At 41.5% G+C, this 44,038-nt stretch carries 32 protein-coding genes and 2 tRNA genes; 18 read left to right on the top strand and 16 right to left on the bottom strand.

The genetic code is table 11. From position 1 onward, the window contains the following. Window positions 1-342 precede the first annotated feature (342 nt). The 6 genes from CWC17_RS15030 to CWC17_RS15055 are packed head-to-tail and all read left to right on the top strand — an operon-like array spanning window position 343 to window position 7,584. A complete protein-coding gene (locus CWC17_RS15030; protein ID WP_138613798.1) occupies window positions 343-951 on the top strand; it encodes a PilZ domain-containing protein in 609 nt (202 codons plus the stop codon). Window positions 952-1,008: 57 nt separating this feature from the next. Then, window positions 1,009-2,064, top strand: coding sequence for an agmatine deiminase family protein (locus CWC17_RS15035; RefSeq protein WP_138613800.1), 1,056 nt, complete (start codon window positions 1,009-1,011; stop codon window positions 2,062-2,064). Continuing rightward, window positions 2,061-2,954 (top strand): carbon-nitrogen hydrolase, encoded by an 894-nt coding sequence (locus CWC17_RS15040; RefSeq protein ID WP_138541971.1) that lies wholly within the window; start codon window positions 2,061-2,063, stop codon window positions 2,952-2,954. Before CWC17_RS15035 ends, CWC17_RS15040 begins: the two co-directional genes overlap by 4 nt. Window positions 2,955-3,005: 51 nt before the next feature. Further along, on the top strand, window positions 3,006-6,479 hold the full coding sequence (gene mfd / locus CWC17_RS15045; protein WP_138613802.1) for a transcription-repair coupling factor: 3,474 nt from the start codon (window positions 3,006-3,008) through the stop codon (window positions 6,477-6,479). Continuing rightward, entirely contained in the window at window positions 6,479-7,315 is an 837-nt protein-coding gene (locus CWC17_RS15050; RefSeq protein ID WP_138541973.1) for a peptidoglycan binding protein CsiV, read from the top strand. The genes mfd and CWC17_RS15050 overlap by 1 nt, the downstream gene beginning before the upstream one ends. Before the next feature lie 17 nt (window positions 7,316-7,332). After that, window positions 7,333-7,584 (top strand): DUF3862 domain-containing protein, encoded by a 252-nt coding sequence (locus CWC17_RS15055; RefSeq protein WP_138613803.1) that lies wholly within the window; start codon window positions 7,333-7,335, stop codon window positions 7,582-7,584. A 58-nt stretch (window positions 7,585-7,642) separates the two neighbouring features. Here CWC17_RS15055 and CWC17_RS15060 read toward each other — a convergent pair whose 3' ends face one another. The 3 genes from CWC17_RS15060 to CWC17_RS15070 form a co-directional block, all read right to left on the bottom strand. After that, a complete protein-coding gene (locus CWC17_RS15060; protein WP_055018365.1) occupies window positions 7,643-8,995 on the bottom strand; it encodes a hypothetical protein in 1,353 nt (450 codons plus the stop codon). Window positions 8,996-9,099: 104 nt separating this feature from the next. Next, window positions 9,100-11,682 (bottom strand): TonB-dependent receptor, encoded by a 2,583-nt coding sequence (locus CWC17_RS15065; protein ID WP_138613805.1) that lies wholly within the window; start codon window positions 11,680-11,682, stop codon window positions 9,100-9,102. A gap of 657 nt (window positions 11,683-12,339) precedes the next feature. Then, window positions 12,340-12,765 carry a hypothetical protein gene (locus CWC17_RS15070; RefSeq protein WP_138541207.1) on the bottom strand — a complete coding sequence of 142 codons (426 nt, stop codon included), beginning with the start codon at window positions 12,763-12,765 and terminating at the stop codon, window positions 12,340-12,342. Between the two features lie 339 nt (window positions 12,766-13,104). On the opposite strand from CWC17_RS15070, the gene ccoN reads away from it, so the two are divergent. The 11 genes from ccoN to ttcA all read left to right on the top strand — a co-directional run bounded on the left by ccoN (window position 13,105) and on the right by ttcA (window position 23,152). Beyond that, complete coding sequence (gene ccoN / locus CWC17_RS15075; RefSeq protein ID WP_004588826.1) at window positions 13,105-14,538, top strand: cytochrome-c oxidase, cbb3-type subunit I; 1,434 nt, start codon at window positions 13,105-13,107, stop codon at window positions 14,536-14,538. 12 nt (window positions 14,539-14,550) lie between these two features. Beyond that, entirely contained in the window at window positions 14,551-15,225 is a 675-nt protein-coding gene (ccoO, locus tag CWC17_RS15080) for a cytochrome-c oxidase, cbb3-type subunit II (protein WP_004588825.1), read from the top strand. Window positions 15,226-15,230: 5 nt separating this feature from the next. Beyond that, window positions 15,231-15,416, top strand: coding sequence for a CcoQ/FixQ family Cbb3-type cytochrome c oxidase assembly chaperone (locus tag CWC17_RS15085; protein WP_004588824.1), 186 nt, complete (start codon window positions 15,231-15,233; stop codon window positions 15,414-15,416). Then, window positions 15,413-16,447 (top strand): cytochrome-c oxidase, cbb3-type subunit III, encoded by a 1,035-nt coding sequence (ccoP, locus tag CWC17_RS15090; RefSeq protein WP_054982343.1) that lies wholly within the window; start codon window positions 15,413-15,415, stop codon window positions 16,445-16,447. The genes CWC17_RS15085 and ccoP overlap by 4 nt, the downstream gene beginning before the upstream one ends. Before the next feature lie 141 nt (window positions 16,448-16,588). Beyond that, window positions 16,589-17,080 (top strand): FixH family protein, encoded by a 492-nt coding sequence (locus CWC17_RS15095; RefSeq protein WP_055015667.1) that lies wholly within the window; start codon window positions 16,589-16,591, stop codon window positions 17,078-17,080. 8 nt (window positions 17,081-17,088) lie between these two features. Then, window positions 17,089-19,464, top strand: coding sequence for a heavy metal translocating P-type ATPase (locus CWC17_RS15100; protein WP_138613807.1), 2,376 nt, complete (start codon window positions 17,089-17,091; stop codon window positions 19,462-19,464). Further along, the gene (ccoS, locus tag CWC17_RS15105; RefSeq protein WP_055015669.1) at window positions 19,461-19,628 is read left to right on the top strand and encodes a cbb3-type cytochrome oxidase assembly protein CcoS; all 168 of its coding nucleotides are present in this window, start codon (window positions 19,461-19,463) and stop codon (window positions 19,626-19,628) included. Before CWC17_RS15100 ends, ccoS begins: the two co-directional genes overlap by 4 nt. Beyond that, window positions 19,621-20,292 (top strand): sulfite exporter TauE/SafE family protein, encoded by a 672-nt coding sequence (locus CWC17_RS15110; protein ID WP_138613809.1) that lies wholly within the window; start codon window positions 19,621-19,623, stop codon window positions 20,290-20,292. Before ccoS ends, CWC17_RS15110 begins: the two co-directional genes overlap by 8 nt. Before the next feature lie 67 nt (window positions 20,293-20,359). Then, a complete protein-coding gene (locus tag CWC17_RS15115; protein WP_138541204.1) occupies window positions 20,360-21,097 on the top strand; it encodes an FNR family transcription factor in 738 nt (245 codons plus the stop codon). Window positions 21,098-21,204: 107 nt separating this feature from the next. Further along, window positions 21,205-22,131: a universal stress protein UspE gene (uspE, locus tag CWC17_RS15120; protein ID WP_138613811.1), complete on the top strand. Its 927-nt coding sequence runs from the start codon at window positions 21,205-21,207 to the stop codon at window positions 22,129-22,131. A 103-nt stretch (window positions 22,132-22,234) separates the two neighbouring features. After that, window positions 22,235-23,152, top strand: a complete 918-nt coding sequence (ttcA, locus tag CWC17_RS15125; protein WP_138613813.1) for a tRNA 2-thiocytidine(32) synthetase TtcA — start codon at window positions 22,235-22,237, stop codon at window positions 23,150-23,152. Between the two features lie 49 nt (window positions 23,153-23,201). On the opposite strand, the gene CWC17_RS15130 is transcribed toward ttcA, so the two are convergent. From CWC17_RS15130 to CWC17_RS15165, 8 genes are all read right to left on the bottom strand, one after another. Further along, window positions 23,202-24,266: a hypothetical protein gene (locus CWC17_RS15130; protein ID WP_138613814.1), complete on the bottom strand. Its 1,065-nt coding sequence runs from the start codon at window positions 24,264-24,266 to the stop codon at window positions 23,202-23,204. Between the two features lie 87 nt (window positions 24,267-24,353). Beyond that, window positions 24,354-25,415, bottom strand: a complete 1,062-nt coding sequence (locus CWC17_RS15135) for a hypothetical protein (RefSeq protein ID WP_138613816.1) — start codon at window positions 25,413-25,415, stop codon at window positions 24,354-24,356. A gap of 495 nt (window positions 25,416-25,910) precedes the next feature. Beyond that, window positions 25,911-27,872: an exodeoxyribonuclease V subunit alpha gene (gene recD / locus CWC17_RS15140; protein ID WP_138613818.1), complete on the bottom strand. Its 1,962-nt coding sequence runs from the start codon at window positions 27,870-27,872 to the stop codon at window positions 25,911-25,913. Next, window positions 27,869-31,432, bottom strand: a complete 3,564-nt coding sequence (gene recB, locus CWC17_RS15145) for an exodeoxyribonuclease V subunit beta (RefSeq protein ID WP_138613820.1) — start codon at window positions 31,430-31,432, stop codon at window positions 27,869-27,871. Before recB ends, recD begins: the two co-directional genes overlap by 4 nt. Further along, window positions 31,419-34,721, bottom strand: coding sequence for an exodeoxyribonuclease V subunit gamma (gene recC, locus CWC17_RS15150; protein ID WP_138613822.1), 3,303 nt, complete (start codon window positions 34,719-34,721; stop codon window positions 31,419-31,421). Before recC ends, recB begins: the two co-directional genes overlap by 14 nt. A gap of 160 nt (window positions 34,722-34,881) precedes the next feature. Further along, window positions 34,882-35,943, bottom strand: a complete 1,062-nt coding sequence (locus tag CWC17_RS15155) for an alkaline phosphatase D family protein (RefSeq protein WP_138613824.1) — start codon at window positions 35,941-35,943, stop codon at window positions 34,882-34,884. A 94-nt stretch (window positions 35,944-36,037) separates the two neighbouring features. Then, on the bottom strand, window positions 36,038-38,311 hold the full coding sequence (locus CWC17_RS15160) for a TonB-dependent receptor domain-containing protein (RefSeq protein WP_138613826.1): 2,274 nt from the start codon (window positions 38,309-38,311) through the stop codon (window positions 36,038-36,040). A 196-nt stretch (window positions 38,312-38,507) separates the two neighbouring features. Beyond that, complete coding sequence (locus CWC17_RS15165) at window positions 38,508-39,551, bottom strand: alkene reductase (RefSeq protein ID WP_138613828.1); 1,044 nt, start codon at window positions 39,549-39,551, stop codon at window positions 38,508-38,510. Window positions 39,552-39,777: 226 nt separating this feature from the next. Here CWC17_RS15165 and CWC17_RS15170 point away from each other — a divergent pair, with 226 nt between their 5' ends. Then, window positions 39,778-40,170 (top strand): DUF2750 domain-containing protein, encoded by a 393-nt coding sequence (locus CWC17_RS15170; RefSeq protein ID WP_004588808.1) that lies wholly within the window; start codon window positions 39,778-39,780, stop codon window positions 40,168-40,170. A gap of 102 nt (window positions 40,171-40,272) precedes the next feature. Here the strand turns inward: CWC17_RS15170 and CWC17_RS15175 are convergent, their stop codons facing one another. From CWC17_RS15175 to CWC17_RS15195, 5 genes are all read right to left on the bottom strand, one after another. Next, window positions 40,273-41,598, bottom strand: a complete 1,326-nt coding sequence (locus CWC17_RS15175) for an OprD family outer membrane porin (protein WP_138613830.1) — start codon at window positions 41,596-41,598, stop codon at window positions 40,273-40,275. 130 nt (window positions 41,599-41,728) lie between these two features. Next, window positions 41,729-42,127, bottom strand: coding sequence for a hypothetical protein (locus tag CWC17_RS15180; RefSeq protein ID WP_138613832.1), 399 nt, complete (start codon window positions 42,125-42,127; stop codon window positions 41,729-41,731). A 236-nt stretch (window positions 42,128-42,363) separates the two neighbouring features. Next, a tRNA-Ser gene (locus CWC17_RS15185) sits at window positions 42,364-42,453 on the bottom strand. 167 nt (window positions 42,454-42,620) lie between these two features. Beyond that, window positions 42,621-43,661: a quinolinate synthase NadA gene (nadA, locus tag CWC17_RS15190; protein WP_138613834.1), complete on the bottom strand. Its 1,041-nt coding sequence runs from the start codon at window positions 43,659-43,661 to the stop codon at window positions 42,621-42,623. Between the two features lie 152 nt (window positions 43,662-43,813). Continuing rightward, a tRNA-Lys gene (locus tag CWC17_RS15195) sits at window positions 43,814-43,889 on the bottom strand. Window positions 43,890-44,038 lie beyond the last annotated feature (149 nt).

Raw genomic sequence — 44,038 nt, forward strand, 5'->3', positions numbered from 1 at the left:
AAACAGACTGATACCAATACGCATAAGAAAGGGAACTAATATGAGGATAGAAAAACGTGTTGATAGCAAGGCAAAAAATTCGCTATTTAGTTGTTCTAAATGAGAGTTTTTTAACGAAGGTAGCGACACGTTTAGCCCCTAAAAATGATTAAGTATTATTGCGGATTGGTATAAGCACTCCCAGCGCTAATTAATCAATACCCAAGCGGCTGATGTTAGGATGACATTGGCCGCTTTTTTATTACTAAAAACCACGTATAAACAAAGTATTTAACGTTTTTATCTGCTAGCAATTTACTCCCCACAACGCTACTATTTAATGAATACGCAGTGGAGATAATTATGAACAGTCAAAGATTAAGCGAATTTGAAGAGTACTTTCAAATAAATGAAAGCATTCGGGTAAACTTATTTGCTGTAGAAAACCAGGCAGTCCCGCAATCTCAACTCGCACTTGAAGACGACATACCTCCTCTATTTAAGCTAGCTAACGAAGTTAGTGAACTTGAACAAGCCTCATTAAGACCTTTAAGAAACTTAGGCGATTTAGCACAAGACCTGGCGTCTTTTTTACAGGCTCAGTCGCGTAAAATTGATTTAATAATGAGCCACATTTTAGCTTCAGAGCAGGCTCAAGATAATGCTATTCAGTGTGATAGCTATGGCGGAGGCGGCATTCGTTTTACCTCTACTGATGTATACGCAATAGGCCAAGCTTTTAGAACAAAGCTATTTTTGCACCACGAAGCCTCAGCCGTTTACTGCTATACAGAAGTGGTGGCCGTTGAAAAGCAAGACAGCGAACACTACCAATACACATTACTGTTTACTGCAATAAGAACCACAGACCAAGAATTAGTTGTAAGAGCCAGCTTACATGCACAAACACGCCAGCTAAAAAAGCGCCAAGAACTCGAGCAAATTGAAGATGATTCAAGCAGCGATAAATAGCTGACATATGCATGTAAAATGCTAAACTAGCGCCACCGTAATTTGTATAAAAACTTCATGAACTTTAGACTTTTACCTGAATGGGCTGAGCAAGACGCCATTATGCTTACCTGGCCCCATGCACAGACCGACTGGGCTGATACGCTTGAACGCGTGGAGCCTGTATATGTTGAGCTTGCAACGCATATCACAGCCGTGCAGCAGCTTGTTATAGTTGCCCATAACGCGGCACTTAAAAGCCACATTACTGCCTTGCTAAAAAAAGCGAATATAGACTTAGACCAAGTGCACTTTGTTGTTACACCAACAAACGATACGTGGGCGCGTGATCACGGCCCTATTACCTGCGCAAATATAAACGACCCTCGCCAACTTAAAATTTACGACTTTATCTTTAATGGTTGGGGTAATAAGTTCGAAAGTGCCCTGGATAATAAAATTAACGCCGTACTGGTTAACAAGCTAGGCAATAAAGCTAATCAATACCAAGCCCTTGATGTAGTACTTGAAGGCGGCGGTATTGAAATTAACGAACACGGTGTACTGCTTACAACCAGCGAGTGTTTACTGAACAAAAACCGCAACCCAGATTTATCATCAGACGATATTGAGTCAATTTTAAAAACGCATTTAGGCGCAACTGACTTTTTATGGGTAGATCATGGCTATCTAGCCGGTGATGATACCGACAGCCACATTGACACACTGGTACGCTTTGCGCCAAATAATACCCTTGTATATGTTAAGTGCGATGCGAAAGAAGATGAGCACTTTAATGCATTAGATGCGATGGAAAAACAGCTACAAAGCTTTAAAACACAAAATAATACCCCATATACATTAATTGATTTGCCATGGCCAAAACCGGTGTTTGATGATGACAACACCCGATTACCGGCAACATACGCAAATTACTTGATTATCAATAATACGGTTTTAGTTCCTACGTATAGCGATGACAATGACGCACTGGCACTCGCGCAAGTTCAAAAAGCGTACCCAACGCACACTATTATTGGCGTTAATTGCCTACCTATTATTGAACAATTTGGTAGCTTACATTGCATTACCATGCAATTACCTCGTGGATTTTTAGCTGGAGCAGCACAATGACAAGCCCTGCAAAATTAACCGTTGCCCTAGTGCAGCAAACTAACAGTGATAATGCCGAGCAAAATATGGCTAAGTCGATTGCTGGTATTCGTGATGCTGCTAAGCAAGGCGCACAGCTTGTGGTTTTACAAGAGCTACATCGTAGTCTGTACTTTTGCCAAACAGAAGATGTGGATGTATTTGACCTAGCCGAAACAATTCCGGGCCCAAGCTCAAATACATTGGGTGAGCTTGCCAAGGAGCTAGGTATTGTTATTGTGGCTTCACTGTTTGAAAAGCGTGCCACTGGGCTTTATCACAATACCGCTGTGGTACTTGAAAAAGACGGCAGCATTGCGGGTAAATACCGTAAAATGCACATTCCTGATGATCCGGGCTTTTACGAAAAATTTTACTTTACCCCTGGCGATCTAGGCTTTGAGCCAATTCAAACCTCAGTAGGTAAATTAGGTGTATTAGTGTGCTGGGATCAATGGTTCCCAGAGGCGGCGCGTTTAATGGCTATGGCTGGCGCTGAGGTATTAATTTACCCAACCGCAATTGGCTGGGATCCCCGTGATGAAAGCGATGAACAAACACGCCAAAAAGACGCGTGGGTTATAAGCCAGCGTGCGCATGCGGTTGCCAACGGCGTACCTGTTATCAGCTGCAACCGTGTAGGCCACGAAAACGACCCTAGCGGACAAAGCGAAGGTATACAATTTTGGGGTAACTCGTTTATTGCAGGCCCTCAAGGCGAAATGCTCTCAGAGGCAAACAATACTGATGAGCAAATTTTAGTAGTAGAACTTGATCAAAAAGCCTCAGAAAACGTAAGACGTATATGGCCGTATTTACGCGACCGCAGAATTGATCACTATCAAGACTTAACAAAAATTTACCGAGACTAAATAACTGCATGGCGTTTGTGAGCAAGCGCCAACTAAAAAATGGAGCACTAAATGGCGTTTGAGCAATGGGCAGCCTTGCCGTGGGTAAAATCTCAAAAAGATAAAATTCAATGGGGGCAGCTAACTGGTAGTGCATTAAGTATAGCCATTGCAGAAGGTGTAAAACAGCAAAACGATTTAGTGCTTATAGTTACACCAGATACGCCAAGCGCATTGCGACTTGAAACCGAGCTCGAATACCTATTGCCAGACAACCCAGTAATGGTATTCCCTGATTGGGAAACCTTACCCTATGACCACTTTTCTCCGCACCAAGATATTATTTCAGCACGCTTAGCCACGTTAAACACATTAAAGAACGAGCAGCAAAGTGTACTGATAGTGCCTGTGTCTACCTTAATGTTACGCACTGCGCCCGCGTCGTTTATTTATGGCTCTACCCTTAATTTTAAAATAGGCGATAAGCTCGACACCCATCACCTGCGCAGTAATTTAGAACAAGCAGGGTATTTAAATGTACAGCAGGTAATGGAACACGGTGAATACGCAATACGTGGCTCCATTGTTGATTTGTACCCGATGGGCAGTGTCCATCCTTTTAGACTCGACTTTTTTGATGATGAAATAGACTCAATTCGTTTGTTTGATGTGGAAACTCAGCGCTCAGATGAAAAGGTAGATAAAATTGAGTTATTACCTGCGCATGAATTTCCAACCAACGAGTCAGACGTTGAGCGTTTTAGAATAAATTATCGCGATAAATTTGGTGCCAGCTCAGAGCAAGACTCTGTTTATATGCAAGTAAGCAAAGGTACGTGGCCTGCCGGCATTGAATACTACATGCCGTTGTTTTTTGAAAAGCTTGCAACCATTTTTGATTACTTGCCAAACACCACTACGGTTATGCAATTAGGTGATTTAGAACACGCCGCAGAGACCTTTTGGCACGATGTAAACGTACGCTATGAAAACCGTAAAGTCGATCCCCTGCGTCCACTGCTTGCGCCCAGCGAGTTGTATCAGCCTATTAATGAGTTGTTTTCTAATTTAGGTGAGTTTGCGCGAATACGCTTATCACAAGCTAAGTTGCCTACTAAAGCGGGCAACAAAAACTTAAATGTAAGCGAGCTGCCAGCGGTAAGAATCGATCACAAACAACACGAACCCTATGGCGCATTTATAGAATATGTTGCAGCGCAAAAAAAGAAAAAAAGCCGCATATTACTCAGTGTTGAATCTGATGGCCGACGCGAATCATTATTAAGTGTGCTCAAACCAAGTGGCTTAAAATTTAAAGAGTTTGAAAATTTAACTCAGTTTACCCAAAGCCAAAGCGATGTAGGGCTAATTGTAAGCCCGCTTGAGCAAAGTGTAGTACTAGGCAGTAAGCCGAGTCTGTCGATAATTACTGAGCAAGAACTGCTTGGTATTAAAGTATCGCAGCGCAGGCGCCGTAAACATAAATACGAAGCAAGCCAAGATGCGCTCATACGTAACTTAGCCGAGCTTAAAGAAGGCCAGCCAATTGTTCACCTCGATCACGGCGTGGGCCGATATCAAGGGCTGCAAACAATTGACGCCGCTGGTGTAATCACTGAGTTTGTTACCATCACCTATGCTGGTGAGGCAAAGCTATATGTGCCGGTATCGGCACTGCATATGCTAAGCCGTTATTCTGGCGGTGAAGAAGCAAGCGCCCCACTGCATAAACTGGGTTCAGACGCTTGGGAAAAAGCTAAAAAACGCGCCGCTGAAAAAGTACGTGACGTAGCCGCAGAGCTATTAGATATTTACGCACAGCGCCAAGCAAAGCCTGGTAATAAATTTGCACTTGATGGCCAAAGCTACCGCCAATTTAGCGACAGCTTCCCGTTTGAAGAAACGGACGATCAACGTAACGCAATCGAAGCCGTGCTTGGCGATATGCAATCTAAGCTCGCTATGGACCGTTTAGTATGTGGTGATGTAGGCTTTGGTAAAACAGAAGTGGCTATGCGCGCCGCATTTGTAGCGGTTAACGATAATAAACAAGTAGCCGTGTTAGTACCTACAACCCTACTTGCTCAGCAACACTATGAAAACTTTAAAGACCGCTTTGCCGATTTTCCTATCGAGGTGGGTGTGCTTTCGCGCTTTAACTCAACTAAAGAGCAAAAAGATACCCTAGAAAAAATGGCTGATGGTAAGCTCGATATCGTCATTGGTACTCATAAACTCATACAACAAGATATTAAATTTAGTGATTTAGGTTTACTGATTGTTGATGAAGAACACCGTTTTGGTGTGCGACAAAAAGAGAAAATAAAGTCACTACGTGCTGATGTAGATATATTAACGCTTACCGCCACGCCTATTCCGCGTACGTTAAACATGGCAATGAGCGGTATGCGCGATTTATCGATTATTGCCACCCCGCCTGCTAAGCGTTTAGCGGTTAAAACCTTTGTACGCCAACGCGACAGCGACTTAATACGCGAAGCCATACTGCGTGAAATAAAACGCGGCGGCCAAGTTTACTTTTTACATAACAATGTAGAAACCATTGAGCGCGTATCGCAAGAGATTAGCGAATGGGTGCCAGAGGCAAGTGTTACCTCTGCGCACGGGCAAATGCGCGAGCAAGAGCTTGAGCAAATAATGACGGACTTTTACCATCAAAAGTACAACGTACTGGTATGTACCACCATTATTGAAACCGGTATTGATGTACCTACTGCAAATACCATTATTATGGACAGAGCCGATAAACTTGGCCTTGCTCAGTTACACCAATTACGTGGGCGTGTAGGACGTAGCCACCATCAAGCGTACGCATACCTTTTAACCGGCGATGCTAAAGCACTTTCTAAAGATGCCACCAAACGCTTACAAGCAATTGAGTCGTTGGAAGATTTAGGCGCAGGTTTTGCCCTTGCTACACATGATTTAGAAATACGTGGTGCGGGTGAACTATTAGGCGACGATCAATCAGGGCAAATGCAAACCATTGGCTTTAGTTTGTATATGGAAATGCTAGAGCAGGCAGTTAATGCCCTTAAAAATGGCAAAGAGCCAACGCTTGAAAACCTGCTTCAGCAGCAAACTGAAGTTGATTTAAAACTCCCTGCCTTATTACCTGATGATTACATACACGATGTTAATGCGCGTTTAGGTATGTACAAGCGCATAGCAAGTTGTGCTAACCTTGCCGATATGGACGAATTACAAGTAGAGCTAATAGACCGTTTTGGCTTATTACCTGATGCCACTAAAAACCTATTTAGTATGCAGCAACTAAAAATGCGTGCAAGCGATTTAGGCATTACAAAAATAGAGGCAAACCCTAAAGGGGGTTACTTTGAATTTAGCCAAAATACCAAGGTTAATCCTAGCTTCATCATAGGCTTGATACAAAGTGCACCCCATGTGTACAAAATGGATGGCGCAAATAAATTGCGCTTTGCAATTAATGAGGTAAACCCTCGTGAACGCTTAAAAATGGTCACTGCAATGATTGCAGATTTCGAAAAAAAGGTTAGCCATTAATGTTGCTAAAAAAATCGCTTATCGTGTTATGTTGCTTATTTAGCAGCACCGCAATTGCAGAACGTTGGTTTGAAGTAGAAGTGCTGATATTTAAACAGCGCCCTGCCCCCTATTTACAAGAAGACTTTAGCTTAAAGCACGAGCCCATTAAGGCGAAAAATACCTTAGAGTTACTGACCCCTTTATACACAGAGCAAGCAATGCAGGCATGTATAGATGGCGATAGTCGCTTTCAAAAACGCACCTTTACCGACTCTTTAGTTAATGCCAACCCGCAATCGGGTGTATGTGATAACAGTATCGACTTTATGCAAAGTTACGACGAGTTGCCCGTTACGCCATTGGCACCGCCGCAAGACACAATGGATGAGCCTTACCTACTGGCACCCGAGCAATTACAATTTAACGCTCAGCGCCGAGAGCTTGACCGCAAAGGTTTAGACCCGCTACTACATACCGGCTGGCGCTTTGAAGGGGTAAGTAAATCGCGAGCGCCAAGCGTACACTTAATTTCTGGGGAGCATATAAAGCGCGATGTTAACACCACGCCAAATTATGCAAACCCCGACTTTATTAGCCTTGTTCAAAGTAAACCACAGCTGTTTGATACCTCTGATCAACCCCTAAGCTATTGGGAGTTAGATGGTTTATTTAAAATACATTTACGCCACTACCTGTACATAACGGCAGAGTTTGACGTAAACGAAAAACTACCTAATGGGGATATTGAATCAGCCCGCTTTTCACAATTTAAACGTGTCATTAGTGGCGAAATCCATTACTTCGATCATCCTCGTATGGGCATGATTGTACAAATACGTAAGTATAAACACTAAATCAATAGGACATAACAATGAAAAAATTCCTGATCATCGCAGCAGCGCTAAGCTTGGTAGCTTGTTCAAAAGTAAGCCTAGAAAACTACGAAAAAATTGAAGTTGGCATGGATAGAGCCGAGGTAGAAGCGATTTTAGGCTCTGCTGATAACTGCGTAGAAAAAACACTGCATACTAACTGTGTTTGGGGTGATGAGTCTAAAAACATCGAAATCACACTTGTTTCAGACAAAGTAACGATTTATTCAAAGCATGGTATTACAAAGTAACACTGCGCTGTATTAGCTTAGTTTACATAACTCTATGGGATAGCCGTGCTATCCCTTTTTATTTTTTAGAGTAAATAAGTTCAATATTAACTATTTTACTGCGATTAAGCGTGATTTTGTAACGTTGATATAAGGTTCTTTCCTCGTCTTTTAATACCATCACCAAATTTAACTGGTATCGTCTTTCAACCGCTTGCTTTGATATTTTATTGCCATCTAAATGATACAGCTTGCCCTCGCCGCGTTTTAAATACCGTGCAAAAGGTGCCAAATTAAAACGCATACTTTGCTGTAGCGTGTCGTAGCCAGGTAAAAATTCTTTAGCCGAAACACGTGTTTCACTAGCAAAATGAAGCCACTGCGCGGCTAATTTGTTTTGCTGACGCCGTTTTGAAAAGATTGTTTTTACTTCGCTGGGGATTTTTTTAAAACGCATGTATTCAAGCCAAACAAACTGGCTTGCCACCCGGTCTTTCGTGATGCTGTTTTTAAATACAAAGCGCCATTTGGGGCGCCCCCGCACAATAGCACGCCAAATTACCCGCGTAATATCTTCTTTAAATATTTCACGTAGCCCGTAAATAACCCCTAATATTAAAATAAGCGTGGCGGTAACTTCGGTAAAGGTTGAACGTGCATTTAGTATAACCACCATCACAAATGCCATAATAACCGCTGTTACTGTGCCTTTCACTAAACGCTTTAAGTAACTATTTAAATAACGCGTATTGCGATGCAAAATAACGCCGTGCTCTATAAGGCGCTGCAGTAAACGCATTTTATTAGTAATGCGGTTACCATCTTGTAGCGTGGTTTCTGAGTTGTAATTTTGCTCAAACCGATATGTATTTTCGCTTTTACAAAATTGCAGTAAATCGTTGCGCTCTTTAGCAAAGTCACTACTGCGTGGGCCTTCATCTAGTAGTTTTAAAAACGACTGCTCAACATGCCAACTTAAATAGTTATCCGCATTGGTGTAAAACGGGACTAGCTTTTCATCATCAGGGGTATACCTGCGCAGCTTTTTTAGCAGCCCTTCACTTTGTTCAAACAGCTCTTGTGCGCGGGCGTAAAAAGCCTCTACCTCTTGAATTTTTAACGCATCTTTAATATCAGCATCGAGCGCTAAACGAACCTGATAGCAGTACAAATTAAGGTTTTGACGGTAATCTTGCTGCTCACCTTTGTTTTTACTAACAAAGCGGCTACGCACTAAAGGTAAGTGTATGTTTTTAGCGTTATAAGCTAAGTGCGATTTAAAGTGGTTATTAAAATAAGACTCTTCACTGAGGGTTTGCGCGTTGATACCCATTTCGTTGGGAATAGAAAAGTACAAGTCGATACGTTGCTCAGAGCGAGGGGTTAGCTCTGGTTCTATGACAAAAGATAAATTTTCGTCTTGTTTTAACAATCAGTTCTCCTTCTAATAATGTATTTAAGTGTACTTGTCTCCTTTGTTTTGTTCAATAAAAAAGGCCCAGTAAACACTGAGCCTTAATACGATTAATGTGCTAATTAAAACTTAACGTTTACACCAGCAAATACACGGCGACCTAATACATCGTATGTGTACGGGTCAGTGTTAGAGTCGTTATTACCAGTGTAGTAAGGAGGTTGCTTATCAAATAAGTTATTTACACCAGCAGATACAGACACAGTCTCATTAAAGATGTAAGCACCGCTTATGTCATGGTATACAACTGAAGGCGTTGTAGGCGCATAACATGATGAAACATCGCTTTGACAGCTGTAGCTATCCATTCCTGCAATGTAGCGCGCTTTGTAGTTTGCATTCCAAGCATCGCCTTTGACAGTTAGCTCAAAGTTAGCTTTAACATCTGCATAACCACCGATGCCAGAAGTAATTAAACCAGCGTAATCAATGCTTGATTCAACAACGTCTACTAGGTACTCGTCTAGGTAAGTAACATCTAATGATGTATTCCATGCAAGACCCGCTGCATCAAATGTGTAGTTTAAGTTTAAATCGTAACCTTTAGTTTGCTCGTAACCTACGTTTTGAAGTTGGTTATTAAAAGCAATACGGCCAGTGCTTTGGTTAAACGATAGCGCAGCTGAGCTACATAACGCAGTACCTTGATTAGCTAATGAACCATCTGATGCTAGACATGAATCAACAATGTATTGGTTGTTAACGGTAGCAATAGCATTTTCAATTTCAATGTCGTAGTAATCTAACGTCATTGAGAAACCTTCAAACCACTCTGGCTCGTACACAATACCTGCTGTTAGCGTATCAGCTTCTTCAGGCGTTAATTGGTCATTACCACCTACTGTTACTTCTGCCTGGTCTTGTGCACCTTCGAAGCTAACTTGTTCGAAAGACGGTGAATTACCAGAGTAAAGCTCAGCTACTGTAGGTGCACGGAATGCTGTAGAGCGAACACCACGAAGCATTACTTCGTCGTTTACACGCCAAGTTAAACCCAATTTCCATGTTTCGTCAGAGCCGAATGTGCTGTAATCGAAAGCACGGATTGCAGTGCTTAGTTCAACGTTTTGCGCTAAGAACGCATCGCTAACTAAAGGAATTGCAAGCTCTAAGTACGCTTCATTTACGTCAAAACGACCGCTTGTAGGTTCAACACGTGGGTCGTTTGCAAGACCTTGGGACGTGATTGAATCTGGGATGTACCATGCTTTTTCTTCACGGCGCTCAACGCCCGCTGCAAACCCTACGTAACCTGCAGGAAGTTCCATTACTTCACCCGCTAATGAAGCAGTGAACATTAGTAATTGGCTACCACCTGAATTTTGCTCTGTGTAAACGTAGTCGCTTAAGTTCTCAGCAGACCAAGAACGTTGCAAAAGAGGGTTAAAGTCACCCGCTTCAATATCATCTTGGATAGAACCCATGTTGTGTAGGTTGCTTAAACGGTCTACAGAGTCATTACGACCGAAAATTACAGACACATCCCAATCGTAACCGCTATCTAAGTAACCAGCCGCACCAACAACTGTACGTACAGTATCAACAACTTGTGAAAAATCACGAGTACCTGTGTCTGTCATACGACGACCGTAAGATACTTCATCACCGTAGTTGATGTTGTTGTTAGTTAACGAGTTACCCATTTCTTCAGTATAATCAAAGTCAAACCATACTGGTTGTGGTGCCATTTGTTGCTCAGACCAACGCTTAGAGTAAGTAAACTCAGAGTATAAACGTGTGTCATCAGTAAGATCGAAGCTACCAATACCTGTAAGGTTTAAACGACGCATAGGCGTGTATAGGTAGCTGTCTGATGAGTAGTTGTACGCATCATCAGAACCAAAGTCATGCCAGCCGTTGTCTGCTTGACCTTGTAGTGATTCATCACCTGACCATACGTGACCATTTGGCGTGTATGAAGAACCAGAACAGTAAGGTGCACTGCCGTCGCCATCTTCAGTTAAAGGACAGTCTGAGAAGCTACGGTCTGCTTGAGAAGCGTCACCACGGTCAGTGTATTGAAGACCAATTACAACGTTACCACGGCCAAAGCTACCACCCATAGTGATATCGAAAGACGTTTCATCAGCATCACCTTCAGTAGTGATTGCAGATTTAACGTTTAAATCTAAACCTTCAAAGTCATCTTTTAAGATGATGTTTACAACACCTGCAACCGCATCAGTACCGTATACTGCAGATGCACCATCTTTAAGTACTTCAATGTGCTTAATCATAGACACTGGGATAGTGTTTAAATCAACAGTCGAAGCAGCACCAGTACCTGAGTTGATCATACGACGGCCATTTACAAGTACTAGTGTACGTTGTGAACCTAAACCACGTAAATCAATAGAAGCATTACCACCAGAACCATTGTTAATACCCGGGTTGGTCATTGCACCACCCGTAGCAGTCATTTTTTGTAATACGGAATCAACCGAAACTGCGCCGGTTGCAGCAATGTCATCTGCACCGATTAAAGTAACTGGGCTAGCGGTTTCCATATCTGCGCGCTTAATGCGAGAACCCGTTACTTGAATTTTTTCAATAGCGTTTGCGCCATCTTCGGCCGCTACTACTTGCATACTTGAGAACATTGGGATTGCTGCGATTACAGCTAAACCAAGAGTTGATTTTTTCATGAATAAACCCTACTTGTTGGAAATTTACCTTGATTGGTAATGCTCACTTTTTATAAGAATTGTGAGTCAGGGGGGCAACTTAGGCTCAGTTAACTGAACAAAAACTTAACGACAGGTGAACGTATATACAACAGCAAAAAAGAATAACCATAAAAGGTACAAAGGTTATTGATTGTTTCAGTGTTAATTAAAAAAAACAGATTTCAACCAATAACTTAAACAACTCCCCAACCAATAAAAACACACCTGAAATCAAAGTTATTCAGATTGTAATCAAATGTAATCAACCTATAAATATCCCCTTTTTAGAAAAATTAACATATTAATCACAGCGCATTAGTAAAACCGTAAAGGTGTAATAAATTTACTAACCATAAATATGCAAATTTACTGATTAAATAGTCTGATTAAGCTATTTGTTTGGCTTTTTTGGGTCATATTTTTGTTCAGCGAGGCTTCAACGTTTGATTGGAACAAGCGTAATTGTTTAAATGAGTGAGACTTATGAAAGGCTAGGTAGATGGTTTTCGCTTTTCAGGTACAATTACACAACATAAAACAGGTTATGTAACTAAGTAAGCTCTAAAAGCACGTTATTTAATAGGGTATTTTATTACTTGCTATGCTTTAAAATAAAAGTGTAAAAATAATGCCTATTTAATACGTTACGTAAAAATTATAAAAATGGGTGATTGACTCGCCAGTTTGAATGTTGCTTAAATTAAGCACAAGTTGCCACAACATATTTTGCTCTGAGCATATCCCCACCATAGTGTCACTTTTATAAATAGTTGCTTCTTTAGTGAACTTTTGCGGAATAAAACCCATATACATAGTTATACTTTCAAGCTTAGCGTTATCTATTTTTAGGTGGGCGGGTAAATCAAGGTAAATACTAAAGGGGGTTTCGGGGGTAATGTTTTTATCACTTAACCATACTTTAACACCGGTGTTGTAAATACAGTGCTGATTTGGGTCGCAATTTGTTTTTAGCAGCGCTTTTTGATCTGTTTGGTTGGCATTGTCACAACCTGTTAATACAAAAAACAGAATAAAAAACAAAGTAAATCTATATATATGCATAACAAATCCGCGCTAAATAAAAACAAATCTTAATTAGCATGCTTTGAAATAACAATAGCCAGTGTGATGTTTGGTTAATATAGGTACAATCTGTATCAAAAAATAAACAACAAACTCACAAACTTTGATTGATGTCATAATTTTATGTAATTGACCTATCTTTTTTAGGCCAAAAAATTTATCATTTCACCCGCAAAAAATAAGGGTTTCTCGAGTTTGTTTTCTGAAGCATTCAGGCTTTGAACGTTTTAGGTAATACGCTTGAGGAAAATAGTAGGCCCCACTTTAAACGGTGGGTAATTCATTTCTAAACGCATTTATTGCAGCGGAAGCCAGAAAATGAGCCAAACAGTAGCATCACAAACTGAGTATAACTATAAAGTTGTACGCCAATTCGCTATTATGACAGTGATTTGGGGCATCGTTGGCATGAGTATTGGGGTTCTGATTGCTGCCCAATTAGCTTGGCCAGCACTTAACTTTGATACACCATGGTTAACATACTCTCGACTACGTCCGTTACATACGAACGCAGTAATTTTCGCATTTGGTACCAGTGCACTTTTCGCGACGTCTTATTATGTCGTTCAACGTACTTGTCAAACGCGCCTTTTCTCAGACAAACTCGCCGCTTTCTCTTTTTGGGGTTGGCAGCTTGTTATTGTATTAGCCGTAATAACACTCCCATTGGGTATTACTAGCTCTAAAGAATATGCAGAGCTTGAGTGGCCAATTGATATTTTAATCGCGGTAGTGTGGATAGTTTACGCAGTTGTATTTTTTGGTACGCTGATCAAACGTAAAGTATCGCACATATACGTTGCAAACTGGTTTTACGCTGGCTTTATTATTACTGTTGCAGTGCTTCACATTGTAAACAGCATGGCAGTGCCTGTGTCGTTAACTAAATCATACTCAATCTACGCGGGTGCTGTAGATGCTATGGTTCAGTGGTGGTACGGTCATAACGCTGTAGGTTTCCTACTAACAGCTGGTTTCTTAGGTATGATGTACTACTTTGTACCAAAACAAGCTGGTCGCCCTGTTTACTCTTACCGTTTATCGGTTGTTCACTTTTGGGCACTTATTTCTCTTTACATTTGGGCTGGTCCTCACCACCTTCACTACACAGCGCTTCCTGATTGGACGCAAAGTTTAGGTATGGTTATGTCTATTATCTTATTCGTTCCATCTTGGGGTGGTATGATTAACGGTATTATGACGCTTTCTGGCGCATGGCATAAGCTTCGCACCGACCCAGTACTTCGTTTCTTAGTTGTTTCATTGTCTTTCTACGGTATGTCTACGTTTGAAGGCCCAATGATGGCGATTAAATCTGTAAATGCATTATCTCACTACACAGATTGGACTATTGGCCACGTACACTCAGGTGCACTTGGTTGGGTTGCAATGATTTCAATTGGTGCTATCTACCACCTTATTCCTGCGTTATTCGCACAAGGTCGTATGTACAGCGTTAAATTGGTTAACACCCACTTCTGGTTACACACTGTAGGTGTTGTACTTTACATTGTTGCAATGTGGATCTCAGGTGTTATGCAAGGCCTAATGTGGCGTGCAGTTAACTCTGACGGTACATTGATGTATAGCTTTGTTCAGTCTTTAGAAGCATCACACCCATTCTATATTATGCGCTTTGTAGGCGGTGTATTCATCGTTACAGGTATGTTAGTTATGGCTTACAACGTTCTGCGTACAATTTCAGCTGAGAAAGAATCTCTGAAGTTAGACGCGCAAGCACAATTAGCATAACGGAGTGAGATGATGAGCAATAAAAATTCACAAAACAAACATGAAATAGTAGAAAAGAACGTTGGCCTAATGGCTATCTTGACTGTTTTTGCTATTAGTTTTGGTGCGTTAGTTGAAATTACTCCGCTAATGTTCCAAGACGATACAACCAAACCTGTTGAAGGTTTACGCCCACTTAACGCGCTTGAAATGGAAGGCCGTGACATTTATGTACGTGAAGGTTGTTACAACTGTCACTCACAAATGATTCGTCCTTTTCGTGATGAAGTTGAGCGTTACGGTCACTACTCTGTAGCGGGCGAATCAGTATGGGATCACCCTTTCCAATGGGGTTCAAAACGTACTGGTCCTGACCTTGCTCGTGTAGGTAACCGTTACTCGGACGATTGGCATTATGCACACTTAGTTGACCCACGTGCCGTGGTTCCTGAGTCGAACATGCCAGGCTTTCCTTGGTTAGCAGAGACAAAGGTTGATACCAGCCTGACTCTGAAAAAACTACAAATTTTCCGTGATACTTTTGCTATTAACCCAGAAAACCCTAAACACCCGGGTTTAGGTTATGGCAGCGACGAAGAGCTACAAGCAGATGTTGATAAAGTTAACGCTATGAATAACGGCGAAGGCGCAACAGAAATGCAAGCCCTAATCGCGTATTTACAGCAACTTGGCACCCACTTGAAGTAATTATTATGGATTACGGAACATACAGAGGCATTTTGACTCTGGTAATTTTAGTATTGTTTATTGTGATTGTTGTATGGGCATACAGCAAGCGTAGCAAAAACCGTTTTGATGACGCTGCTAATGCCATTTTTGAAGATGAAAAAAAACATAACAACACACTCTCTAACGAGGAAAAGGAGTCTGAAAAATGACTAGCTTTTGGAGTATTTGGGTTATTGTATTAACCCTAGCCTGCTTAATCATCATTTTTAGCCTATTAGTTTGGAACCTTAAAAACTATGCAGGCGTAAAAGAAGGTGAAGACTGCGGACATGAATATGACGGCATTACCGAACTAAATAATCCACTACCAAAATGGTGGACGTACATGTTCTTCGCAACATTTATTTGGTCGGTATATTACTTAGCTGCTTACCCAGGTTTAGGTAACTGGGAAGGCTTAGGTAAATGGACAAGCTCTAACCAAGGTATTACCTCTTTAGCTGAATCTAAAGAAGCCACGGCTAAAGCAAAAGAAGAAGGCCGCTATGTAAAACTTGATAAAGAATACGAAGCAGCACAAGAGCGCTTTGGCCCTATTTTCAACAAGCTTGCACAAGTACCCGTTTTAGATTTAGTTAACTCTAAATTTGAAGGTGATGCAGCGCAGCAAGTGGCTCTTGAAAATGGCGAAAAGCATGAGCAAACAGACGGTCAGTTAGCACTTGAAATTGGTCAGCGTTTATTCTCGCAAAATTGTGCACAATGTCATGGTTCAGATGCACGTGGTGCAACTGGCTTCCCTAACCTAACTGATAAAGACTGGTTATACGGTGGCTCACCAGACAAAATTAAAGAAACGCTTCTTTATGGTCGTGTAGCAGCAATGCCTTCTTGGAGTGCAGCACTGGGTGAGCAAGGCGTTAAAGAAATGACAGCGCACGTACTTAGCTTATCTGGTCGTACTGTGAACCAAAAGGATGCAGCCGCAGGTGCCGCCAAGTTTGCAATGTGTGCCGCTTGTCACGGTGCTGATGGTAAGGGCTCTGTAGCACATAACTTACCGTTTGGTGCGCCTAACCTAACGGATAACATTTGGTTGTACGGTGGCTCTCAACGCGCAGTTGAAGAAACACTTAACCATGGCCGCGCCGGTGTAATGCCAGCATGGAAAGATATTTTAGGTGAAGACAAAATTCACCTGTTAACTGCCTACGTTTATAGTTTATCGCAAGATAAATAAACACGGAGTTAACCATTAATTAATCTTATTATTTCAATAGATTAATCCAGATCAAAAAAGCCTCCAGTCGGAGGCTTTTTTTTAGTCTTTTATCAATATTTGCTATAAAATAGCACCACCTAAACTAATTTTAGAGCAACTATGCAACCTACTTCGTGGTATAAAAATTTTTGGCCTTGGTTTTTAATGTTTTTTCCGCTAGCGGCCATTATTGGGTGCATAACCTTAATTATTACTGCTGTGGGAAATGGCCCAGATATGGTAGTTGATGATTACTATAAAAAAGGTAAAGCAATAAACTTAGAGCTTACTAAGTTTGAAAAAGCCAAAGCCCTGTTTTTACATGGCAAACTTAATGTTACAAACGAACGTGCCAGCTTTGCCTTTACCAAAGGCGATTACAGTAACGTACACGCTTTAAAACTGTCTTTTTATCATCGCACTATTAAAGCGCATGACTTTGAAGCAACACTTACCCCTAATGCAAATAAAGAATTTACAGCCCTACTCGATAACTATACACCAGGTGCTTATTCTGTATTTATAGAGCCTGTAGATGGCAGTTGGAAGTTAAAAGAAAATATTACTCTTCCTACAGAGCAAGCGTTGTTAGTTACCCCAAATTATAAGTAGTCATCACTATGAGCGTTTCTTGCTTTCATTGCCTTGAAAGTGTGCCAAATGGATTTAGCGCAACCGTAACAATAGATAATACACCTCAGCCTATGTGCTGTATTGGCTGCCAAGCGGTTGCGCAAAACATTGTTGATCAGGGCATGACTGACTACTACAAATACCGCACTGTGCGCGCCGGTAAAGTAGAACAACTAGTGCCCGAGCAACTAGAATTTATTAAAAGCTACGACAATGAAGATATACAAGATGAGTTTATAGCTACAACCGATAACTTATCAGAGGTTTTATTGAGTGTTGAAGGCATTACCTGCGCCGCATGTGCTTGGCTTATTGAAAAACAATTACTGAGCTTAAAAACAGTTAAGCGCGTAGATGTTAACACTTCAACTAACCGTGCCATGATTCAGTGGGATAAAACCCAAACTCCGCTTAGCGACATTATCACCTCGCTTGCCAAAATTGGCTATAAAGCTTACCCCTTTCAGGCCGATGACGAAGCACAACAAAAACAACAAACAGCAAAAGCGTATATTCGCCGTTTAGGTGTTGCAGGCTTGATGACCATGCAGGTGATGATGTTTGCCTTTGCGATGTACTTTGGCATGTTCTCGGGTATGGATAGTAACTTTGAAGAATACTTTCGCTGGATAAGCCTAGTCCTTGCCTCCCCCGTTATTTTGTACAGCGCATTACCTTTTTTAACTAATGCTATTAATGGCTTAAAAGCAAAACAATTAAATATGGACTTACCCGTATCGTTGGCCATTTTTGGCGCATATAGCGCAAGTTGTTATGCCACGTTTATGCACGTAGGCGAAGTGTATTTTGAATCGGTTTGTATGTTTACCTTTTTGTTATTATTAGGCAAATATCTTGAATTTAGGGCTAGATTAAAAGCCAGCGAATTTACCGCAAACCTACAAAAACTGCTTCCTTTAACGGCCCGCACCCTTGATGATAAAGGCCAAGAGCACATTATCGCCGCTAAAAAACTCAAGCTTAATGATGTTATTCTTATAAAAGCAGGCGAGACGATTCCGGCTGACGGAGAACTAATCAAAGGACAAACGAGTGTTGATGAATCCATGATGACAGGTGAGCATCAGCCCGTAAATAAATTTGTTGGTCACAATGTATACGCAGGGTGTGTGAATCATGATGGCATTATAGAAATTAAAATTAATAAAGTTGGCCAAAATACCCTACTAAACCAAATTATACGTTTACAGCATAATGCCCTCACTAAGCGCCCTAAACTGGTAGAAATTACTGATAAAGTTGCACAGTGGTTTATTGCTTGCTTACTCGTTTTCGCCTCTATAACGGCTATTGGCTGGTACCAAATTGACCCAGAGCACGCATTTTGGATCACCATTTCTGTATTAGTTGCAACATGCCCTTGTGCGTTGAGTCTTGCTATACCAACAGCTTTAACTTGTGCTGTTGCAACGCTCACCCGCAAAGGGATTTTAATAAAACAAGCACATGTGCTTGAAACACTCTCAAAACTAACATTGTTTGCTTTTGATAAAACAGGCACGCTTACACAAGGCAAATTTAGTTTAGACGCCGTTGATATACTTGACACTCATCTCTCTAAAGAGGAAGTCCTTAATATTGCCGCCCAGTTAGAGCGCTACTCAGAACACCCCATTGCCAGTGCATTTAATAAATACGCCAACACAGAGCTTACTCTTACTAACGTTACCATTCACCCGGGGTTGGGCATCAGTGCGCAAAGCGGTACTGATCATTACGCTATTGGTAAAAGCGGCTGGTTTGATAGTAAAAAAACGAATGCGCAAGCAAGCCTATTTATAAATAAACGTGTAGTTGCCCGTTTTTACTTTATAGATAAAGTAAAAATGGGTGCTAATGAGCTTATAGCTAACTTACAAGCACAAAACTTAAGCTGTCATATGCTCACAGGCGATGCATCAGATGCGGGGCAAAAAATAGCAAAACAATTAAAGCTTAATAGCTGTCAAAGCGCTCTTTCACCTAAAGATAAACAAACCGCCGTTGAGCAGTGGTCATCACAAAGCGAAGTGGTCGCTATGGTAGGCGATGGCATAAACGACAGCCCTGTATTTGCTAGTGCACATTTGTCCATAGCCATGGAAACCGGTGCCGATATATCTAAAAACAGTGCCGATGTGGTGTTGTTAAATAGTGATTTAGTCTCTATTGCACACCTACTCAATGTTGCTAAACAAACGCGGCGAATCGTTAAGCAAAACCTGACCCTGTCTTTGGTGTATAATGCCTCTATTTTACCACTCGCAGCGCTTGGACTTGTGGCCCCGTGGATGGCGGTTATTGGTATGTCTGCCAGCTCAATTATTGTGATTAGTAATTCACTAAGGCTTTTAAAATTATGAGCATAATTTATATTTTAATCCCCATTGCTATTTTATTTGTAATTATTGCCATTGGCGTGTTTTTTTGGGCGGTTAAAAGCGAGCAATTTTCTGATCTAAATAAACAAGGTCATAGTATTTTGTTTGAAGATGATAAAGATCAGCATAATAAAAGTAATGATTGAGCCACTTTACACCAGCGCATTTTTAATGGGCTTAATTGGTAGCGGGCATTGCCTAGCTATGTGCGGTGGTATTGCCAGTTCATTGCAATTGGCCACGGACAAACGCCAATCTATTATTTATTCTTTTGCGTATAATGTTGGCCGAGCTTGTAGTTACATGCTTGCTGGAGCCCTTGTTGCGGGTATAAGCAGCCAATTTGCAAAACAAAATACGTTTTTTTCTGTCACGCTTTCATTCATTGCTGCTATTTTTATGCTGTTGGTTGGCGTGTATATTATGCGTATAGGACCTACTCTGCAATGGCTCGAAAAAATCGGGAAAACCTTTATTTGGCAGCACATTGTTAAGCTTAATAAGTATTTAATGCCAGTAGATTCAACAGCTAAAGCATTAGGCTATGGCGCTTTATGGGGTTGGCTGCCTTGTGGTTTGGTTTATTCTGCGCTTACCTGGGCAATGACCAGCCCTAGCGCATTTGACGGAGCCATAGTGATGCTTTGCTTTGCACTTGGCACCTTTCCGGCCATGATCACCCTAGGGTTAGCCGCTGAAAAGCTCAATAGTGTTATTAACCACCCATGGACGCGTATTGTTTTAGGCAGTATTATTATTTGGTATGGTATCTACCTATTGATTATTGCCAGCGACAAACTAGTACATTAATCGTCGCGGTATTAACCCTTTGGGTTTATTTTCAGTACTGTGTATAAAAATTAAAATGGATTAAATTATGGATTTCTCTCAAAGTCGCGCTAAAAGTAATTGTGCAATTAGCTGCAATAATTGCAGTATTAGCCAATTATGTTTGCCGTTTTCGTTAAATGGCCAAGAAATGGACAAGCTCGACGAAATCATTGAGCGCAAAAAGCCGCTTCACAAGGGTGACTACCTGTTTGAATCTGGTGCTCCTCTTAATGCTATTTATGCAGTACGCTCTGGCTCATTTAAATCGTATACACTGTCTGAGCAAGGGGATGAACAAATTACCGGTTTCCATTTAGCCGGTGATTTAGTCGGCTTTGATGCAATTAGCAAAATGGCTCATCAGAGCTTTTCGCAAGCCCTAGAAACATCAATGGTCTGCGAAATCCCGTTCGATACACTTGATGAGTTAGCCGGTAAATTACCCAAACTGCGCCAGCAAATTATGCGTTTAATGAGTAGCGAGATTACCTACGATCAAGAAATGCTGCTACTTCTTAATAAAAAGTCGGCAGAAGAACGCCTAGCGAGCTTTATTTATAACCTTTCGGAGCGTTTTGGCGAGCGTGGGTTTTCTCGCAAAGAGTTTAGATTTACCATGACTCGAGGAGAAATAGGTAACTATTTAGGTCTAACGGTAGAGACAATTAGTCGCTTATTAAGCCGTTTTCAAAAAGCGGATTTAATAAAGGTCGAGGGTAAATTTATTACTATTTTAGACTGCGACGCATTGGCAAAAACGGCAGCAATAGTTAAACCCTGCTAAGCTGACGCTTGTTGTAACTTTGATTTAGAACAACAATTTGTGTGCTACCCCTTTAACTGCTGTGTATTTACGTTACACTGAAAGTAAGTTAAAAAAGGGAGTAGCATATGAACACTATTAAACGTATTTTAGCCGTTATTGACCCCACTAAAGATGATCATCACGGTTTAGCTCGCTCAATTGATTTAGCTAAAAAGTCAGGTGCCAGTATTACCGCCTTTATGACTGTTTACGACTTATCTTACGAAATGACCACTATGTTGTCGTTCGAAGAGCGCGAAGCAATGCGAAAAGCAGTTATTGCTGATAGAGAAATATGGCTCAAAGATATAATTTCCACCTACCCAGATATAAACATCACCACCGAAGTGGTATGGCATAACCGCCCGTTTGAAGCCATTATTAATACTGTTATCGAGCAAGAGTTCGACCTAGTTGTTAAAAGCACCCATCAGCATGGCGCGCTTAAGTCGGTTATTTTTACCCCTACTGATTGGCACCTAGTACGCAAATGCCCAACACCGGTATTATTTGTAAAAGAAATGGCTTGGCCTGAGCAAGGCAATATTTTAGCTGCAGTGAATGCAGTTAGTGAAAACGATGAGCATGTAGCCCTTAATAAACGCATTATTAAAGATGCACAATTTTTGTGTGAGCTTGCCAACGCTAAGCTTAATCTGGTCAATGCCTACCCTGCTACACCCGTTAATATTGCTATCGAAATCCCTGAGTTTAACCCCAGCCTTTACAACGAATCAGTAAAAAAACACCACATAGAATCTACCAACGAGCTCGCTAAAACATTTAATTTAACTAACGAGCAATGCTTTATAGAAGAAGGCCTGCCTGAGGATGTGATCCCCGATGTAGCAAGTCGCTTAAATAGCGAATTAGTGGTAATTGGCACTGTAGGTCGTACAGGGTTAAGCGCTGCGTTAGTAGGTAACACTGCCGAGCACGTAATAGACAGCCTAGATTGTGATGTACTTGCTTTAAAACCCGATGGCTACGTAAGCCCACTTGCCAAAAGTTAAACAAAGCCTTAACTAGCGCTTTAATACCCCTAGTACTTGGGTATATAATACGCCCCTTTATTTTCAGCAAATAATTTGCCGCATTGTTTTATAAGGGGGCGTAGTGTCTCACTCAGCTCAAGCCAAAGCTCAATACAACTTAAATAAGCTACAAAAGCGTTTACGCCGTCTTACGGGCCAAGCCGTCATGGACTTTAACATGATTGAAGAAGGCGACCGTGTAATGGTATGCCTATCGGGTGGTAAAGACAGTTATACCATGCTTGATATGCTTAAACATTTAAAGCGTGTAGCACCTATTAACTTTGATTTATTTGTTGTTAACCTCGATCAAAAACAACCAGGGTTTCCTGAACATGTTTTACCTGAGTACCTTGATAAACAAGATATTGAATACAAAATTGTAGAAGAAGACACCTACAGTATAGTGACCGATATTATCCCTGAGGGTAAAACAACATGCTCGCTGTGTTCACGCCTACGTCGTGGTATTTTGTACCGTACAGCCAAAGAAATGGGCGCGACTAAAATTGCCCTTGGCCATCACCGTGACGACATGATCGAAACACTCTTTTTAAACATGTTTTACGGCGGTAAACTTAAAAGCATGCCGGCTAAATTAATGAGCGATAACGGCGAGCACATGGTTATTCGCCCCCTCGCTTATTGTAAAGAAGCCGATATAAGTAAATATGCATTTAGCCAAGGTTACCCTATTATTCCGTGTAATTTATGTGGCTCGCAAGAAAACCTGCAACGTAAACACACTAAAAACATGCTAGCTCAATGGAATAAAGACCACCCAGGGCGTATCGAAAGTATTTTTACTGCAATGCAAAATGTGGTGCCTTCGCATTTAGCCGATACAGCACTATTTGATTTTGAAAACCTAAAAACCGGCGATGTTATTGATGGCGGTGATATAGCACTTGATAAACCAGATATCCCAAAATCGCCTGTAAGCGATGAAGATGAAACCCAAGATCAGCAAGCTGATGTGGTTACTATTAACCTAAGCTAACCGTTTAAAAAATACAGTTAAGGGGCTCTATGCCCCTTATTTATTACCATTAACCTTTATCAGCTAACCCTTTTAAAAACTCTAAACTCATTCGCTCTTGCTCATTTGCTTGATAAGGCAGTTGTTGCAAACTATCGTAGGCAAAATCTTTAATTTCAAACTCAGCAATGTCACTGCTACCAAAACTATTACGTTCACCGGGGCTTGGCGACATGCGCTCTATCACAAAGTCACTTAAACGCATATTCACTACCCCTTGTGGTAATACCGACCAATGCGCCTTTAAATCCACCGTTTGACTGCCTTGTGAGAGTTTCTTTTTAGTCACCAAATGTGCAAGTGGGCTCGTATCACTGTATAAATTAGCCCTAATTCTATATAAGCCGCTTTTGAGCACCTTTAAATGGGCTGTGGCTATCATATTTTCGTTTTGTGCATAGGCATTATCAAAATCAATAAGCGTAGCACTTGGTGGCATATACTGTATTTGCGCAACTGCAGGCACCTTTTTACCTGCAATATTTGCCTCTACAAATAGCTGTAAATTTCGCGGGTAGTCTTCACTGGCTTTAAATTTCACCGTGGCTTCGCCCTGCTGTGCTGTGGTGGTTTTTGAACTAATTGACGCTTTAGTATCGGTATTGCTTAGTGCTACATTTACCTCTGCTAGGTTTTGCGCAGCAATATGAACGGTTATTTCTTGCGGATATACAAACCGATATTTATCTAAACTAACAACGAGGGCATTGCCCGCATCGTCAATGGGGCTTGTAACTGGGTAAAACTGATTGGGCTTTAAGCGGTCTTCATCAAGTGCGCTTAAGGGCTGCGAATAAGGCGGGTATTTTAGTGCGCTTTGGTATTGCATTGCCACATGCTCAGCGGCACTGGCTAAGTGCTGATCATAATGTTGTTTGGGAGGGCTTTTAGCCTGTTTTTGTTTTGGCACATCAATTGTTATTACGGTGTTTTTATCTGGGCTTGCTGAGCCTGTGTTCTGCTTTATTGCATGCGCAGCGGGAGGCTCAAGCGTTTTAACTTCATTTTTATTTGTATACCAGAGTAAAAACACCCCAATACTAACCACAGCGGCACCAATGTAAAACTTTTTCATATTGCATCAATCCTTTAAAAGCGTGTAGTAAATAACTACACGCTTTAATGTTTTATACCTAATGCGTTTATAAAATTTAGGTACTTATTAAGGGATCACGTTATAAATAAGTGCCGAGGCACTTTGTGAGTTTGAATCCTTAATATAGCGGTAGTGTTTTTTCCAAAACCAAGTACCCGTTGTTTTATCAAATGTGTTAAAGCCCACATTTTGACCATCCACATTTATATTGTTCATGGCAATCGTGACATTGCCTTTGCGCTGTGCGTTGTGAATTTCATTATGGCTGTAGCTGTCGCTCATCATCATTGGGTAATGGTTTGGCATAAAGCTATTAACGGCATCACCTTGCGATTTTAACTGGCCATTGGTATCAATACTGCTACTACAACTGCCAAATGACTTAGCCGAGCTTGCTCCACACGATGAATGCGATGCTACTACCGAGTCATCATTACCTTTTAAAAACCCACCCGTTAACCCTAGGTAAGCATTGCCATCGGCTACAAAGCGCAATCTTGGCGTACGTGCATCTGGAAACGGCGATATTTTGCGTGCGTTATTTACTTTTAAATCATGTAATACGCCCACCGCTTCTGTCACGTCACTGCCTAACCACCATTTGAGTGCAGCATCTACCGCAAAGTTCCATGCGGCACCTGTTAAAGCACTTACAGCAATATCAGCAAGCTCGCTGCCGCCCCCTGCGCCCGCTAAATCAAAGGTCGCTACAATATTAAGCGGTGTAAGGCCCGCATTTTCAAGCCAGTTGGCTTGGTTATCTATAATATGGCGGGCAACTAAATCGCCTGTTGAGTGTGTCACTAACACACAGCCATCTGCACATAAGTTAGAACGCGATATTTGTTTTAATTTAGGCCATACCCAATCGGTCGCAATTTTACCTTCAATGCGCTCATAAGCAGGCCAATCAATACGTTCATCAGCGCGGTTGTTCCAATAGGTTTGCCAATAAGTTTCACCGTCATTTACTACATCGCTGCCCGATTTATTGGTTATTTGCGATACCTGTAAGCCGTGAATTAGTATAATTTTGTGATCTTTACTTGCTGCCGAAAAACTCATTAATACGGCTAAACCGGCGCATAGTAAGTATTTAAGCGTGTGTGTACGTTTATTGGTGTTCATATAAATCCTTAATGTGTTCAGTGTTTTATTTTTATGCCTATGTACTTAAGGTATTCATTTACACATGTGCAGCCGCACATGCATTGACCAGTATTAGGAACAACGCTCAAAAATGCAACAATTTATTATCATTTAAATTCACCTTAATCTATATTATCTGTATATACAGTTACTTAAATTCAAATAATTGCAATATTTAGTATTATGAACACATACCCACTAAAGCTTAAAAACCTAACGCATAAAAATACGTTAGGTTTTTAGTGTTTAACCTGAGTTCTGGTTAAGAGATTTAAAAACGCTATAAATAATAACGATATTTAAGCTTGTTTCTCTCTAGCTAGAAATTTTTGGTGAAAACAAGGCGTATTTACGCGTCAATAGCTGGCCTATTGCAAGTAAATTCAACGCAGTTAGCGCTAAAAATAGCTGCTTGAGATAGATTTATTATCCAGAACTCAGGTTATTTAGTTGAACCCAAAATATAAACAGGTGTTAGTATTTTAAACGCTCATACAACCCTGAGGCTCTTGATACGCTTTTATTCATAGCTAGCAGTAGCACTTTTTTATCGGCCACCAGCTCAAAGGTGTTTTTTGCGCGGGTTATGCCTGTGTATACCAGCTGGCGATTTATACCCATACTAGCTTGCTTTAAAGGCGGTAAAACCATAGCGGTATAACTAAACTCCGAGCCCTGCGATTTATGTATGGTCATTACATACACTTTATCGTGAGCAGGTAGGCGTGCAGGAGAAAACGCCCGTACATTGTTTTGCTCATCAATAAATAATGCTTTTAACTGCCCGCTTTCATCGGGCATTAAAATACCAATATCACCATTAAATAACTTAAGTTGATAATCGTTTTGGCTCACCATAATGGGCATACCACTGTAATGGCGCTGATTTGGGCTCACCGATATTAACCCTTGCTGCACAAGTGCACGCTCAATGCGGTTATTTAAGCTATTTACGCCGTAATCGCCCTCACGCACGGCCGCTAATAATTGATATTGAGAAAACGCCGCGTGAACATCTGCAACACTTGCCCCTTGTGCGATTAAACTTAAATAATGGGCGTAATGCTTAGCAGCACTGTTTATTAATTTTTCTATGGGTTTGGCAACAAAGTCATAATCTAAAATAACATCGTTAAATTGCCCTTGTGTGCTTTGTTGCTCTACGTATTTTAAAATACCGTTATGGTTAGTATTAACCGCCAGCGCAAGCTGTCCAATGCCGCTTTTTGCATCAAACCGGTAACTGTGTTGTAAAAACGCAATGCAATCAGCTAGTTTAAATTCGCTATGCCCAGGCGCCGCTAATTTAGCCTCTCCTTTAAAACATAACGCATTAAGCTCATCACATCGCGCTTGCGAGTAATTAGGCGTTTGGCCTAGTGCTAACCCCTGACATAAATCACTCATTACACTGCCGGTATCTACCGAGGCAAGTTGGTCTTTATCGCCAAGTAATATCAAACGCGCATGGGTAGGCAGTGCCTCTATTAATTTAGCCATGAGTGATAAATCAACCATGCTGGCTTCATCAATAATCAGTACATCTAAATGCAGCGGGTTTGTGCGGTTATGCTTAAATTTATTGGTAAAGGGTTTAACCCCTAAAAGTCGGTGAATAGTTTGCGCACTATCAGGAATTAAGGCCTTAATATCATCAGGAACAATTTCAAGCTTTTGTTTAGCCCCTAAAATTGATTCACTTAAACGTGCTGCGGCTTTACCTGTAGGCGCCACCAGCTTAATACTTAAAGGTGCACTTTTATAAAGCGACTGCAAAATTGCCAACAGCTTAGTTACTGTGGTGGTTTTACCGGTCCCTGGCCCGCCTGTTATAACGCTAAAGCCTTTTGTTGCAGCAATTGCACAGGCCACTTTTTGCCAATCTATGGTAAGCGCTGAATTATCTACAAAGTAGTCACTTAATAGTTGGCTGAGTAACTGTGTATTTATATTTAAATGGCGCTCACTCATCGCAAGTAAACGCGTAGCTAAAGTATGTTCGTACTCAGCAAGGCGCGCAAAATAAAGCCGCTCGTTAAATAACTGTAAGGGTTTTGCCTCGCCCACACTGTTATGGGCGCTTAAACAGCTAAGCGCATCGAGGTAGGTAAAGGCTTCGTTAAAAGGCGATGTAATATTTGGTACATTGCCCTCAGTTTTAGTGAAGTCGCTTTGGCGTAAATTAAACGGGTTTTGCCAGTCGACTTCTTTTAATGTTAAACAGCTATGCTGGCTTTGCTGTGATAAACACAGCAATAACACTATATAAAACACGTCGTTTTGCTGATTATCACACAGCATTAAAGCAAGCTTTACATCTACCATTCTTATGCGTTTTTCATCTAATAAGTAGTCAAGCAACTTCACCGTATTTAACGGCTGTACGGGTGCTGGCGGCTCATCAAACAGGCTTTGCTGCATAGGGTAGTCACTCATAACATGGCTCCTTGGCTAAATAAGCCATCTAATAGTGTGATTTGCTCTGCGGTGAGCTTATTAAAATACACCCCTTTGCCTGCCGGCATGCCGCGTAAAAAAGTATAATAAACCCCGCCTAAATGGGTTTCTATTGCATAATCACTAATGCGTTGTTTAAGTAATCGGTGCAGCGCAACGCTATAAATTAAATACTGTAAATGATACTGATGGCTATTCATTGCTTGCGCTAGCATATCGCTTTCATAATCAGCGGGCGTATTGCCTAAGTAATTAGACTTATAATCTAAAATATAATACTTACCTTGATAGCAAAAAATTAAATCTATAAACCCCTTTAAAAGGCCTTTTACATGAGAAAACTCGAGTTTGCTTTGGGTAAAACCAAAATGTTTTACCAATATTTCGTTTAATTTGGGCGCGCTCAAACTATCTAAAGGTAAATTAAACTCCATTTCGACTAGGCAATCTGCGGGAGCTAATTGGCTTAAGCTTAATCCCTCATTGTTTAAGGGGCAGGTTAACGAATCAAGCACCCATTGCTCGATCACGTGTTGCCAGCTTTCGCTAATATGGTATTTATCAAGCGCCTGTTTAACTACCTCTGCTAAATTTTGCTCTGGATTAGTCGGGTGTACTTGTGTACTGGTAAAGTCTATTTGTTCAAAAATTTCATGCAAACAGCTACCCGGTTTTGCCCCCTTGGGAAAACTATAAGGCGATGGTACTTCATCTTGGGTGTTAGCAAATTCATCTTTTTCGTGATCTTCATCGCTGCGTCCAGGTTCAATATGATCGGTGTGCTTTTTAAAGCTCAGCGCGCTAAAGCTGGTTGCTCGCCAATCTCGCTCTATGTTGGCTGTAACTGTATTCACTTTTAACGCTTGGCTCTGCTGCACTGCGTTATTAAGTGTTAACTGTCCTTGCTCGGCTAATTGCTCAGCGGTAAATTGCTGGTAACGCATTTCAGCGTGTGTGTCGCAAAATTCACTTAAGTGGGTACGCCACGTTTGGCTACTTGTAAGCTCAAGCCCTGCAAATAGCACATGCCCTAATGCACTACTTTGTATAGCCAAGCGGCTGCTTTGCCCTTGCCCTATGTTATACACCCCAAGTGCACAAAAGTGTACCGCGCGGGTAAGCGCAACATAGAGTAAGCGTAAGTCTTCAGCTAAGCGTTCTTGCTCGGCTTGTGCTAAGGCGTCTTCGTTTTTACTTAAATCGTAAACTAACTGGCCATTTTGATGATAAAGCGCGTCTTTAGTTTCGCGATAGCCACTAGCAAAAGGCATAAATACCAGCGGATATTCAAGCCCTTTTGAGGCATGCATAGTCACTATTTTAACTAAGTTGGCGTCACTCTCTAGGCGTACTTGCACAACTTCGCCATCTTGCTGGCTAACCTTTTGAGCAAACCAACGCAGTAAACGTAACGTACCTTCTAACTCTATTTGCTTTTGCTGCAGTATTTCACCTAAGTGCCTGAAGTCGGTTAACCATCGCTCAACGTTATAGCCAAGCCCTTGCCACTTGGCGCTCAGCTGATTATGACTTAACAAGCGCTCAAGCATGGCCATTGCGCCTTGTTTGTTCCAAATATGGCTAAGTTGCGCAAAAAAGTTTAAGTGCTCTTGCCATTTATTTTCATCCTCAGCAAGGGCGTAAATTTCGTTATAGCTTAAACAAAATAATGGCCCTGCTAATACGCCGCGCAGTAACGACTCGTTATATTGCCCATGCAATGCGGCTAAAAAGTTAAGTAAATGGTGGCTAAGCTCTTGGCTGAACACACTGTCACGCGATAAATACACACTCGCAATATTGGCATTGCTCAGTGCTTTTTTCATTATTTGCGCTTCTACACGGTCGCGCACTAATATACAAATATCGGCTGCGGTCACCTTATGCTTACCAATGCGCGCTCGACCTTGCTCGGCTTGCTCAAGCAATGTCACTATTTTATTAGCAAAATAGCTGGCCAAATGCCCTTGCCCAACGCCTTTGCTGGTGGGTTTGTTTTTTTCATCTGCAGCGTCATCTACAAATACATTAAATTCAAACGCGGTGGCAGGTTTGCCATCTATTGTAAATGTTTCATCGGCTTTTTTGCCTTTTGCTGCTACTGCGTTAAACGGTATGGCATCGTTATAAATAAAGCTATTGGCATGTTTAGAAAACAAGCTGTTTACACTGTTTACTATATCGGTGCTTGAGCGAAAATTAGTACCTAACGTAAATTGTTGCTCAGGCTCTACCGACTCTTTTGCGCCAATATAGGTAAAAATATCAGCGCCCCTAAAGCCATAAATAGCCTGTTTTGGGTCACCTATCATGGCCAGTGTGGTGTTTTCTTGGCCGTATATTTTACTAAAAATGCCATACTGAATGGGGTCGGTATCTTGAAATTCATCAATCATGGCAACAGGAAATAACTGCGCTATTTTTTGCGATAAAGCCTCGCCCTGCTCTGCATTTAAAGCACTGTGTAAATTAGTCAGTAAATCATCTGGGGTGATCACACTTTGCTCTTGCTTACGTTTTACAATTGCCTGTTTAACCCACCGAGCCGCGGTTTGTACAACGGCAATTTTAAGGCCCTGATTAATTTTAGTATTAAGTGCGCTAAGCTCATCAAACAGGCTAAGCAGAGGGTGGCTAAATAATGGCTGATTTTTTTTATAATTGCTGGCATCACTTAAGTTTTCACTACTCCACACCTCAAATGAGTATTTATTGGTGCCAAATTCAAAAAATAACTCATCACCTAAACAAAATGCTTCTAGGGCCGTTAAACTGCCTTTTCGCCCAGGTGTTTTAGAGCCACTTAAACCCGAACCTTTTATTGCAGCTATAAACTCTTGCTCCAGCACTGCTTTTTTAAAAGCGGGTACTTTAGCAATGTACTCATCGCGAGCTTTAAATACGTCATCTAAGTTTATTTGCGGCACTATGTTCGCATTGGCTTTATTTAGCACGCTACTGACTTGGCTAAATAGCGATTCAGGGGCTGCAAACACCTCTAAAATGGCATCAGTGCGTTCTTTATTAAGTGGGTATACAAAGGCGCGCCAAAAATCCTTAATCGTGTCGAGTAGGATATCGCGCTCATCTAAAATAAACTCAAGGTTAAAGGCAACGCCTGATTCAAACGCGTGTTGCTTTAACATGCGTTGGCAAAAGCCATGAATAGTAAATATAGCGGCTTCGTCCATAGATTTAGCCGCGGCATCGAGTAAATCAAAGGCGCGGTGTTTGTCATCTACTGCCGCTATTATACCTGCTATTAATTCATCGTTTGGGCTTTGACCAAGTAATGCATCGCGCGCAGCAATAATTCGGCTGCGTACGCGGTCTTTAATTTCTTGTGTTGCAGCATCGGTAAAGGTAACCACAAGTATTTGCTCAACACTTAACGGGGTGTTTATCTGCCCAGGTATTTGTAAGCCTAATAAATAACGTAAATAGAGCCCGGTAATGGTGTAGGTTTTACCTGTACCCGCACTGGCTTCTATTAAACTTTGCCCTTTTAATGGCATTGTTAGCGGATTAAGCGCTTGCATGGTCACTCTCCTTTGCATGGGCATGTAATGGGGAGAGTAATTTTTCGCTCCACTTAATAAATTCTTCTTGGCAGTCATTAAGCGATTGCACCGTTAAACGAATATACGGGTTTTCGCCCTCGCCGCGTCCTATGTATTGTGGGTTAAACTTGCTAATGGCTTTGCCAATATCGCCACCACTTTTAACGTATTCATAGCCACTTACCGGATAAAATGCCACCGGCTCTTTGCGCAACGCTTTATACAGTTCAAACCAATCACTGAGTAAGGCATCGGCCTCATGTTTACTCAGCGGTGCAAAGCTAATTTGCTTATCGAGCCCCAGTAACAAGGTTTCTACGTTTTGCTCCATACTTTGTGCAACAAGGTGATATATAAAGCCTTTAATTAAGTCTTTGGCCTTTATACTGGCACTTCGGTAAAACACTTGTTTTTGAAGATAAATATGATTAAGCCAGCCCTCAATGATGGTGTTTTCTATGCGCAAAGACACCTCAAGGGGGTCGGTTTTGCCGCTTTTAATATGTTCTTTTACTTGCCCGGCTAGTGCATCTACTCGGTGCGCCATGCTCTCATACACTAAACTGCCCACATTGGCTTGTGGCAGCTCTCCTCGTTGCAATATTTGCTCAGTACTTAAAGGTTGCTCATTAATGTTGGCCTCAAGTATTTCATCAAGATAAAAATAACGGCGCAGCGCATCTAGGCTAAAAGGCTCTTCATCTTTTGCTACTTCGTTAAATTCAGGCAGGCGTAAACCTAATGTTTGCTGGTAAAAGCTCTCTTGTGCGTTGCACACACTGCGAATAAATATATCAAGCTCTAATTGCGCGGGCGCTGTTACATCAATGGCTGTTAGCGGCTGCGCGTCTATGCGCTCGCTAGGCAGCCAAATAGGGTTAAAACTGTGATTACTCAGCTTTGTATCGGCTTCGGTATCTGCTGTGTAATAGGCATGATTAAAAGGCTGTAAGTGCTGTTGATTAATTAAACACTCAGGCAGCGTTTTTTTGCTGTCATTTGTAAGCACAAAGCTGCGGCCTATGTGCTCTAAAAGCTCGCTTACTAAGGTCGAGGGCATACGCGGTTGGTTGTCAAAGCACGAGCGGCCAATATAACTTATGTATAAATTGTCGCGAGCACTCAATAAAGCTTCTAAAAACAAGTAACGGTCATCTAATTTACGTGAACGGTCACCTTTTTGTTTTTTAGAATACGGCACTAAGTCAAACCCTATCGGCTGCACTGTACGGGGGTAGTCGGCATCGTTTAAGCCAAGCATACATACCACTTTAAACGGCACGGCGCGCATAGGCATTAAAGTACAAAAGTTAACTTGCCCCACTAAAAAGCGCTGCCCTACGCCTTTTTCTTGAATGCCTTGTTTTATAAGGTAGCTTACAATACGCTGCGAAACAGCTTTATCGTAATCGCCATTATTATGGTGTTTTTTAAGCTCCTCTAAAACAGTTTGCAGTACCAGTAAATCCCAACTGTCGTCGCCTTCGTTGTAATAAATAGCATTTATGAGCTCAGATAAAATATCTGCTTTATTACTAAGCGTATCATCAGGGGTTAGCTCATCTTTAAAGCGCTGCAGTACATCAATAAAATGCACCAACTTATTAAGGGTATCTAGCGCCATGCCCTCTACTTCATCGGCGCTATAAATGCCGTTAAACGGGCATTGCTCATCACGCTGGGCTATGCCTAGCAATAAACGGTTTAAGCCATGTTGCCAGGTATTTAAATCGATTGCGGGTAAATCAAAGCTGCTTTTATGCTCGGCATTTATACCCCACTTTACGCCAACTCGCTCAAGCCAATATTGAATTTGCTCGTACTCGTGCGCTTCTAGGCCGAATTTTTCGGCAATTTGGGTTACTTGCAGTAAGTCGAGAATATCCGATACACCAAAACGCGAAAATGGCAAATTGGCCAAGCTGGCAAACGAGCTAAGCACGGGTTTTTCTTGCTCTATGGCTAAATCGGCCAAAGCATAAGGAATAAAGCGACTGGTGTTTTGCGCGCCGCCAAATACCGCTTCAATATACGGGCTGTACGTGCCTACATCTGGCATCATTACAATAATGTCTTTGGGAGTGAGCGACGGGTTTTGATTAAACAAAGTAAGTAAATAGTCGTGCAAGCGCTCAACTTCTCTAAGCGGTGTATGGCAATCGCTTAGGGTAATACTGGTGTCGGTGTCGTTAATGGGCAACTTGCCCTCATCATTTATAAACCACTCTTTATTATCGGTAAGCGACTCACCTTTAAATGCCAATTGGTATATCTCACTTTGAATTTGGCCTAGTAAACTATCGTCAAATGCATCTATAAAGCCATCAATCCAGCGCGCATCAAGCTGTACGAGCTGTTCAAAGTAATCGCGCCCTAGTTTTCCCCATGACGATAACAGCGGGTTGCCTATAAAGTAGTATTCTTCGTCAGGGTTAGCTTGTTTTTTTTGCTGCGCTTCTAAAAGCGGCATTTTGGCGTATTTGGCATTTATTTTGGCTGCTGTTTTTTCATCAACCACATCGCCCCAATAGTGCTCACTCGGGTTAAAAAAGAATAAAAACACCTCTGTTTTTTTGCTCAGCGCTTCAAACACCTCAAGTTGTGAGCTGGCAATCGCCGATATACCAAATAAACTAATGCGCTTAGGTAGTAAGCTATTATCCATATTCTCAAGGGCTGCAAGTAACTGCCCCTGCATATTGGCACGATGAAATTGGCTTTGCCCAAGTGCTTTACTGTGCGCCACTAGCTTTCGCCATAAGTCGGGCTGCCATGGGGCAATGCTTACATCAACATCGTCAAGTTCGTCTTGTCCGCTATCCCAAGTTGCAATCCAATGCGGCCGGTACATTAAGTATTGATCGTACACATCGGCAATTTTTTCGCACAGCGCAAAGGTTTTTTGCCCGTCTATATCACCCTCTAAATACGTTTTTAGCGGCAAATAAAGCGGCTCATTTATACAACTGGGCAGTATTGCAAATAATTTCCAAGCAAGGTTAGGCTTATTAAATGCCGACTCTTTTGGCACATTAGGCAGCAATTGCTGATACAACTGCCATATAAAGCTCGATGGCAGCGGAAAATCGACCTGCGCGGCTATGCCTAGGTTTTCGCTTAAACCAATTTTTAGCCACTGTGACATACCCGGCGATTGCACTAATACCACTTCTTTATCGAATGGGCTTTGCAGCGGGTTTACTTTTAACAGCTGATTAAACTGAGCTTGCAGCGCTTCCATACGGTTTGATTGAATAATATTGAGCATACAACTGGAGTCCTTACTTGAAGTAAAACCAGTTTAAGATATTTTCATTTACAGGGGTAGCGCAATCCGTAAATTGGCACTAATAAATCAGCGAGTTAGCAGGTGGATTAAACACACAGCGTTAATTTTAATCACTGTGTGTTTTATTTGTCAGGCCATTTTATTTATAAGGGCTAATGCTTGATAAGCTAAATGCGCTTTGCATAATCACTTTGCCATCTATACCTTTAAGCTTAAGTGAAATGGCCGGATCTGCTTGTTGCCAATCTATGCTTAAATCGCCGTAGTTCACATTGTGGGTATAATCACCAATACGGTGTTTATTTGGGCTGACGTCTTTCCACTTTTCAGTAAGACCTGAGCTGGTCATTTCTATTAAAGGGTAATCAAGATTTTGCTGATACTTTGATATTTCGCCCCAGTGCGTATCGCCACTGATGATAATAACCCCATTCACTTGGTGCTTTTTAATTAACGCAAATAAACGGTTACGATCCTCTGGAAAGTTAGCCCACGACTCCCACCCTGTGAAATCGGGTAATAATTGCAAGCTTGAGGCAATTAGCTTTATAGCTACAGGCTTTTTAAGCTCTTGCTCAAGCCATTGCCACTGCGTCTCACCTAACATAGAAGCACCTTTCACCTCAGTTGGACTATACGGACCTTGGTTATTAAGCTTGCGCTTGGTGTAATATTCAAGCTCGCTTACGTGGTTAAGTGCATCACGGTTCCAGCGTAAATCGGGCATTATTACGTGTACGATTTGCTCATCCTCGCCATACATATACGACGTGTAAATGCCATCGGTGCGAGTGCGTCTGGGTGAGTGTTTAGGCTCACCCCAAAAATCGAGCATAATTTGGCGAGATTGCTCTTTATGTGGGTAATCTTTACCAATATCGTTTTGACCAAAATCGTGATCGTCCCACATCGCAATGATTGGAGTATTCGCTTTTAGCGTTTTAAAGCCTGGTTTTGCACCTAATTTTTGGTATTTATTGGCAAGTACCGTCATATCGTTGGTGTCGCCGTAAATATTGTCACCTAAAAATATAAATAAATCGCCCTGCTCTTTATTAATGGTGTGGAATATTGGAATGTCTTTATCTTGATGCCCACACGAGCCAAATAAAATTTTAGAAGGGGCTGCAATACTGTTTGCGCTAAACGCTAGCCCTAATGCTAATACAGCATGTGTAATAGGTTTTACTAACTGCTTCATTTTAAAATCTCGATACAGCCATACATTAGTTTTAATCTATGGCTATTAATAAAAAAAAGCCCATCATTGATGGGCTTAAAACGGGTTCATTGGCTTAAAACGTAGCCGATAACGTCAGTGCTGCTGTACGTGGCGCACCAATAAAGTAAGTGCTGCCGTTGCCCGTACCACCGGCTAAGTAACTTTTATCAGTAATGTTATAAACAACAAAGGCAACATCTAGCGCTTTAAATGGTCCTGCGTTTATATCGGTGGCGTAACCTGCGTTTAAATCAACCACGGTATAGCCATCAACTTCGCCGCGCTCACCGGTGTATTTAGCCGATAAACCAAAGCGGAAATCACCGCTAAAGTAATCGGTCGAGAACACAAATAAGTCATCTACTGAGTCTATTACTTTTTCACCGGCTTCAAATCCAGGAGCATCGCCTTTGTACTGTGAGTCGTTATTTGTGTACGAGCTGTATACGCTCCATTGTGGGCTTAGCATGTAACTTGCCGAAAGCTCTAAACCCTGTGATTCAATGCCGCCTACATTTAAGTAAGTGCCATTTGTGCCTATTGTGTAATCAATACCGCCGGTATCACTGCCAGGGGCAATAAAGGTTATACGGTTATCAAATTCAATTGAATACGCCGTGGCGGTCAGTTTTAATGCGTTATTTTGATAACGTACACCTAAATCAATGTTTTCAGCAGTTTCTGGCTCTATGGCTGATAAATCAGAGCTATCGCGCTCAAGTACACCGTCTTTAATAGCTGCAAAATTTTCGCTGTAGCTGGTAAATAGCTCAGTTGAATTGTTTAGCTGATACAAAATACCGCCACTGAACAACACATCAGAATCGCTATTTACTTTAGCGGTTGTGGCATTTTGGTAGTGGTCGTACTTTTCGATATCAACTAGGTACTTTTTAACACCTACGTTAAGCGTAAAATCGCCAAGTGCCATTGAATCTTGCGCGTACCATTTAAGGGTGTCGGTCTCAAAGGTGTTTTTATACTGGGTCCAGTATGGCGTGCTATCAAAGTGATGATAAATACTGGCATTAATCACTTTGTGCCAATCACGAGACTCATCACGGTCGCTTTGCTCATACCACAAACCGGCTTCTATATCGTGCATACCAAACGTAGCTTGGTAATTAGCAGTAACCCCCAGGCGGTCTTTTTTGTAATGCGTATGACGATACGACATAACAGGTATTGCGGTGTCATCGTAACACGCTGGGTTTAAACCAGGGCCCGACTCCCACGGCCAGCTTAAGCTTGCTGTACAGCCCTCATTTGGTGCCAGTGCGTTACCATCGCTATCAACAAAGCCGTAAGAGAGCGCATTAGTGCCGCCCTCTGTCGTTGGGTTGCCGTTTTCATCTACTGGAGTTGTTAAATACGGTGGGATCCAATCGCCACGGCCCGAGTTTTTATGATAATAAGGGCTCACTGTAATAAGTGATGTTGGCGAAAGTGCATATTCAAACTTTAAATACGCTAACGTATTTTCACGCAGTGTACCCCAGCCCTCGGCAAACATTTGGTCGTAATGTGGAATGCCGGTCCAGTTCCACGTTAGCTGATCCCACTTTGGCGTTTGCTCAAATTGTGCAAGGCTTACACTATTATAATTAGTCTCGCTTACATCATCGTAAGATAAACGCCCTGTAATGGTTAAATCTGTAAGCGTTGTCACAAATTTAAGCTCTGCGTGTTGGTTATCTTTTCCGCCGTTGCTACCCGAGCCAATCCAGCGGCTAGTATCGGTTTGTGAATAGCTTACATACGCCTGTGTATTATCAAAAATAGTACCGGTTTCGTGCTTAACGTAATAACGGGTCGCATCGTGGCTACCTGAGGTGTAAGCAAAAGTGGTGCTTTTATCAAGGCTTGGCGCTTTACTTACAAAATTAAATGTACCGCCTAGTGCCTCTAACGATGCCGATTTAATATCTGAGGTACCTTGGCCTACTTCTACTGTGGCTAGGTTTTCGGTATCTAGGTATCGGTTTGCTTTAGCGCCCCCGCCATAGTTCGAGCCACCGTTAGGAATACCATCAACGGTCATCCCTAATTGTTGTTGGTTTGAGTCAATACTAAAACCACGCATAGTAATAGTGGTAGACCAGTCATCGCCACCAAATGCATCGCCTTCATTTATGCTAATGCCAGGTAAGTTATCAATAACTGATAACACACTCGACACCGTTGTTTGTTGATCAAGCATTGCAGGCTCAATCACATTATTTGCGTAACTGGTTGGTTTAGCAGTAACGGTTATTTCTTCTATTTCGTTGTCATTTGCATAAGCTGACGTTGATACAGCCATAGCAATTGCTATGCTCAAAATCGATTTATTGGTTAAAGCGTACATTGTTGTCCCGTTTGGTTTTAATTATCTAAAGTAATTATGAAAGCGGGCACAGTATGGTGTCGTATTATTACAACAAAAATGAAGTTTATTGACAGAGGTGTTAAAAAATTGTGGGAATTTTATGGCTTTGTTATGTCATTTGTAAGTCAGCCTAAGTACAAACACCTAGGCTGATTTATATATAAATATTAAATTATTAGAAGAGTTTAGCTAGCATTTCATCACTATAAGCAACAAGCTCTTCATTATTGGCCACTTTGCTAATGTAATCAGGGTTGGCAATAAATGGGCGACCAATCGCAATTAAATCAAACTTATCGTTGTTTATTGCTTGTTTTGCATCATCAAAGCTGTAACTGCCTACACCTACAAGGGTGGTTTTAGTGTTTGCACGCAAATATTGCGAGGTGGTTTTGCCCTCTAACGAGTCAAATTGGGTGCTATCATCAAAAATGCCACCATGAATATAAGCCAGTTTTTTTGCATCTAGCTGTGGTAATAAATAATCAAATACCGCTTTATCACGCTTATCTTCTTCCATATTAAAGTAAGCACCTGGCGATAACCTAATTGCAGTACGCTCATTACCCACTGCATTAATAACCGCGTCGGTCACCTCTATTGCAAAACGCGCCATATTTTCAGGTGTTTGGCCGTATTCATCTGTGCGCTCATTCGCAGCGTAATGTAAAAACTGATCAATTAAATAACCATTAGCGCCATGAATTTCTACGCCATCAAAGCCCGCTTCAATGGCGTTTTCGGCCGCTTTAGCAAAGTCGGCTATCAGTGAATTAATATCATCCTTTGTGGCCGCTTTTGGCGTAATGTAAGTAAGCTCACGCATACGCGGTACAGAGCCTTCAACACCAATTGCCGATGGCGCTAATACATCGCCGCCAAAAAAGTGAGGATGCGCAACACGGCCAACATGCCAAAGCTGAGCAAACATTTTACCGCCGTTTGCGCGTACGGCGTCGGTTACTTTTTTCCAACCTTGAATTTGCTCGCTGGTAAATAACCCAGGGGTATTTGGGTAGCCTTGCGCATCTGGGCGAATAATAGTGGCTTCGCTAATGATTAAACCGGCATCGGCACGGCGCGCATAGTACTCCACCATATCTTGCGTGGGTACTAAATTATCATCAGCCATACAGCGGGTTAAAGGCGCCATTAAAACGCGGTTTTTAAGTTCAAGTGAGTCGTTTAATGTATACGGGGCCAGTAAATCTGTGGTCATTGTTAAATCCTTCATTAAGAGTATGCATTTGAGATGCGGCCTTTTTAACAACATTCAAGGGCAATTTTGAATGCTCGCTCAAATTAATGAGAGCTTATACTGTTCAATCTTAAAATTAGATCTGCAATGATGAATTTAAATAATAATTTTTCAACACACTGTCACATAACTCGATATACTGGTAACAGTAAAATTCAAATTTGAAGCAATAAAGAGTGAGCCAACTATGACAACTGCAAATGCGACTGAAGAACAAACCGTAATTTTAGGGCTAGGGGCAAAAAAACGACTCGCTTTTATGTTTGAAACCGTACAACAGTACAAGCAAGTATGGATTTTAAACGACGATGATGGTTGCGTAATGCTTGCCAACGAAGATGACGACTGTGTACCCGTGTGGCCAACCCGCGATTTTGCACAAGCTTGGGCCACAGGCGAATGGGAGGGCTGTACACCAAAGGCCATTCCTACTAAAGATTGGTTTAGCCGCTGGACACCCGGCCTCGAAGAAGACGACTTACTGATTGCAGTATTCCCTACCGAAGAGGACGACGGCACGGTGCTTTTTCCTGATGAATTTGAAAGCCAGTTAAAAATTCCTAAAAAGAGAAAGTATTAATTTAGGAGCAGTTTTAAATGCGGCTTAAACGAATACAACTTAGCCGCATTTTTAATAGTGTAACTTTATCTCTACTTTTGAAATTTTAATAAGGTGTAGTTCTTAAAATTTAATAGTGTAATCTACATATACGCGATGATCTGCTCTGTCTCCTTTTACACCATCAACACTGCCAGTTTCATCTGTGGTGTAATCTAAAAATAACCAACGTAGGCTTAAGCCTTTTACAGCCGCTACTTTGTAGCGTGTATCAATGGCCCAATATTTTTCATCGGCTGTGCCACCTGCTTTACCTAAGCTTGAATTTTCTGCATCGCTGCCGCTGGTGTAATAAAACTTTGTGGTTAAACCGGGTGCCACTGCTTTTAGGTCAACGCCTAAGCGAGCCTGCCAAGTTGCCTCATTTTGGTTTGTTAAATCGGCGCCAATTAATGAGCGCGTGGGAAACGGGTTAGTCCCGTGATCGCCGCTAAAGTTATCTTCAATCCAAGCATCGTTCACTTTAGTAAATGCGGCGCCTAGTGTCCAAATATCTTTTTTCCAATTGGCATCTAGGTAATAGGCAAAACCATCGTTTTCACTTTTAGTAACGCCTGAAACCGCACCGAGTGCATCTTCATCATCTAAATCGCCACCCTCTGCACCGGTTACAAATAAATCGCCATCGTCTTGTGAGGTAAATATGCCGCTTGAAAGGGTTAACTTACTTTGATCGAGCTTAATAGCGTAACTACCTTTAAGCCCAAGCTTTGATAAGTAGTCATGAGAGTTTAAATACTCCGCGTCTATTTTTAGCGCATCTTTTTTGTAGCTTGCGCCCACACCCCAAATAACACTAATTGCGCCGTTATCTGACTGGTCGGTAGAAAAATCTTCCCACTTGTCATCGTGGCGGCGGCTCCATTTATCGTAGGCGTAACCATATACTTTGGTATTACCAAACGTGTAGTCACCAAATACGCCTCTAAAAGTATTGGGAATTGCGCGGCTACCCGAGCTTTTTAACAGCATGCTTTTGGTTTTTTGCCCGCCTATTTTTACATGGCCATTGTCGCCAAGTTTAACGTCGATAAAATATTGACCAAATTTAGAAAAACTATCGTCAACCCCGCCTTTTTCATCCCCTGCGGGTAAAATATTATTTTGTGCGCTGCCGGTTGAGTTGTAATTGAGCACGGTATAGTTAGACACGCCAAAGCTAATTAAGTCATTAAAATAGCCGGATTGATAATTGAGCTCTATACCTTGTGCAAAGGTTGAGTCGTCACTGGCGTCGTTATCGTAATCACGGTCAAAGTAAATTGACCTTAGCTTAATATTAAATTCGTCTTGCTCTGTAAGCCCACTAAAAGAAGCGTACGATGGGAGGGAGGCGCCTGCTAATACTGTACATATTACTAAATTGTGTTTTAAAACTCGTAAGTTCATACGCGTAAGCTACCTTGTATTTGATGCAGAGGAATCTAATGTTAGCCTAAAAAACGTGACGTAGTTTTAGGGTATTTAATTTAGTTAGTGACATAAAACTATAGTTTAGCTTATTCCTTGTCCTATAATTTTAATCTTTCAATTGATTTAGTAATTCAATGTTTTTCTCTGCATGCTCAAATAAAGTATCAAAAGGAGCACTTACCCAATCATTTGTTGTACTTCTCCACTCAAACCAAGTACAAGACTCAAACTCATAAAGTTCATTATCTGCGTTTATCTCATCGCCTCGTAAAAAAGCGATAAGCTCATCTGCGCTCAGTCTATTATTTTCTACTAATTTAAATAGTTCATTTCCTACGAGTGTTTTATCGTCCGGATCTAAAACCTCAACACATGAGCAAACAACCAATTCATAGTGTTTATAAACCTCTAAAACAGTAACCTGATTAAAATCGTCATGACTTAGCAATACGCTGGCAAAGTTATCACTTATCTCGCCATTGTTAAAAACTAACTGATTAAGCATAGATCTTCCTTAAATATTTTATAGGGGATTAGTAATGGTGGGAAAATATCACAGATTAAAATAATAAGACGCACAGATTTTTTTGTTGCATGTGATTTTAAAGTGGTTAAAGCTTTTTCTATCACAAACCACACTTAACTTTTTAACTAACAAGTATAACTACAGTTTAGTAGTTAATTAGTCAATTTATTGCAGGCGCAAAAAAGGACGCTAAAAAGCGTCCTAATATTGAATAATGGTGGAGGAAGAGGGATTCGAACCCTCGTTAGGGATTAACCTAAACACACTTTCCAGGCGTGCGCCTTCAGCCACTCAGCCATTCCTCCACGGTGTTGCAGTGCAACAGCGCGTTATAGTATGAAATAGGTTACACAGGTGCAAGGCATTTTTAAATTTGTGCTGTTAAGTGCCTAATAATCAACCAGCAATCTACTTTAGGCATAAAAAAACGGCTAAACCTTAGGATTTAACCGTTTTTTACACATTAGGCTAATTACTTAGCCATGTTGGCTGTAAAGTCTAACATGCGATTAAGTGACTTAAGCGCGCCTTCGCGTAATTCCATATCTACAAACACTTCTTTACCGCGTGGGTCTATTAGCGCTTCTTCAATCGCTTTTAAGCCATTCATTGCCATCCACGGGCAATGTGCACAACTTTTACATGACGCGCCTTCACCGGCTGTTGGGGCTGCAAAAAACTCTTTTTCTGGGCATAGCTGCTGCATTTTGTAAAAAATACCGCGGTCTGTCGCTACAATAAACTTTTCTTTATCCATTGTTTGCGCCGCTTTTATTAATTGGCTTGTTGAGCCAACCGCATCTGCCAGTGCCACTATTTCTGCAGGTGACTCTGGATGCACCAATACACCTGCGTCTGGGTGCAGGGCTTTCATATCTTTAAGCGCTTTTGTTTTAAATTCATCGTGGACGATGCATGCGCCGTTCCACATGATCATATCGGCACCGGTATTTTTTTGAATGTAGCTACCAAGGTGTTTATCTGGGCCCCAAATAATTTTTTCACCTTGCTCATCTAGGTGCTCTACAATTTCAAGGGCGCACGATGAGGTTACAATCCAATCTGCACGGGCTTTAACCGCTGTAGAGGTGTTTGCATACACGACAACTTTACGATCTGGGTGCTGATCGCAAAACGCAGAAAACTCATCAATAGGGCAACCAATGTCTAACGAACAGGTTGCTTCTAGCGTTGGCATAACAACTGTTTTGTTTGGCGTTAAAATTTTAGCGGTTTCACCCATAAAACGTACGCCTGCAACGATGATCATATCTGCATCGTGGCGAGCACCAAAACGTGCCATTTCTAATGAGTCGGCAACACAGCCCCCTGTTTCTTCGGCAAGGGCCTGAATTTCAGGATCTGTGTAGTAATGGGCTACCAGCACTGCATTTTTATCTTGCAGTAGTTGTTTAATACGTGCTTTATATTCGCCTTGCTCGTCTTTAGTTAACGGCGCTGGCTTAGGAGGAAAGATATAGCCTTCAGGCATAATAGTTTGAGCTAGACTCATGTTCTCGACCACTTCATCTACAGTGCATTAATTACGGCAAATTATACGAGAATACACGGGCAAATAACAGCTATCTGGGCATGCTGTTTATAAATAAAAATAAGAAACTGATTTAAATAAAATAAGGGGGAAAGTTGCGATTTTTTTGGAAGTGGTGGGTCATGATGGACTTGAACCATCGACCAATGGATTAAAAGTCCACTGCTCTACCAACTGAGCTAATGACCCGCTCTAAATTCTGTGTAGAATTAAGTGAGCTGCGTAAATCCGCCGATTGAACCACTCTTTATCTTAATAAAGAATGGTGGGTCATGATGGACTTGAACCATCGACCAATGGATTAAAAGTCCACTGCTCTACCAACTGAGCTAATGTCC

The sequence above is a fragment of the Pseudoalteromonas sp. S3785 genome, assembly GCF_005887365.1.
In the GTDB taxonomy this organism is placed as follows: Bacteria; Pseudomonadota; Gammaproteobacteria; order Enterobacterales; family Alteromonadaceae; genus Pseudoalteromonas.

Coding starts and splice junctions, on each gene's coding strand:
- CWC17_RS15030 (WP_138613798.1), top strand. CDS start 343: ATGAACAGTCAAAGATTAAGCGAATTTGAAGAGTACTTTCAAATAAAT.
- CWC17_RS15035 (WP_138613800.1), top strand. CDS start 1,009: ATGAACTTTAGACTTTTACCTGAATGGGCTGAGCAAGACGCCATTATG.
- CWC17_RS15040 (WP_138541971.1), top strand. CDS start 2,061: ATGACAAGCCCTGCAAAATTAACCGTTGCCCTAGTGCAGCAAACTAAC.
- mfd (WP_138613802.1), top strand. CDS start 3,006: ATGGCGTTTGAGCAATGGGCAGCCTTGCCGTGGGTAAAATCTCAAAAA.
- CWC17_RS15050 (WP_138541973.1), top strand. CDS start 6,479: ATGTTGCTAAAAAAATCGCTTATCGTGTTATGTTGCTTATTTAGCAGC.
- CWC17_RS15055 (WP_138613803.1), top strand. CDS start 7,333: ATGAAAAAATTCCTGATCATCGCAGCAGCGCTAAGCTTGGTAGCTTGT.
- CWC17_RS15065 (WP_138613805.1), bottom strand. CDS start 11,682: ATGAAAAAATCAACTCTTGGTTTAGCTGTAATCGCAGCAATCCCAATG.
- CWC17_RS15070 (WP_138541207.1), bottom strand. CDS start 12,765: ATGCATATATATAGATTTACTTTGTTTTTTATTCTGTTTTTTGTATTA.
- ccoN (WP_004588826.1), top strand. CDS start 13,105: ATGAGCCAAACAGTAGCATCACAAACTGAGTATAACTATAAAGTTGTA.
- ccoO (WP_004588825.1), top strand. CDS start 14,551: ATGAGCAATAAAAATTCACAAAACAAACATGAAATAGTAGAAAAGAAC.
- CWC17_RS15085 (WP_004588824.1), top strand. CDS start 15,231: ATGGATTACGGAACATACAGAGGCATTTTGACTCTGGTAATTTTAGTA.
- ccoP (WP_054982343.1), top strand. CDS start 15,413: ATGACTAGCTTTTGGAGTATTTGGGTTATTGTATTAACCCTAGCCTGC.
- CWC17_RS15095 (WP_055015667.1), top strand. CDS start 16,589: ATGCAACCTACTTCGTGGTATAAAAATTTTTGGCCTTGGTTTTTAATG.
- CWC17_RS15100 (WP_138613807.1), top strand. CDS start 17,089: ATGAGCGTTTCTTGCTTTCATTGCCTTGAAAGTGTGCCAAATGGATTT.
- ccoS (WP_055015669.1), top strand. CDS start 19,461: ATGAGCATAATTTATATTTTAATCCCCATTGCTATTTTATTTGTAATT.
- CWC17_RS15110 (WP_138613809.1), top strand. CDS start 19,621: ATGATTGAGCCACTTTACACCAGCGCATTTTTAATGGGCTTAATTGGT.
- CWC17_RS15115 (WP_138541204.1), top strand. CDS start 20,360: ATGGATTTCTCTCAAAGTCGCGCTAAAAGTAATTGTGCAATTAGCTGC.
- uspE (WP_138613811.1), top strand. CDS start 21,205: ATGAACACTATTAAACGTATTTTAGCCGTTATTGACCCCACTAAAGAT.
- CWC17_RS15130 (WP_138613814.1), bottom strand. CDS start 24,266: ATGAAAAAGTTTTACATTGGTGCCGCTGTGGTTAGTATTGGGGTGTTT.
- CWC17_RS15135 (WP_138613816.1), bottom strand. CDS start 25,415: ATGAACACCAATAAACGTACACACACGCTTAAATACTTACTATGCGCC.
- recD (WP_138613818.1), bottom strand. CDS start 27,872: ATGAGTGACTACCCTATGCAGCAAAGCCTGTTTGATGAGCCGCCAGCA.
- recB (WP_138613820.1), bottom strand. CDS start 31,432: ATGCAAGCGCTTAATCCGCTAACAATGCCATTAAAAGGGCAAAGTTTA.
- recC (WP_138613822.1), bottom strand. CDS start 34,721: ATGCTCAATATTATTCAATCAAACCGTATGGAAGCGCTGCAAGCTCAG.
- CWC17_RS15155 (WP_138613824.1), bottom strand. CDS start 35,943: ATGAAGCAGTTAGTAAAACCTATTACACATGCTGTATTAGCATTAGGG.
- CWC17_RS15160 (WP_138613826.1), bottom strand. CDS start 38,311: ATGTACGCTTTAACCAATAAATCGATTTTGAGCATAGCAATTGCTATG.
- CWC17_RS15165 (WP_138613828.1), bottom strand. CDS start 39,551: ATGACCACAGATTTACTGGCCCCGTATACATTAAACGACTCACTTGAA.
- CWC17_RS15170 (WP_004588808.1), top strand. CDS start 39,778: ATGACAACTGCAAATGCGACTGAAGAACAAACCGTAATTTTAGGGCTA.
- CWC17_RS15175 (WP_138613830.1), bottom strand. CDS start 41,598: ATGAACTTACGAGTTTTAAAACACAATTTAGTAATATGTACAGTATTA.
- CWC17_RS15180 (WP_138613832.1), bottom strand. CDS start 42,127: ATGCTTAATCAGTTAGTTTTTAACAATGGCGAGATAAGTGATAACTTT.
- nadA (WP_138613834.1), bottom strand. CDS start 43,661: ATGAGTCTAGCTCAAACTATTATGCCTGAAGGCTATATCTTTCCTCCT.